Raw genomic sequence first — 57,671 nt, forward strand, 5'->3', positions numbered from 1 at the left:
ACAAATGCTACTTTAACTTTAGACTCCGCAAACAACAATCAAGATATTTGTTCTGGTAATGCTATTGCTCCTATTCAATATACTTTTGGTGGCGGTGCTACTGGTGTAACTGTAACGGGTTTACCAACTGGTGTTACTGCTACAACTTCTGGAAATACTGTTACTATTAGCGGAACTCCTACTAGCCCTTTTTCGTACAATGTAAATACTATTGGAGGTTGTGGAACCGTAACTTTAAATGGAACTGTTTCAGTATCATCTAATGCTACTTTAACTTTAGATTCGGCTAACAACACTCAAAGTATTTGTTCTGGAAATGCAATTACTCCTATTCAATATACTTTTGGTGGCGGTGCTACTAATGTTAATGTAACAGGATTACCAACTGGCGTTACTGCTACTACTTCTGGAAATACTGTTACTATTAGCGGAACTCCAACTTCTGGTTTTTCTTATTCTATTAACACTGTTGGCGGTTGTGGAACGGTTACTTTAGGAGGTAGTATTACATTATCTGCTTCAGGAATTACTCCAACTTTTAACGCAATTGCTCCAATTTGTGAAGGCACAAGTAACTCCCCTCTTCCCGCAACTTCTATCAACGGAATAATAGGAACTTGGTCACCTAATTTTAACAACACAACTACTCAAACTTATACTTTTACACCTAACCCAGGTCAGTGTGCTTCTTCGACAAGTTTAACTGTACAAATAACTCCAAAACCAATCTTAACTTACACAGTAACTAATTCTATTTGTGATGGAAATCCTTTAGATTTCGTACTAAGTAGTAATGTGCCAGGAACAACATATACATGGAGTGCTACTTTATCAAACATTACAGGAACTTACGTAACTAGCGGAAATGAGTCGAATATTAATCAAATAGCAACTCTTGATAATTCTGAAACTGTTGGAACAGTAACGGTTAAAATTACACCTCATGCTAACGGATGTTCAGGTGATGAATCTAATCCGATTACAATTTTTGTTAATCCAAACCCAGTTGTAGATGCAGTAGCAGTAGCAGATACTTCGGTTTGTTCTGCAACAAATGGTGCTAATAATGTTCATGTTGAAATTTCAGGTAATATTAGTGGTATTACTTACAATTGGACCGCTATTACAAGTGGTGTAACAGTTGTAGGAGGAACGACTTCCGGAACAATTACAGCAACATCAACAACAGCTAGTTTTGATTTACAAGTAATCACTAGTGATCCACTTGTAGCAGGAACAATTTATTTTGACGTATCAACTGTTCGCAATGGTTGTCCAGGTAACACGCTTCAAAGTTTAGTTGTAACGGTTAACCCAAATCCAGGAACAGCTATTCCATCTCCAGATAAAACCATTTGTAGTGGTGAGCCAACAGGTTTAATGATTGATGTTTCGCCACTAATTGCAGGAACAGAGATAGAATGGGAAGTGTTAACGGTATCTAATGTAACAGGAGCTCTTCCAGGAAGCGGAATTGCACCACAGCCAATTAGTGATATTTTAACTTCTACACAAGGAGGATATGTAATTTACCGAGTTCGTACTAGTTTAGGAGAATGTGAAGGCAGTTATACCGATTACAGAGTAAATGTAAATCCAGCGCCACTACCAATATTAACAGATGGAAATATTTGTATTACAGCTGCGGGAGAAGTATATCAAACATATACTTTAAACACCGGCTTAAATGATGCTGATTATGATTTCGAGTGGTTTGATACTAACGGAAATACTATACCAGGAGCAACTAGCTCAACATTAGTAGTTGATGAAGCAGGAACTTACAGTGTTATAGCTACAAATTGGTTAACAGGTTGTTCGTCAGATCCATTGTTGCCAACAGCTACAGCTACAGTAAGCGAAACAATGCCAGCAACATCAATGACAGTAGTTCAAAGCGAATACTTTAGCGATAATGCTACTATTACAGTAACAATTCCAGATGGAACCGGAACCTTAATGTATTCGTTAGACGAAGGTCCGCTACAGTCTTCAAATGTGTTTACAGGAGTAAGTGCAGGAGAGCATACGGTTACAGTTGTAGATACCGAAGGTTGTACATACATGACACAAGATGTAACTATTATTGATTATCCAAATTACTTCACACCAAACGGAGATGGCATCAACGATACGTGGAATATTAGCGGATTAAATCAAGCAGATGCTAAGTTGTACATTTTTGACCGTTATGGTAAATTGTTAAAACAACTAAGCGCAACAGACGACAGTAATGGTTGGGATGGAACGTACAATCAAGAACTACTTCCATCAACAGATTACTGGTTCTCGTTAGATTACACAGAAAATGGTGTTGCTAAACAGTTTAAAGCGCACTTTACGATGAAACGTTAATATATAAGAGTTAGTTTTACTAACTCTTTTTTTATGCTTTTTTTAAATCATCCCATAAATATTTGTAGTAATTTTGCACAATCTCTGTACAGCTATAAAAAATGGAAAAATCAAAAAAATCATTACTCATTAAAATTTTAAAAGTAACAGGAATAACATTTGTTATTTCATTATTACTTATTGTTTTATTACCCATTATTTTTGCTGACACCATTACAGAAAAAGTAAAAGTATTAGCTAATAAAAACCTAGAAGGAGAATTAAACTTCAACGAGTCGGAATTGTCTTTTTTTAAACATTTTCCTTCCCTAACCTTAACCTTACATGAGCTAAATCTAAATGGTTCAAAACCTTATAAAAACAAATCGCTAGTCTCTGCTAAGGAAATAAGTTTTGGTATCGATGTTTGGTCGGTAGTTTTTGGAAATCAGACTGAAATTGAAGAAATCTATCTGGAAGAAGCTAAAATTAACGTTTTGGTCAATCAAAAAGGAGAAGCTAATTACAATATTTATAAATCAGATTCTAAAGACACTACAACTTCATCTGAAAGTGCTTCCTTAAAGCTAGAAAACATCCAAATTAACAACAGTCAATTGGTTTATAACGATAAGTCAACTAAAATTCTTATCGAAGCAAAAGGTTTTAACTACAAAGGAAAAGGTGATCTACTAGAATCTAATTTCAGCTTAAAAACTTCGGCAAAAATTGACAGTTTGAGTTTTACTTACGATAAAAGTGAGTACTTGAAAAATAAGAAATTAAAGGCTGATTTAATTACAAAAATCAACACCAACTCGCTTTCATTTGTGTTTGAGAAAAACGATTTGGTCATCAATAAATTGCCTGTTGAATTTACAGGTTTCTTTGATTTCCTTAAAAATGGTTATCAAATGGATTTTAAATTAAAAACTGAAGATAGCGATTTAGATGATTTGTTCACCGCTTTACCAGCCGAATACGTTTCTTGGATGAACGAAACAAAAATGAAAGGAAAAACTTCAGCATTCTTAACTTTAAAAGGAAAATACATCGCTTCGGAGAATTTAAGTCCTGAAGTAAATTTCAATATTAAAGTGAGAGATGGTTATGTAAAACACGAAAAAGCACCTTATCCGGTTGAGAATATTTTCTTAAATTTAGACACCAAACTTCCTAATTTAGACATCAATCAATTAAAAATTCGTTTAGATTCATTGTATTTTGATGTAAACAAAAATAATTTGAGTGCGATTTTAATTTCAGATGGTTTTGGAAAAAAAATAACCATCGATTCAAAAGTAAAATCAAAATTAGATTTGGCTTTTTTGAGTAATGCGCTTCAAATTCCTAATTTTAAATTAGCAGGAAGTTTGGATGCTGACATTGTTTCCAAAGGAAATTATAGTAAAGAAGATAAAAAATCCCCTATTACAAAAGGAAATTTCGAAATCAAAAACGGATTAATTCAAACTGCTTATTATCCAAAACCAATTCAAAACATCAACTTAAAAGCAAACTTAAATAGTCCAACAGGTAATTTTAAAGACGCTTCTTTCGTACTCTCTCCAGCGAATTTTTCTTTTGAAGGCGAACCTTTTAACTTAAATGCTTCGTTTAAAAATTTCGACGATATTAATTACGATGTAAAAGCAAAAGGAACTCTAAACGTTGCTAGAATTTACAAAGTTTTCTCGCAAAAAGGGTTAGATGTTGATGGATTCATCAAAGCTGATTTGAGCTTGGCTGGAAAACAAAGCGACGCTTCAAATGGAAGAATTGCCAACTTAAAAAACAGCGGAACTCTTGAGGTAAAAAACATCAAAACCACTAGTGATTACTTGGCAAAACCATTCTTAATTGAAAACGGATTGTTCACGTTCAATCAAGACAAGATGAATTTTTCTAATTTCAATGGAAAATACGGAACGTCTGATATTTCGATGAATGGAAATTTAGAAAATGTCATCAACTTTGTTCTTTCAGAAAATCAAATTTTAAAAGGAAACTTCAATTTAAAATCGAATTATTTGAATGTTAATGAATTTATTCCAACCACAACTTATGAAACCGAGGATGAAACGGAAAAAACAGAAGTTGCAGGAGTAGTTCAAATTCCAACAAATTTAAATATTTCTATTCAAACTAATGCATTAAAAACACAATACGAAGACGTTACGATTGAAAATTTAAGAGGAAATTTAGTCATTCAAAATGGTAGTTTACGACTTTCAAACAGTAGTTTAGGCATCATTGGAGCTACAGCAAAAATGGATGCTTTTTATAAAAATGAAGGTACACAAAAAGCGTATTTCGATTATAAAATCAATGCTTCTGAATTTGATATTAAACGCGCTTACAACGAAATTAAAATGTTCCGAGAAATCGTAACTGCTGCCGAAAGTGCGGAAGGAATTGTAGGTTTGAATTATTCGATAAAAGGTGTTTTAAACAATCAAATGGAACCCATTATGCCGTCTTTGGAAGGAAATGGAACACTTTCTGTGAAAAAAGTTAAAATGAAAGGTTTTAAATTATTGAATGTTGTTTCAGCTAAAACCGAAAATCCTGATATTAAAGATCCTGATGTTTCTAAAGTAGATATTAAAACAACCATTAAAAACAATATCGTAACTATTGAACGTTTCAAATTTAAAGTAGCCGGTTTTAGATTACGCTTTGAAGGAGAAACCAGTTTAGACGGAAAACTAAACTTAAAAATGCGTATTGGATTACCACCTTTAGGAATTTTAGGAATTCCAATTAAAGTTTTGGGAACACAAGAAAATCCAGATATCAAATTAGGAAGAAAATCAGAAGATTTGGAAGAAACGGAATATGTTGATGGTGTAACGCCTATTAATACGACGGTTCCTGCAACCACCACTCCTACTCCAACCATTCAGAATGATAGTGTCCCTAAAATTGAACCAGCCGTTCCTGTTGAAAAAACAGAATAGTACTATCCTATTTAGTTTTATCAAATTCTCAAAATGTTTTCCTTCTTTGTGAAAAAGTCGTAATTTTACGTCAAACATCACAAGTAAAATTATGGAAACGCATTTTGAAAGTAATCCACTGATTGACAGATTACCAAAACATTTAAAACAATTCATCAAGCCGCAAGTTTATGATGATTATACGCCTATTAACCAAGCCGTTTGGCGCTATGTTATGCGTAAAAATGTAGATTATCTTTCAAAAGTTGCTCATAGTTCGTATTTAGAAGGCTTACAAAAAACAGGTTTGGAGATAGATAATATTCCCAACATGTATGGTATGAACCGAATTTTAAAAGAAATCGGTTGGGCTGCAGTTGCCGTTGACGGATTCATTCCACCTAATGCGTTCATGGAATTTCAAGCGTATAATGTCTTAGTTATTGCTTGCGATATTCGCCAGTTAGAACATATTGAATACACTCCAGCTCCAGACATCATTCACGAAGGTGCTGGTCACGCTCCTATTATTGCTAATCCAGAATATGCTGAATATTTAAGACGTTTTGGTGAAATTGGTTGTAAAGCGATTTCATCAGCACGTGATTATGAATTGTATGAAGCGATTCGTTTGCTTTCAATTTTAAAAGAAGCAGAAGATACGCCAGCAGAAGAAATTAAAAAGGCAGAAGAGCAAGTTGATTTCTTACAGAATAATATGGGCGAATTATCGGAAATGTCTCGTATTCGAAACTTACATTGGTGGACAGTAGAATATGGTTTAATTGGAACCGTTGACAATCCAAAAATTTATGGCGCAGGATTACTTTCTTCGATTGGAGAAAGCGCTTGGTGCATGACCGACAATGTAAAGAAAATTCCATACAATATTTCGGCAGCCGATCAAAGTTTTGATATTACAAAACCGCAACCTCAACTTTATGTAACTTCTGATTTTGCTCAATTGAGTCAAGTTTTAGAGGAGTTTGCAAATAAAATGGCACTACGAACCGGTGGATTATCCGGAATTAAAAAATTGATTAATTCGAATGCTTTAGGAACTATCGAATTAAGTACTGGACTTCAAATTTCTGGTGTTTTTACTAATGTTATTGAAGACGAAGGAAAACCAGTTTATGTTCAAACTACAGGAAAAACAGCACTTTCGTACAGAGAAAAAGAATTAGTAGGCCACGGAACAGAATATCATGCTGAAGGCTTTGGTTCGCCAATTGGAAAACTAAAAGGCATCAACTTAGCGATTGAAGAAATGAGTCCGAGAGACTTACGTGCGTATGATATTTACGAAGGCGAACAAGTGACTTTAGAATTTGAAGGCGACATCAAAGTTGTAGGTGAAATTGTAACCGGAACACGCAATTTACAAGGCGAAATCTTATTGATTAAATTCAAAAACTGTACGGTTACTCATAACGATACAGTACTTTTCCAACCAGAATGGGGAATCTATGACATGGCAGTTGGTAAAAAAGTAATTTCTGCTTTTTCTGGTCCAGCTGATGTGAATAGTTTTGATATGATTAATCACGTTCCGTCTTCTCAAACGATTAAACAGAAAAAATCTACTGAAAGAGAAGAGTTAGAAAAACTATATTTAAGTGTGCGTAACATCAGAGAAGGAAAACCTGCAGCGACTACTTTAAAAGAAGCATTTGCTTCGGTTTCTGCTGGACATCCAAATGATTGGTTGTTATCTGTTGAAATCGCGGAATTAGCTAAAAAAGAAGGAAATTCAGATTTGGTTGATAAAGTTCTAAATCACTTAGAAAAAGTAAAAACTAATCGCCCTGAAATTGTACATTTAGTGGATAACGGATTGGAATTGATTTTTGAAAAAGCTAACGCTTAACCAAAGTAACTTTTGTTACTGAAAAGATTTTCAATCGGCTCTATCTTTGTCAAAAAAAAGAAACAATTATGGGAATTTTAGATTTTTTAGGATTAGGAAATAAAACGAATGATGTTCAGGAATACGTTCAAAAAGGCGCTATTATTTTAGACGTAAGAACTCCAGAAGAATATAGAGACGGACACATAAAAGGTTCAAAAAATATTGCCTTACAAGTTTTAAACGGAAACATCGAAACCATTAAAAAATGGAACAAACCGATTATCGCTTGTTGCCGTTCTGGAATGCGAAGTGGTCAAGCAACTTCCATTTTAAAACAACACGGAATTGATTGCATCAACGGTGGTGGTTGGCAAAGTTTAGAAAGTAAATTATAAAAGAAAGTCCCGATTGAATCGGGACTTTTTAATTTGACATAAAATCAGAATACGTACTTTTTATAATGATTTCTGAATTCGCATAAGGGTTTCCTGCGTTTGAAATCGTTATTTTCGTTGGATTTCCTTCTGCATCATATTCATATTGGTATAACGTTGGCGCTTCGTTATCTTTTTGTTCAGAGATTACATTTCGCTTTTCATCGTACTGATACACCATTTTACTTTTCAAATCGAAAATCTGATAATTTCCTTCGATTAACAAACCGTTTTTATAAATTTCAATAGCTAAATTTGCTTCTTTCTTGGCATCTTTATAATAAGAAGTTTTGGTATAACTATCATCGGAAGTATAGTTGGAATATTCCGTGATTTCTGAAAATCCTGTTTCTTTTTCTCTGCAAACTGACTTCACTAACCGATTCTGCTTATCGTAAGAATATTTCGTTTCCGAAAACAATCTGCCTTGCACAAATTCTTGAGATTTGGTTAATCGCAATTCTTTATCATAGAAAAATAAGGTTTTGTCTTGTGTTTCGCTTAACTTGTAATCGGTAATTTTTGAAACCAATGAATTATCAATATTGAAATTATATTTTGTAATTTCTTTCGCATCGCCCAAATCCACTATTACAGAATCTAAATATTGACTGTAAAACGTATAAATTTCCGTTTTTGACCATTCTCTCGCATTGGTTTCTGGATTGAAATAAAAAATTTCTTTCTGAAGAGTTGCTGTTCTAGGCGACCAATTAAAATGTGATGTTAGAAATTGCTCTTGCGCTTGTAAACTCAATCCGAATAAAGCAATAATTGAAATTACTAAACTTTTCATATTTTCTATTTTTTAAATAATGGATACAATCTTCCCGCTTCTGAAGTATCAACATTTTGAATTTGGTAAATTGTACCATCAACTGATTTTACAACCAAATGGTTTGGATTTTCGTCATTTTCAATCGAAAAATTACTGCTTTGTAAATACTTTCCGTCTTGATAAAATGAAATTTTAAACTTATTGTTTTTTACCCAATAGATTCCTGTTGGCGATATCAATTTTATAGCATCATGCCATTCGTGTTTTGCAAAATCGTCCAAATAAAACCCTTTCACAAAATGTATGGATTGATCTACTTCATTAAAAATTACTAAACTGGAATGTTCTGGTGTGTCGACTAATTGCACTACTTTTTCAAAATTATTATCGTAGGAATCTTGGATTTCGATTACACTATCATGACCTTTTAAAACTGATAAATAATCTTTTCTCGAATACACCACTTTTCGGTATTGTTGCAACAATGAATCTTTTTCTCTAAATACCTCATCGTATTTTTTAATGAAATTTAAATCTAATTCTGTGCTTCCTGAAGTTGTTCCGTCTGCATAGGTAATTTTCGCAAATGCAAACGAATTATCATCTGGCATTGCTGGAATAACTTTTGCAATTTTTATCCGATTGTTATTTGCATCAAATTCGTAATTAAAATCTATTCGGGAGCTGTCGTCATAAACTTGAGATATCACATTTCTAAAATTGTCATAAGAATATTTCGTATTCGATTTAAAATCCTCTGAAATCATGTTTTTTTCAATCAGCAACCCATCTTTATAAATTTCTTTAGTAAAATCACTTCCTGAACCATCATTGCTTTTTTTGATTTTGGTATAACTTTTTTTATCAATATAGTCTTCGTAAAAAATGGTTTCCGAAGGTTCATCATCTGCATTTAATTCCACTTCTTTAATCAAATTTCCTTTTTTATCGTATTCGTAAGTAGTAGATGACATGTGTTCAACAATTACTCTTTCCAACTTCCCTTTTTCGTAGTTAAATAAGAATCTTATTGGGTGACCAAAGTTTCCTATAATTGGCTTATAATTGATTTCTTTCAGTGTTAAGTCGGAATTATAAACGTATAAATATTCCCCTGAAATTTTTTCTTCTTGATAAATATTCTCTAAAATTTGCCTTTGCACATACGTATTTTTAATCTCTGTTATGTAGTAGTTCTCTTTGATAAATTTATTTTGATCTTTATCAAACTTATAGAGCGATTCTTCCACTTTTATCACATCATCAGAATAACCAAAATCGGAAGTTCTAAATTGTTGTTGGGCAAAAATATTAGCAAACCAAAAGAGAAAAAGAATATGGAATTTCATATTTAATTATTTAAAAATTCCAATGGATAAAATGTTTCAAAACCTTTTGAATTCAAATCGCGAATGATGTATTTGTCAATTCCTGCTTCTTGAACTATGAAATCATCCTCTTTCTGCGTTTTTACTAATTTGTATAAAGATGAATCTAAGATTACTCCATTTTGAATCACAAAAAATTCAGGTTTCTCTGAAAAAATCCAGTACATTCCTGTAGGCGAAGACAATTCTTCCATTTCATACCATTCTCCAACTCTTACTTCATCGTTAAAAAAGTTTTTTAGTAATACTGATTTTTTATACAAAATGTCATAAACCAAAATGTCATTTTTACTTCTAACGGCATCTACGCTATTTGTAATTTCTTCCTCTTTTGAATCTTTTATTGTAAAGGAATTATCTTGATTTTTCTTAATCTTATAGGTTGATTTTAATAACGCTTGTAAATTGGCTAAAGCTTTATTTAATTCTTCGTCAGAAGCGCCATGAAAAGATGTGCTCACGTCATAAGAAGCCGAATTTGTGTCATATTTTTTAACGTAATTCACATCAAATTCAGCATTTCCAGCAGTTTTTCCGTTTGAGTAAATAACTTTTGCGAAAGTGAAATAGTTAACTTTATCATCAGTATCAAAATCGAGTTGTTGAATTTGTGAACGCACAATATTTCCTTTACTGTCGTATTCATAGCTGCTTTTAAAAACCTTATCATCTCTTGTATATTGAATTTGATTTCTATTTTTATCGTATTGATAGGTTTCGGTTAAAGTTGAATATTTAGTTGTGTTTTTTTCCGAAATCAACAAACCATTTTTGATTATTTGCTCATTAACTTGATCTTCTTCATTGTTAGCATATTTAATTGTTTTTTTTGTGTATGAATTTGGTGAAGTGTAATTAGCATAAGTAATTTTTTCAACCATTACCTCTTTTTCATACACTGTTTCTTTACTCAAATTTCCTTTAGCATCATATTCAAATAGGCTTTTTTTAGTGGTATCCTTTTTTTCAACGATTTTACCATTTTTATACACGTAGTTTTCAGTGTATTCGCCCAATTGAGTTTTAATATGAATCGATTGCAGTAATCCGTTTTTATAATTAAATGTATTCGTTCCTTCCATATACATGAAATAATTAGACATATTTTCGATTTTTGTTACCAACCCCTTCTCTAAATAAATGGTTCTTGTATTTGATAACTTATATTTATTTAATCCAAAATCATAATAAAACTCTTTCTCTTCATATTTAGTTACATCAGCAGATAAATTATAATCTGAAGCTTTGTGTTTTGCGATTTGAGCATTCGTAAAATTGATTACCAATACTGCTATTAAAGTGATTATTTTTTTCATTTTTTATATTTTTTAGAAGTTATATTGTACACCAAAGCCTACGTGGTTGCTTTTAAAAGATGAAGTTCCACCGCCAGCATTTTTCCAAGAATATTTCCCAAAATCGAAAACTGCATTACACGACCATTTTTCTGAATCAGATTGAAAAATTTGCGGTTGAAATCCCCACCCGAAGTATTTCATGGTGCGTTTTACGGTTTCGTCTTGAAATCCAATTCCGGCATAATCTGTTTCTAAAATTTTACCACTTCCAACACCGTAATCAAAATGTAAACTATTAAAAACTGAATAAATACCTATATAAACTGGAATTTGAACCATCAATGGTAAATCACCCGGAAGTAATTGTTCTAACCCATCTTCAATATGTCCGTCGTATGAAAGTGGATATACTCTTAATTTTGCACTAGTAACAGCAACTTTTAATTCGGTACTTCTGTCAGCTGCTAAAAAATTAGCCCAATCTTGACCAAGTACTGCTGCTCCTTTAATTCCGAACTTGGTGTTTTTGGTATAATTTACATGATATGAAGCTTCTAAACTGGCAAATAATTGCATTGCTTTTCCTTTGTCAGCGACTTCACCTAAATCGTCTCCAGGTTTTGAGAACGACATTCCCGTATTGAATTTTACGGCTAATTTGTCTAATTGAGCCGTTGCATTTTGGAAAGCAAAAGCCAAAATAAGTATTGAAAATAAAGGTAGTTTTTTCATAATTTCTTCAGAATTAGTTACACATTTTTTGTTCTTAATTATGAAGTAAAATTATGCGGAAGATGTACGTAAAGAAATACGTAGAAATTCGTATATTGATTAAATCAACTTATTATTTTTTGCTTTTTGAATGGCTTCTAATTTATTGTGGACTTGAAGTTTAGTGTAAATATTTTCCACGTGTTTGCGAATCGTTCCTGGTGATAGAAACAAATTTTCGGCAATAGCGTTGTATTTTAATCCTTTGCTTAATTGCTCCAAAACTTCTATTTCTCTTGAAGTTAAACTGATTTCTTCTTTGGTAATCGAATCATCAAAAACTAAAGGTTCGCGTAATAACTTGAGTGTTTTTAACGCAATGGAAGGCGTCATTCCTGCGCCACCAGATAAGGTTTCTTGAATTCCGTTATACAATTCTTGTGGATTGACTTCTTTTAAAAAATAGCCATCAGCTCCGGCTTTTATGGCTTTGAAAATATTCTCATCGTTATCAAAAACCGTTAGCATGATTATTTTGATTTGTGGAAACTTTGATTTGATGATTGCTGTTGCTTCAATACCATTCATTTTTGGCATTTCAATATCCATCAGAATTAAATCGAGGTTGTGATTTCTTTCTAATTTTTCAATGATGTCTTGGCCGTGAATAGCTTTCATTCTCACCTCAACATCAGCAAAAAAACTCAATTTATCTTGTATCGTTTTTTGTAGAAATGTATTATCGTCAACTATGGCAATTCGAATCATGGATTAATTATTTAATGAAATAGTAATTTGAGTTCCTTTAGCAATTTCGGATTGGATTTTGAAAACACCACCAATTTCTTCGATACGTTTTTGCATGTTTACAATGCCGTTTCCTAAATCGATTGTATCGATATCAAAGCCTTTTCCGTTGTCTGAAACTTCAATTATAATTCCGTTTTCATTTGGTTTTACTTGAACTGACACTTCTGTTGCATCGGCATATTTAATGGTGTTATTTACCGCTTCTTGAATGGTTCGATACAAGTTAACACCTTCTAAAGATGAAAATTTATTATTTTTCAAACTCTCATCAACCGAAAATTTGAACGCTGTATTTTCTTTTACCGATTGCGCTTTTTCGATGAAATTATAAATTCTAGAACTTAAATCGTCAAACGTAAATTCGTTAGCATTCATCGCCCAAATGGTATCGCGAAGTTCTACAATTGTGGTTTTCGTAAAATCGCTAATCTTTGTCAGATGATTTTTAATTGACGTTTCCATCATTGGAAAACCAAATTTCAAATTCTCAACCGAAGAAATAATGAATGTCAATTGCGCTCCAATGTTGTCATGCAAATCTCTTGAAATCGCCAATCGTTGTTCGTGCAATTTATTTTGATTTTCGATTTGGGCAATAGCTGATTGCAATTCAAATTCTTGCTTTTGTTGCACATTTTTCAATCGTTGTTGACGGTAAATTAAAAACCCAACAATCGCAATGAAAAAAGCTAACAAGGAAAGAATAATAATGGTTGTGGTTTTCTTTTTTGCTTCTGCTTCTTTTTGTAATAGTTGCTTTTCTTTTTCAGCTGTTTGGTATTTGGTTTCTAATTCTGATGTTTGTTCTAAGACAGATGCTTTTAGCTTTTCCTCTTTCAAATTGGTGTATTGATTGAAATAAAAAGCACTGCTATCTTTCATTTCTTGATACATACAAACCAAAGTTAACTTCTTGTAGGTTTCTAATAAATATCGGTCAGACTCATATTCTTTGTGAATCTTTTTAACTTGCAATAATAGTTCGTATGCTTCGCTATACTTTTTTTGTTTGATAAAATCTTCCGATTTTGATAACATTACATTCGTTTGCTCTATTTCAGAATTTAATTCTTTTAAAAGTTTCTCTGAAATTTGGTAATATTTCTTCGCATTTTCCGAATTTCCTTTTGCCGAGTGCACTGCGCCAATTCGCTGATTTAAAGTTGAAATTCCGAGATTATCTTTACACGATTTGCAATTTTCGAGACTTGTTTTATAGGAATTCAAGGCTTTTAAAGTATCTTTTTTATCCAAATACACATCGCCTAATGAAAGATAGGTATGACACAAACCTTGTTTCATGTCGTTTTTCTTTAAAAAATCGGTTGATTCTTCTAAATATTTAATGGCTTTTGGAAAGTTTTTCATCTCGAAGAAAATCAAACCTAGATTTCCTTTAGTCAAACTTACAATCGTATCGTTTTTCCCATCAAAATATTGGATTGCTTCTATAAAATATTTCGTTGCTGGCACATAGTCTTGCTTGCTTGCTAATACATTTCCGATATTGATTTTTGCTTTAGCAACGCCCTCAAAATCTTTATTAGCAGTTCTAATTTGAATGGCTTTTTGATAACTTTCTTCCGATTTTTTGAAGTTTTCTTTGCGCAAATAAACACCTCCTAGATTAGAATAGCATTGAGAAATCAGTTGATGTTTTTTCGTTTTCTGGGCAAATAACAACGCTTTTTCTCCATAAACTAATGCAGAATCAAGAGAAACATCGATATAATCCCAAGTTAAATCAGAATATATTTGAGTAGTTCTCTCTAAATTAGGTTTCGATTTTAATTCTTTTTTTAACGTTGCAATATGTTGTTGTAAATCTTGCGCAAAACCAAAACAACTTATTAAAACCAATAAAAGAGCATATTTTTTCATTTAAATATTAGGTTCTATTGTTAACTAAAAGTACTAAATTATTTCTTTGAAAGTAATTCAAATATTCTTTTTTGAAGCACAAAAATTTCTTCACTCAATTTCTTCATATCTGATTTATAATTGGATTGAAAATCATTTGAAATCGATGCTTTATGATTCAATATCTCCTGCTTACTAGATAAACTTTTGAAAATATCTTTTAATTGGTTCATCTTATGATAATGCATTCGCTTAATTCGTTTGTTAGCAATTATTAAAATTATCGCTAAGAGCAATAATAAGCACAAAACCACTACTATTATTTTATCCATAAAAAAAGTCATTAAATCAATTACAAATTTGACTTAATGACTTGGTTTTTTCAATACGAATAAATGCGTATTTAATTGATTATTTTGAGTTCTAAATCTTTATCATTTTTAACCACATTTCCTTTGTAAGATAACGTCCAACCTAAAGAGTTTGTTACAATCAACATTTTAGAAAGCTCGCTCAATAATCTATTTTGAGCATTTGTTTTTAAGGTAGATTTCTCGATTTTTTTCAACAAATTTGCTCTAGCAATTTTATTTATCTTATTATAATCATCACCTGTAAACTCATTAAAAGTTGAGGATTCGGTGTTATAATATTTAAAATCTGGACTAATCTTTATTTCTTCCTTTGGAATATTGGTAATGGTTACAATTTTATTTTTCTCATCAATATCATAGGTAACCTTACTTAAATCGAAGCCAATGGTAACATCTGCATTAATAATAACCAATGCTTTTTTGTCAAAAGATAATCCAGGAATATAGGTCTCTTTTCTGTCTTTATAGGTTAAAACTTCAGCAAAATGTCCTTCGGTTACTACTAATTTTCCAACGTTTTTTATTTGAACTTGAATTAAATTGGTATCATATTCAATGGTTGTTGTATTTGACTTTTTAGTAAAAAACTGATACGCAAAAAACCCAACAATCAAAAAAATTAACAAATAAATTAACTTTCCCGAACGTCCAATTGCTTGTACTAATGGAATAAGCATGTTTTTTATTGCGGTTTCGGTAGAACTTGTTCGTGCCATGATTTAAATTTTACACGAAGATAGAAAAGTTACCTGAATTATTTTTCAAGAATTACAAACTCTACTCTTCGGTTCAATTGTTTGCCTTCATCGGTATCGTTTGTTGCAATGAATTTTGTCTCTCCATATCCTTTTGCAGACAATCTGTCTTTTGCAATTCCTTTTCCTAACAAGTAATTCATAACAGCATTAGCACGATTATTAGATAATGTTAAGTTATCTGCATCCGCTCCAACAGCATCGGTATGACCTGAAATTTCAATCTTCATTTTTGAATTTGATTTTAAAACCTGAAGTAATTTATCTAATTCGGCAAATGACTCTGCTAATAATTCGTATTTTCCTGAAGCAAAGAAAATATTATTTAATCGGATGATTTCTCCTTTTTCAATTGGGTTCAAATATAAATCTACTTCAATTTCTTTGTATTCCTTCAAATCTGATAAATCTACATTTTGGGTAACCGCATAATATCCTTCTTTCTCCGCCATAAAACTGTACTTTTCCCCATAAGGTAATACGATAGAATAACTTCCGGTTGATGGATCTGAAATAGCCGTTCCTAATTCTTTGTTGGTTTTAAGCGCGTTGTAAACAATGGGAGCACTCATTACTTTTTTCGTTTTGCTATCGTACACTTTTCCTTTAACTAAAGCAACCGGATCTTGTTTTACGGTATTATCAATTTCCCAAATGTCTTGCTCTCTACCTACATAAGCCTTATCCCCTTTTGCTGAAAGAAAAATACTTAATTCATACCCTGGAGAATTGATGATATTTCCTAAATTTTCGGGCTTTGTCCAATTTGTCCAAGAATCATCCAGTCGTTTACTTACAAACAAATCGTAATATCCGTAGCCAGGATGTCCTTTACTTGCAAAATAAAGTGTTTTTCCATCGGCAGCTAAAAACGGATTGGTTTCATCTTCAAAAGAATTTACAACATTTCCTATATTTTTAGGTTTCGAAAATGTCCCATCTTCTTTAACGTAACTAACAAAAATATCTTTTAAACCATATCCTTCTGGTCGTTCAACCGACATAAGTAAATGTTTATTATCGCTCGAAAGAAAATAACCTACATAATCATTTTTATTTGCATAGTCTTCTATCACCACATCTTTTGGAATTTCCCATCCACGTAATCCTTTTTGAGCCATTGATACCCCTGGTCCGTTTGGAGAAACTCCATCAGATGCATACTTATTGCCTAACAAAAGTGTGTTGTTGTCTGGAGATGAAGAAATTACAAAGTTATAATCTCTATTATTTAATGGTCTTCCAATGTTCTTTGCCTGTTCCCATTTTCCATTTCTATCTTTAACTGAATACCAAATATCGTCTTTATCTGTTTCAACGTTAGCTGGGTTGCTTTTTCTATCAAAATACAAGATGTTTCCATCTGCAGAAATTACCGGATTTGTTTCTTCAATCGTAGGACTAGAAACTGTTTCTGGTAATTTTATCATTTTTAAATTCGAATTAAATTCTTTCACTACATTAATTGAAGATGGATATTCAATTACCTTAAAATCTTCAGCTAAAAGCGTAACTCCTGCATCTACAATAAATCCGAATCTACCTCCGTAATAAGAATTATTTCCTGTTTGAAAAACCAATTCATCGTTTATAAACACTTTATAAATATTTGCTCTTTTTTCCACTTTTACTTTGTTCTTCTTGTCTTTACCATTTACTTGTTTTGAAGGCTCCCATTTTTTATCATAATGGAAATCATTCGCATAATAATGATAAATTTGAAGTTGTTTATTACCTGATAACTGCACAACTCGGTAATCTGAATTATCGCTATACATTCCCCAAACTAAACCATACGTAGCATACTCGTTTGGAGTTTTATCCAAAATTAAAGTGGCTTCAACATCAAAATCAGTAGCGGTACCATCATCAACAATTGCTTTCCAAATCCATTTTGAGTTTTTTTCATGATTGTTCTCCAATGTTAATTTTCCTTTATTAACAGACGTTACAAAACCATCAGAATTTGATGACCAAGTATTTTTATCATCATCAAAAGTATCATTGAATTTTACATTCTGAGCCAATGCTAAAGTAGAAACAAAGAAAAAAGTTAAAAGGGTAAAAGTAAATCGCATATTTGTAAAGATTTGATTGTATTAACTTTACAAATATAATTTTTTAGAATTAAGCTAGCATACGTAATATGCCGTATTTTATTTAAAAGGATGACGTTGTTGCCAATGCAATTCTGGCTCCAATTGTTTGAAGATTTTACCAATAAATTTATTAATTAATTTATTGTTGTGATAAATAAATCCTGACATTTGAACGGGTGTTGCTCCTATAGAACTTTTAATTTCCAAAGCTGTTCTACCAAAAATAATACGTTTAAATCCGTTTTCAATTCCATACTCGGTCATGTTGTACAACATATTCAAATACAGCATGTTTTCTTTTTGAATATTCTCGTTATACCCTAGGAAATAGGTTTCTAAAGTTTCATCATTCAAAAGTAACGTATGAAATCCGACCAATTCTTCATTTAAAAAATATCCAAAAATCTGGAATCGATTACCACATTGACCTTTTAGAGTTGAAAAGTGGTTTTTGGACAAGAAAAATGTATTAAAAGGTGCATTTTTAGCTACATAATGATACAAATCGTATATCTTCTCTTCGTTTTGAAGCACATCTTCGTATGAAAGATTCTTCATTTGAATGCCATCGAATTTTTTACGAGCTCTTTTAAATTGATCGCGGTATTTTTTGGAGAGAGCTGCGACATAATCTTCTAATGATTTCCAATTTTTATCCAAATAGAAAATCATGTTGGGTTGCGTATTGAATTCGTACATATTTGAAAAACGATACTTTTTCAACTCTACCGAACAATGATCATAAAAATCTTTAAACGAAACCAAGTGAATTGAAATTCCTTTTTTCTTGAAGTACAACGTTATTTCATCAGCACTTTGTAAAAGAATTTCACTTATATGATTGAAATCGATTTCCTTAGAAAAAACATAACCATTTTGCCCCGTAATCATGTTATTCCCAAGAAATAAAGTATGAGAAGCAAAATTTTTGAATATAAAATTTCGGATAATGGTTTTAAAACATTTATCTCGTTCTCCAAACGATTCTAATTTATTTAAATCTAAATATTGTGCTAAAGAAACACCGATCAATTCTGAATTTTCAAAAATCCCAATATAAAAACACTCCATGTTCACAGGAGCCGATTTTTCTAAAACTGTCAAATATGGTGTTTGCAAAAATACATTACTCTGAGCAACCGTGTCCCAAAGCAAAGGTAATTCCTTAACTGAATTGTATATTTTAAATGAAATTTTGTCCAAAAGTAAAAATAAAATCGCCCCACAAAAGTAGAGCGATTCCTATATAATTAAATGTTAAATTTTATTTTATTTCCAGCCACAAATAATAGCTCCCATTAATGTCATCACCACAATCCAATATCCAGAAGTTATTGCTGCATATTTGAATGATTTTTGTTCAAATAAACAATTAGTAGCTACAATTGGCAATGCAATGAATAAACCTGACATAAAACCGTGCAAAGCACCATGTTTAAATGTTCTGAAGGCATCTTGATAATCTGCCATAAAAGCAGCATAAGAAGGCAATGCTTTTGTTTCATCTCCTCCAACCATTCCTAAAGCACCAAATTGGTGAATCGTTATTGGCATCATTATAAAAGCCAACATAAAGGCAAATACAAATGTTAATCCGAAGATTTTTGCCATATTTCCTTGTTTGGCTTTTTCCTCGGTCATCCCAATTTCGTTCATCCAAATCGTTCCGAAAACTTTAGGATTATACCAAACAAATCCAACAACAAAACTTGAGAGCGCTGCCACTAAAACAGCTAAAAAATTAATTTCCATAATTGATATAGTTTTTTGGTTAGTATATCAAAAATAGGAATATTTTTTTTAACAATTATTTATTCAGCTACGATTTTGCTTGCACTGCGGTATAAAAACTCATTGTAAATGTGTCGTCTTGCAAAACGACTAGGCGATTCTGCATTAACCATTTTAATGTATGTTACTTTTGGCACACTAAAATACTCGTAATTGCTACCATCTAAAAACGAAATATACAACACTCCATTATCCATATAAAAATCTTGGATATTTACGGTTGAAGTTATTTTTTGATATACTTCTTTGTTTTTTTCTTGTGTTTCAGGAGCAATACTAACCAAAAAATGATATGCCTCAATAATATTTTTACTTCTTTCTTCAGCAGCTAAACGCTCCACTGGATCAGCAATAGTATCTGGATGATCTTCCTTCATGCTATTTCTGTAAATGGTTTTCAATTCTTTCAGCGTAGCTGTTTTAGTAACATCAAGTAACTTTCTGTACTCGGCAATTTTCTTTGGATTCATAATTTTTAAAAATAAAGGTGCAAAAGTAGTGTTTTATTATTTAATCAAGCAAGAAAAACAAAACAAAAACAAACGTAATTATTTATCAATGAACAAATTAAACAAAAAAAGCTCCACATTTCTGTGAAGCTTCTTAGTAGCGGGAACAGGACTCGAACCTGTGACACTTCTGACTTAATTATCAATGTACTATGAACTTAATAATTTTTTGTATGCCTAAAAGTGAGCCTTAAACCAAAATTTCAACCCTGCTTAAACTTGAAAAATCAAGTTCTTTGCAAAAGTAACAAATGTTTTTGAATAAATCTTGGTTTTCCATAGATTACTAAAATCTGTTTCTTACTTGGGTTATAATTTGTGTAATACATTATTCTCCACACTTTAAATTTTGAACTGAATTTATCAACTTCAATCTGCTTGGATGCATTATGTACCAGGAATTGATTGATAACAGCAATTTGTTCTTCATCAGCTTTTTTGATTGTTATAATTACTGCTGTCAAAAAATCACCATTAAATATCAATTCAGTTCTATGTGTAAAAAAGTTCAGAAAATAATTAAGCTGTTTACCTATATATTTATAGCTTTCATAACCACTTAATCTATTTTCCAAAGCATCTAATTCAAACTCCCAATTTTCATATTGTTTGTCTATTTTGAAAGGTAAATTAAGTTGTTTCATTTAGTTCCTGGTATAAAAAAACCACCTTATGGGTGGCTTAGAATTTAATATTTGATTTATTAAAATCACAAAGTAATACTGCTCTTGTTGTTTTATAAATCTTGAGGAAATTGACCATATAAATAACTCTTTTGATATAAGTTAATGAGTTTTGCAAGTTCAATCAAGTTTTCAAAACCATCAATAGGTAATACATAAGGATTCTCTTTATAGATTATGGATTCATACGGTTTTATTCCTATTGGATTACCATTATCATATTCTATAAAACACATACTACTATAATTGCTGTCAATTTTATGTATGTTATAAGCAATGTTAGAGTTCCAACATTCAAGAAGTTTTTTGTCATTGTTGCATAAATAGTATTCATCAATATATTGCCTTAAATCTTTATCCTTATTTCTTAAAATCAATAAACTTTTTAATGAATCATAATAAGAATAAAATAGTCTTTCAGCACTATATTTTACACTTGCAATTGCTCTTTCTTTTGTATAAGTAATATGGAATAAATTCTCTTCAAGAAACTCTTTAGCTTCAAGATAATTATCAAAATTTTTAACCAACCAATTATTAATTTCCTCTATGCTGGTAAAAGCAATTGGTTTTATTTTCTTCATTCTGCTTTGTTTGTTAATAAAAATTTCAAATGTATTTGAAGTGCTAATTTTGATTCATAGTTTTGGTTTTATTTTCTTTTAAATAACCCATGTTGTGTTTTTGAATACTTATCATTAAAAAAATTACATTCAGTAATTTTAAAATTATTATTTACTTTATTAATATAAATATGGCTTTTTGATGAATTTGAGATTTCCTTACAATAGAATTTATAATCACCATTATTATTCTTAGCAACTGAATCTATAATTTTAACTTCTACATCACCATAATTATTTTCTAAATCTAATTTACCTTCATAATCACTGTCTGCTATAATAAAATAAAACTCTTCATTTGTCACTTTAAGGTATGTTTTTCTTTTTTCTTCATCCTCATAATTTTCATCATAATAATCATCAATTGACAGATATTCACCAATAATGGACTTTGGAAAATTTGATATCCTCACATATCTATCATTATCTGTTTTACAACTAAAACAAATTATTACTACAACAATTGCAAAAATATTTTTCATTACTATCCTATTTTTCAAAAGTCCATATTAATACATAAAAATCATCTTCTCCTTCTGCTGATATTTTGGAAAGGTGTATTGTTTCAATTATTGAAATTTCATCAGATAACTTTGTTTCAACCAACCATTTGACATTTGTAGAATTTGCTCTTTTGTACTTTGAATTATATTCTTTTATAAATCTCTCCAAAGATTTTTGACTATCAGGAGTAATAACAAGTGTATTACTTAATTGATAAGAATCATTATCAAAGTAATAAGTGGCATAAGCATTTTCTAATTTCACAGATAAAGAAACTGAACCATCTTCTTGAACAATTTGCTCAAGATTATATTTAGAATCTTTAAACCTATTTTTAATATCATTTAAAGGCAATCCTACTTCATTTTGACTAAAAATAAAAGGACTAATAAACAAAAAGAATAAAGTATAAAATTTCATATTATAGTTATTAAAGTTTAACAAATATACATACTGTATCATATTTGATAACAATATTTTTATCAAATATGACAACTTTTGATGCAAATAGCCAAAAGTTGAATAAGAAAGAATTTCAAATAGCATTAGGTCAAAGAATCAAAGAATTGAGAGAAAAGAAAAACATCTCTCAAACTGAACTTGGCAATTTATGTGATATTGAAAGGACTAACATGAATAGAATTGAAGCTGGTAATACCAATCCTACAAGTTATACTTTATACAGAATAGCTCAAAAATTAGAAGTTGACTTACCTGAACTATTTGAACTTAAACCAGGAATCCAAAAGAAATAGCTATTAATTATAATCTACTTATAAACTCCTGGTACAAATTTTAGTAAAAAAAGAGTGAATTTGGATTACTTCACACTCTTGAAAAATCACAGATTTTCCCAAACTCATATATATAATTTAGGAAAAAGTGTGATTTATAAATTTCCATTGTAAGCAAAACTATAATAGTCATTCTTGTAAATTATTAAATGGTCAAGCAGACTTATCTCTAATAATTCACAAGCACTTTTCAATTTTGATGTAATTTTCTTGTCAGCTTCACTTGGCTTCATATTCCCACTTGGATGATTATGTACCAAGATAATGGCAGATGCATTACACTTTAGAGCTACACCCATAATTATTCTGACATCTACAACTGTTCCTGAAATACCACCTTTTGATAAATTGTAAACTCCAAGTACAAAATTGGCTCTATTAAGTAAAATTACTTTACATTCTTCTTGAAATTCTATTAAATCCAAATCCCATTGAGATAATATGAATTTATAAACTTCATCACATTGAACTAATTTTAACTTATCAGGTTTATTAGTTGAATAGGACACTTTAATTTCAGCTATTTCCATATCAAAAAAAAATAATAAACCTATTGTGCTTTTACACACAATAGGTCTAATACTATTAGTTTACTGGCTCATAATTGTGTTTACCATTCTTTGAAAATACATCTACTGATGGAGTGAAATTCTCAAAAATTGGCTTTTGGCTTTTAACTTCTACTTGTTCCTGAGCATAAGCATATCTATGAGTTAACACAACCATTTCTCCAGTTGCTTGGTCAACATATTCATAGGCTTCACATTCTTCTTTAACAATTGCTCCAGGCATTTGAGTACCAATAAGAGCTTTACAAGTTAATTCATCAAATGTACTTGGAACAAATGCTTTTCTTGCAGTTGCATAAAATTTTCCTGTGGTTTTAGATTGAGCCATTTCAATACCACCTTGTACTTCTAAAACAAAAAATGACTTTCCATCTTCTGTTGTTCTTTCTTTGTAGTTAATGATTGTTACCATTGTTTTGAGTGTTTTTGAGTTGTAATTTTTAATACTTCAAATGATTCTTAAAATTCAGCTATCACCTTGAATTTCTTTATTCAAAAAAGTATTAAACAATGATTTTCATTGCTCACTATGAGTGGGGGTTTTTAAGGTGGCTGGCTTATGTAGAATAGAATGAAAGTTTGCATTACAATTCTGTAGAATTGAACAAGTACCAGGAATTGAAAGAATTATATTTTGTTAGATTCATGGTGCATTTCAACTTTGAACAGAAAAAAGTCAGATTCAACTTTTGCAATAAAATTCACCTCTAAAAAAAATTGTCATTTAATATCCTGGTCAAAAAAATACCTTCTTAACCTTTTGGGTAGGGGGATTTGATTCTCTAAACAAGTGGGGGCTATTTAGTTCTGGTAGGTTGTGTGTTCAAAATTTTTATAAAATTTTTTTTAGAAAGTTTTAAATTAAATTTTAATATTATCTTTATGAATAATTTAACCGATTAATTTAATTCTTGGTATTTAATATAAAATTAAAAACATTAATTAATTGCTTTTTACATGAATAATACTAAAATTTTAGAGCCAAAAACCGAAATTATTTATCCGTCATATTTTTCAACAGGATTTCCAAACAAAAAATGGAATGAAATAACTTCTAGAGAAAATTATATCTCACAAATTGTTATGGATTTAGAGGAAAACGACTTAATTTTTATAGAGGGAGATGAAGATGCTGGAAAAACAACAATTTGTGCAACTTTTTGCAATACTTATCCTAATAATACAATTTCAATTTTTTTTAATCCTTTGAACATAATGGATTATCAAATCGATTATTATTTTTCAAATTTTGTATCTCAAGCAAGACTCATACTTGGTGACAATTTGAGTGATATTGAAAATGAAGGTCTAATAAGCATCCAAAGCTTTAACAGCACATTATTTCAATTAAGAAGAAAATTTAAAAATAGTAAGGATAAAATTTACATCATTATTGATGGATTAGAGAATAACATTGAAAAATATAAGGAGTTAATAAATAAAATTTTTGAAAACATTCCATTTGCTGAAAACTCGTTTAAAGTAATAATTACTGGTAAGCAAACTGATTTTTTAGACCTAAATCCACACTTTAAAAAAATTTCATCCAAATCAATTACAATTATTGGCTTCACAAAACAAGAAGTAATATCATTTTTAGAAATAGAAAGTCCAAAAGAAAATGAGATTGATGAACTTTATAAAATTACTAAAGGATTTCCAGGTAGATTGGAAACTTCAAAAAGGTTAATAAAAAAACATGGTTATTCATTAAAAAAAATATTAGAATCTGAAACTTATAATAAATGGATTGAATTAGATTGTGAAAAAATTGAGTTAGAAGATGTTTTTAACAATGTTGTAATTTCAATTGTAGCATTGAGTAATAATTCACTACATGTAAATGACTTAGCAAAAATTAATCAATTTGAATTAATTGAATTTAGAAAGAAAATTGAAAACATATTCGTCCTAAAAGAAAAAAATAACTACCTGAATTTTGTTTCAAACGCACACAAAAAATACTTTTCAAATATTTTAAGGGGAAACAAATCAAAAGTTGATGAATTATTAGAAAAATTTTTTTTAAGTGAAGATAATTTAAGTTCAAAATTTGAATTAAGTAAAATTTATGCTGAAAAAAGAGAATGGAATAAAATTATACCATTAATTAATGAAGAGTTTTTATTGGGAACAATTCAAAGTACTGGAACACTTCAAAGAGTTAATGAGAGTATTGAAATGGGATATAAAGCAGCTGAACAATGTAATTATTTTGCAGATTTATTAAGGTACTCAATTCAAGGAAGTATTGTAAATGAATTTGATAATTATCTTTTTTGGGAATCAGAAATATTAGCAAGAATTTCATTGAATGATTTTACAGGAGCAATTTTACTTGCTGAAAGTGCTGTATTAAAAGTAGACAGATTAAGATTATTAGCATTAGTCGCAAAAAAAGAAAAGCAAATCAATAACAAAGTTGATGAAGACTTAATAAGCTTAATAAGAGAACTTTACAAAAACACAGATTTATCAGATGTAGGTGATGTTATATATGAAATTGTTACTGATTTGATATATGCGATGCCAAATTTAGCTATTGAAATTATTGAAAACTCGTCTAATAACTCATCTAACAAAGACATTAATGATTGGATTGTAGCAAAACTATCTGTTGCTGCAATTAATTCTAGTTCAACAGATGAAGGGGAACAGAATAAGAAAATATCTGCAATACAAAAATTAAATAATCCTTCAGTAAAAAAAATAAATCAAGCGATTTCATTTTTAGTAGGTAATTATTCTTCTTCAAGAGTTTTGGATGAAGTAAAAAAACTAACTGATTCTGAAGAAAAATTAAAACTATTGAGATTATGGCTTAGTAATAATAATAAACATAGAAAAGATGTTGATTTAGTAATAAACAAAGCCTTAGATGAATTAATTTTAAACTCCTCACAATCAACATTATCTATAGAAATTCTTAAAGAGTTATCATTTCAATTAGCATACGTAAATGAATTTGAAAAGAAAAAACAAATTTATTTGAGATTTAAGCAAATTGAAAAAAACTTGACTGATTTAGGACTCTCTAAAGACAAGTACATATATCAATTAAATTTGTTTCATACCGAATTTACACTAGATAAATATAAATCAATTTCAACTCTTAACAATATCATAAAAGAAGTTGAAGATTTAAAAGATTCACTCGTTAGATTAGAGGCATTTGCGGAAATCTATGCTAAATTACATATAATTAGTTCTAATGATATTTCACCTAAAGTAAAATTCGTTTATCATAGAATCTTTGAGGTTTCAAATGAACTTTTAAATTCAACAGCAAATCATTATAAACTTTGCCAAAATATTTTAAAGACCATCAGTAAAGTAAACCCAATCTTAGGATTAAAGATTTGTGAAAGCATTAATACTCTTCACAATAGAGACAAGTCAAGATTACTTGTATTAGATAGTTATTTGAAAAATAATCTAAAAAAAATAAAAAACAATATATTAATAGAAATTGATAAATCCTTTGAAAACATTATTCCTCAAAGAATTGCTTTAAAGAGTATTCTTGAGAGATATTCTGAAGCCAAGAGTCTTCATTATGATGTTATCAAAGAATTATTCTACTTCACAAATAAAATTGATATTGTAGAAATCCCAATAAATCGTGTTTATTGCTTATTATTAAATTATCAAATTATCTCAAAGAATATTGAGTGGAAAAACAGATTATCTTCACAAATCAAGAAAAAAATTGATGCTGATTGGGAAAAAATTGATGCTGATTGGGAAAAAATTGATGTTGGATTTGTAATATGCTCAGAAATTGCTAAAATTGATTTAGATTATGCAAAATTAATATTTGAAAAAAATGTAAAAAATAAAAATGAAATTTGGATTGACTCTGAACTTATTGCTCAGACATATTTGTATAGTTTATCATTAATGGCTAAAGCTTACAATGCTCTGTTAATCAATAATAGTAATACAGAGAACGATTATAAACTTATAGAAGAATTAATTGGAAGTTTACCTTCAGAAATTGAAAAACTAAAATTATGGACAGAGATTGGGATTTCAAGCTACCTATCAGACAACCATTCTTTAACAAAAAAAATATATGACACTCATGTTTTTCCATTAGTACAAGGAATAATTCACAAAAACCTTAATATTGATTTTGTATTAGAATCATTAATTCTTGTACATCTTTATAACTCAGAGTTAGCTATTGAATATATTAAAAACCTATCCTTATATATACGAGAATCTGCTTGTTCAATAATTTTTGATTTTTATATAAATAAAAGGAATCCTTTTGAAATATATGATGGTGAAATTGATAAATATGAGATAAATTATAATGATTTGATTAAAACCATCTCACTTTTTAATTTAGTTGAAACAGATTGTGAAGTTTATAATCTTATTAATACTATTTATAAAGCGATTGATAACACTCCATCAAATGTTATTTCAAAAATACAATTAACAGAAATTATATCTAAATTAAATTCTGTTATAGATAATAAATTTCCTGACCCAAAAAATATAAATCATGACGGATATAAAATTGTTTCTAAAATCAAGTTAGAACTATTAGATAAAAAAAATAATTCTTGGGGTAAATATATTCAAGATGCACAAAAAATCCCTAATTTATCTGACAAACTCTTTGTAAAAGCTATTTTACTGGAAGACATCCCAAGTGATAAAATTTCAAAAGAGGATAGAAGAAAACTATTTGATGAAATAATCAATGATCTAAATTGTTTGGATAGTCATTATGAATTTGTAGATAGGGTTATTCATATTTCTGAAAAAATGTATGAAATTAATAGAACAAGATGGAAAGATGTGGTGAATAAAGCTTTCGCAACTTCAACAACATTTGAAGAAGGAAGAGATATGTATAATTATCAAAAAAATATTATTGACTCCATTTATAGAATAGATTCGTCATTTGCAAAAGAATTAATAAAATCAATTGATAACGAAAATAATAAACAAAAAAACAAGAAACTTCTTAATGAGTATTTAAACACATTAGAAATTGCCAATAAAATTAAAAATAATGAAACTTTAGAACAAAAAGAAAGAAATAATAACAGAACTATAATTAGAGCGCTATATAAAGCATGTGGAGCTTTAAATTCTGGAAAAATTACGACTAAAAAAATTCCTGATGTTGCAAAATATCTGAGTTTAGGAAACAAAATGCCATTGCATGAAACAATTCCAGTTTTTTTATTTTACATATCTAATTGTTCAAAAGTTATTCTTCCAAAGAATGTAACCGATGAACTTAAAGAAATCAACAAAAGAAATTTTATGGAAATTGTTAAAGCGACAAACTTAATTCAAATTTTATCAAAAAGAAGAAAACAATCTGAAACAGAAACTAAGAAATTCTTCATAGATGAAGACTTCTCTTCAAATCTACCTGTAAAGCCAGGTAATAGAGAAAGTGCATTAGCCTTTATAAGAAATTGGATGATTGATGAAATGAATGATTTTGTTATTTATGCAGATTCTTATTTTGGAGTAAAAGATTTAGAAATTTTAAAAATCATAAAAGAAATAAATCCAAACATTGATATTAATATCATTGCAACTGATGACATATTTCAGGATAATACTGAAGAAAAATATAAAAATTATTGGAAAAAAATTTCAGACGAATTCCCTCCATTTACAAATTTCACTTTTTGTTGGCTAGAAGAAGATAAAAATTACAGACCAATTCATGACAGATGGATTATTACTAAAAATGGGGGGTTAAGATTAGGAACATCTTTTAATAGCTTGGGAATAAAAAGAGACAGTGAAATCTCTGTTATGAAACCTAATGAAGCTTTAAATATTTTAGAAGAAATTTTAAAAGGCTATATTTCAAGAACAAAAAAGGAGATAAATAAACAAAGAGTTTCATACAAAGGCTTTACATTGTAAACATGTTTTAAAAAATTTATTACTCTGAAAAATAGTTTGTGCCTTTAAAGGCACAAACTTTCAACTCAAAAACCAACTGTAATCTCCATTACCAATCAGTGCTTTCTGAATACCATTTGTAAAATCATAGGCATTCACATTTCTATCAAGAAAAGTATCTATATAAGAAGATTTATTGGCTTGTGTAAAAAGATTATAAACATTCCAAAGGTTTATATCTCCTTGCTCATTTCTGCAAAAGCTATCATCTTCAAAATAATCTTTTACAATGGTATTAATGTGACCATCAGTAAAGTTTAAATTTGGAATCAATACTTTATCCTTTTTTGGTAAATGCTGATATAATCTTGTTCTACCAATTAATTGAGCAAATTTAGTTTCTGTTAATGAATGTTTAGCAAACTCTTTCATTCCTAACAAATGCTTTTCAGCATTATAATTTTGAATTACTTCTGTAATTTTAGTCTGTAATTCTTGATAAGAACTTACTTTCATATCATCAACAAAACCATCACTCCAAACACATAAATTGCAGCATACTTTATTCTGGAATCCAATAAAGAACTTAAATTTTTCAAAAGTCTTTTTATTGTACAAGTTTTCCAAATTGTAGCTTCTAACACCACCTATTGTAAGAGCAATTTCATTTCCATTTATTTTATCTACAATACTTGGAATCCTAATAATAAAAGCCATTCTTTCAAAATATTGAGTTCTCTCATGGTCTAACAAGTCTTTTACATTTTTATGGATTGCTTCTGGAGTTCTGCCTTTAATTTGATGACTTACTCTAATTTCAGGATTCTCAAAAGTATGATGTGGAAATACTTTTAAAACTGCTTCTTGTGCAATTTCAATAAATTCCTGGTGTGAAATAGTCCTCTCATTATCTTTACTGAAAACTGGAATTACACAATCATTTTGTAAACTATGTAAACTAATTTCTTGTGTATTGGCTTCAATAAAAGGTTTGTTTGGAAATTTTGTAGTACCAGGAATTATAACATTATTAGTCTGAAAAGTACCAGGATTCATAATGTTATTAGTTGGCTTTACAGGAATTAATCTATGTGATTCCTGGTTTATTTTTGATTCAATGATGACTTGTGCTTCCATTAGTACTTAATGATTTTGGGTTTAACAATATTTCTTTTGAATTAATGGTATCTTTTTGAAGTTTAAAATCATATTCCAACAATTCTCTCCAATTGCTGTATTGGTTATACAACACATTTAATTCTTCAAGATTCCTGGTATTTTTAATCTTTTCTCTGGCACTTTGCAGATTTGTACCACTATTACACCATTCTAAAATTTTTCTTCCTGTGGATGGATTAATTGTAAATTCAGGTTTTCCCATGAATAAGCCTGTTCTGTCTTTACTTGAAACAGCAAAATGTTTGATATCAATATCAAACACCAAAGTAAATTCAAAATCAATACCATCTCTTTGAACTGCTTTTAATCCAACTTTCTCAGGAATAAACTTGCCATCTTTCTGATTTAAAACATAATCCTGTTTGGTTCTCATTGTAGCAATTACATGAGCATCACATTGCAGAATTTTATCCATAAAGGCTTTTTCCAATGGTTTAATTTTTGCCCAATTGGTAAATGAATTTCCAGCTAATGAAGAATGATAATCAAGTAAGTAATCCCAACAATGGCTAATGCTGTCTATGATTATTACTTCTATACCTGCTTTTTCACATACATTAATTGCCTTAATGTAATTGTCTGGTGTAAATGGTGGAGTTAATGTAAGCACATTATAATTACCTAAATGTGCATATAAATCAGCACTTCCATTTTCTGTATCAATAATGGCAACTTTACTAAAATCACCATTTGTCAATCCTTGCGCAAGTAGTAAACTTGAATAAGTTTTACCACTACCTGCTGAACCTTGCAATGCCATTTTTATCTTGGCTTTTCTTCTTTCTGATTGTCTTAATTGCATAGTTTATAATTTTTAAATTGATTAATATTTTAGATTCCTGGTTTATACAAACAAAAAAACCAACCTCATTTGATTGAGATTGGTTTTTAGAAAGTCATATATTTTCCTAAATTATATATATACAATTAGGAAAATATGTGATTTAATTTATTAGATTATTTCCAATTATTTCAGAATTACTAAATAACATATTGACATAAAACTCTTTTCTAAAATTTTCTTGTGAAAAAGATTCTTCAATTCTGTAGTGCAGAACTTTTTTACCATTAATTAATTTTTGAGATTTTTTTTCATTTACTTTAAAAAATATCTCGATTAAAAGTTCATAAAAATATTGTCCTGCCTGTGAGCTGTTATTGAATCTTTTAAAAGTATCATATAATGGGAATAAATCAAGATTAATAACAACATCTTCATTTATTAATCTATTTAATTTATTAAACATATCAAGCTCATTAAATTTTTGAATAAACAAACTTGATGCTTTAGTATTAAGTAAACTTTTTCCTTTTTGATTTATAATCTCTTCATTAACAACTTGTAATAATTCATTCCAATTCTTATATTGGTTATAATAAAAATTTAATTTTTCATTTTCAAATGAAATGGTTACTCCTGTAGAGATTAAATTAAGGACTTGACTTAAACAAGATTTGAAATAAAGAGATTTGATTAGTTTTCTATAATCTCTAATTCTTTCTTCATTTATGGGTTCTCCAAGAGTTAAAACATTCATCAAAAAGTACATTTTTAATTCTTTAATTTTATTTGTTTCAACTAATGAATTGTCTAAATAAACTCTTCTTTGATTTAAAAATGAATTAAATATTGTAAAAATTTGATGACCTGAATAAGCCATCAAATTTGTTTGAGCTAAATTATTTTTATAGGCTGAATTAACCACAGTTAAATAGTGTTGTCTGATACTTTCAACAAATGATTCACTATCAAAATAAATGTCTGGATTAAAGTCTATTGATTTTAATCTACAATTTGTAAACTGATTTGTAATTGCAATATAAAAGACATAAGTAGATAAATCTCCATTAAAAAAAACACTATTTAAATATGTTTCTCCTTTTTGCAAAACAAACTGTTCCTTCCTCAAATAGTCTAAAAAGTTCATCCCAGTTCTATTGACTTCTTCAATGTTCTTCTTTGCTTTTCTTATGTTAAATGTATAATCTACATAAGCATTGACTAAATCATTCTTTTGAGAATTAATATCATAATATTCTACTGAGCCTAATGTTTGATATTTCTGAAGTATTTCAGTTATTCCATTTTTATTTTCTATGAAAGATGGCAAACTATTTTCTAAAATTTCCAAAGGTTCAGACATAACAATATAAATATCTCCCTTCTTTCTTAATCTTGCTACTGCTTGAAGAATAGAAACATATCCTGAAGTAAATACTCCTTTGTTGTTGAAGTATTTAATATCTGTTCTTGGTGGCAGAATTATTACAAGTGTATGATTCTCTTTTGTGATGTTAATTCCAGTTGAAAAATTTGTTCCAATATTGATTTTACTATTATTGTACTTTCTTATAAAGTTTGGATTAAAAATATCATTATAGCAAAAATTTAAAATTGACCTATCAATATCTTTAAAATAAGTCTTTTTTTGCATTTTTTTTAATTGACTTTTAGAATATACTATTACATCAAACCTTTTATTGTTATGTAAAAGTGTTCTAAAAAGACTCTTTAAATTTTCATTTTCTACAATATCATTATTTTCTTGATGTAGGATTAAATGTAAATCACCTTGCTTTTCAGCTATTATTATTCTTTCAGATTCTACTATATGAATATTCTTTTCTGTAAACTCTGATAAATATTTTATTATTTCTTTTGAAGATTCATTAAATGTTGCACTAATCACATAATTTTTATGAACTATATTTTTTAATCTCCAAAGATTAAAAATATATTCTTGTTTAAAAGTGTGTATAGAGTCATGTAATTCATCAAATATTAAAACAACTTTTTTGTTATTTGTTTCACAATATTTAATAAGGCTTTTAAAATATCTCTTTCTTTTATTAGATTGGAATAATGCATCTTCTCCTGGGTTTTCAAGCAAAGCATACACTGTCAAAATATGAACTTTAAAATTATTAGTTTTTGATTTATTAATAAAGTCTTCATCATTTACAGCTCCAAAAACAAATTTTGTATTTGGCTCAGGTTTATCCAAATTCAATAAACTAAAAATTTTTCTTTCATCTACAATTCTTTTACATTCATTATAATATTGTTCAATCAAATTATTATATGGTAATGCAAAAACAACTATATAATCTTCTTTATTGATATATTCAGAAACAATATCAATTATACATTTTGATTTTCCTTGACCAGTACCTGCATTTATTACAGTTGTATTTTTTACTTCTAAATCCCTTATCAAAATAGGCATTAACTCTTCTGAAATATAACCAGTTTCAGGATTAGGACTAATAAACTCTTTAGTTGAGTTATAATAATTAGAATCAAAATCCTCTATATTTATTTTTTTGTATTCTACTGGAACATTTACTAAATCAAAATCTATTGTACTCATAAAACTTAAAATAAAACTGTGCTGTAAAGATATTACAACACAGTTATTTATAAAGCATCATTTATCCAACTTTCTGCTTAAAGTTGAAATCTGTTCACTAACTTTTCTCTGAACCACTTTTGCATAATGGTCTTGAGTAGTTGAAATTTTGGAATGTCCTAAAAGTTCTGAAACCACTTCTATTGGAACATCATTGTAAAGCAATACAGTTGTGGCAAAGGTTTTCCTTGCAATGTGATGAGTTAATTTCTTTTCAATACCTATAATCTCAGCTATTTCTTTTAAATAGGAATTGAATTTTTGATTACTAACAACAGGTAACAATCTTTTATCATCCTGGTATTTTTCAATTATTGAAATAGCTTTAGGCAACAATGGAATTGAAAATTGCCTCTTTGTCTTTTGTCTGAACATATCAATCCACAGTTTCCCATCAAATTTTTTCACTATATGTTTTTGTGTTAGAATAGACATTTCTTGATAAGGTAAACCAGTATAACAACAGAAAACAAACATATCTCTAACTTGTTCCAATCTCTTTTGAGAAAACTTATGATTCTCTAATTTGTAAAGTTCCTTAGTAGTTAGATAAGTTATAGAGTTTATGACCTTTTTGGGTTTATAGAGCAAGAATGGGTCTGTCATTAGAAAACCCTCTGCAATAGCCAATTTAATTATCTTCCTAACCCTTTGAATGCTTTTATTAATTGTAATCTGCTTAAACTTTTTTTCAGTTTTCAAATAGTAATCAAAATCATTTAAGAACTTTAAAGAAATATCCTCTAAAGCTATATTTCTCTTTTTGTATTTATGAAAAAGGAAGTTTTCTATATGCTGTTTGGCTTCTGTAAACTTTGAAAATGTAGATTTAGTGTACTCAATACCTACCAATTTTTCCATTCTTGCATTATGGAGATTAAATACTTCTATTAAAGTTTTTGATGGCTTAATATCTTCTCCTTTGAATTTTAAGTAAATGTCTTCCACATCAAACTGTTCTTTTTGAACTTGAAGAAATAAAAAAGCCTGATTAATTTCTTGTTTAATCAGGCTCAATTGAGTGTTAATTTGTTTATGTTCAGTATCATCAGGAATAGCTTTCTGTAATGAATTATTCCAATTCTCTGGTTTAATAAATAATCCAGTTGCAAATGGCTTTCTTATTCCTAAATATGTAATTCTACACACAATAGGAACTAATCCTTTTTTATTAATCCTGGTTGCTGAAATCACAAACAATATCTTTATTGGTTGTGTAATCATGATAAAATAATTGTTTAAATCTTTAATAAAAAAAGTTGCAACCCAAGTAAAATTTAATTGCAACCCAAATGTTAGCCTTTTTGCAACCCAATACAAAATTTATTGCAACCTAAAAGTTAGCCTTTTGCAACCCTAATTGCAACCCAAAAAAACTAAAATTTGAATTTGTAATAAGTAAGTAGATTTTTAAAAAATCCTTGTAGAATAGATAAGAATAGAATTAAATAAAAAAGCTCCACATTTCTGTGAAGCTTCTTAGTAGCGGGAACAGGACTCGAACCTGTGTCCGCCGTGGCGGATATGAGCCCGACGAGCTTATAGTTTAGAAATTATTTCTTTTATAAACTCTCTGCCTTTTCCTGATTTCAAAAGCTTCTCTCTTTTAAAGCCTCGGATTTTGTTGTGAAAAACTCAACATATATAACTTGCCAAGGCCTAAACTTGATTGTATAACCTTTTTTACTCAAATAATTGTGAGATTTAAAACGTTCAATCAAATTTGACGTAAAACCAACATAAGTTTTACAATAATCCTTAGATAATAATATGTAAACCACAAATTCTTCCATAACTTTATAAAAAAAGCTTCACATTTCTGTGAAGCTTCTTAGTAGCGGGAACAGGACTCGAACCTGTGACCTTCGGGTTATGAGCCCGACGAGCTGCCTACTGCTCTATCCCGCGATGTACGGTTGTAATTCAATAATTCTTAGTAGCGGGAACAGGACTCGAACCTGTGACCTTCGGGTTATGAGCCCGACGAGCTGCCTACTGCTCTATCCCGCGATTTGTGAGTGCAAAGGTACAATCTTTATTTAAAATTACAAGACTTTTTTAAAAATAATGTTTTCTTTCTACTATTTCAGGCGTTATCACTACCTTTGTACCCATAAATATATTGAAATGGAGCACAGAGCAGGTTATGTAAATATTATTGGAAATCCAAATGTAGGAAAATCAACTCTTATGAATGCGTTTGTAGGCGAGCGCCTTTCTATTATCACATCGAAAGCACAGACTACAAGACACCGTATTTTGGGAATTGTAAATGGAGATGATTTTCAAGTTTTATTTTCAGATACGCCAGGAATTATAAAACCAGCGTATGAATTGCAAAATTCGATGATGGATTTTGTGAAATCGGCTTTTGAAGATGCTGACATTTTGGTCTACATGGTAGAAATTGGCGAAAAAGAATTAAAAGACGAAGCGTTTTTCAATAAGATTATCCATTCTAAGATTCCAGTTTTATTATTGTTGAATAAAATTGACAAATCAAACCAAGAACAATTAGAAGAACAAATGCAATTGTGGAAAGATAAAGTGCCAAATGCCGAAATCTATCCAATTTCTGCTTTAGAAAACTTTAATGTCCAAACCGTTTTTGATAGAATTATCGAATTACTTCCTGTTTCTCCAGCGTTTTATCCAAAAGATGCTTTGACTGATAAACCAGAACGTTTCTTTGTAAACGAAACCATTCGTGAGAAAATCTTGTTGAATTACGATAAAGAAATTCCGTATGCTGTAGAAATTGAAACGGAAGAATTCATTGAAGACGACAACATCATTAGAATTCGCGCCGTAATTATGGTAGAACGCGATACCCAAAAAGGAATCATCATCGGTCACAAAGGTGCCGCTTTGAAGAAAGTTGGGATTCAAGCAAGAGAAGATTTAGAAAAATTCTTTGGAAAACAAATTCACTTGGCAACTTACGTTAAAGTAAATAAAGATTGGAGAAGTAACGAGCGTCAATTGAGACGTTTTGGGTATAACCAGAAGTAAGAAGAAAGAGCAAAGATAAAAGATAAAAGATGCCTGATGAATATTCATCAGGTTTTTTTATTCCAAAACCTTATACATTAAGTCTTCTAATTCATGCATTTGTGGCACACCGCGCTCTCGGTTTAATCGTGCCATAAAATAGAGCGAAAACCAAAACACAACCATAATTCCCATAATACTGAAATCTAAAACTACAGATTGTTTTAGTGACCAATGTGTATAAGCCATCATAGCAAAGACTAAAAACAATCCTGCAATGATAAAATGCAAAAACATAAAAAGCGTCCAAAGCAATTGCTCAGGTCCGAACAAACCTTTTACGATGGTTTTACCTTCATTTGCTTCTAATTCTAAATGTAAAAAAGGCGAATAGTATTTTCGTTTTTCTTTGCTGAAATAAAAATACAAATGCTCATCGATTATTTTTATTTGATAATCGGCTTTGAGTTCAGTTTTTAGCTGTTTTGCTTTTTCTAAAATTTTATCGACACTATTTTTTGATTCGACTTCAAACTTTGGTCGTAGTGCAATACTTTTTTCAGGTTCCATTTCTTCTGATTTTAAAGCTAATATATACATTTTTAACAAATGTTGAATAAATTTTACATCCTAGCCCAGATAGAAACGGAAACCCCGCAAATTTTTGACCTATTTTTTCTTTTTATTTGGACAGCGACCTAAGAAGCTGACCGAATAAATTTAGAAAAAAAGAGCTAAAATTGTGGAGTTGTAGTGGATAGCTGGAAAAAGCTCCAAAAAAAATCGTACTTTTGCCGATTCAAAATAAGATTATGAATAATATTGTTGCCATTGTAGGAAGACCAAATGTTGGAAAATCCACATTTTTTAACCGTTTAATTCAGCGAAGAGAAGCTATTGTTGACTCGGTAAGCGGTGTTACGCGTGATAGAAATTATGGAAAAAGTGAGTGGAACGGAAAGGAATTTTCGGTAATTGATACGGGAGGTTATATCAAAGGTTCTGACGATATTTTTGAAGGAGAAATTCGTCGTCAAGTAGAATTAGCTATTGACGAGGCAGATGCTATTGTTTTTGTGGTTGATGTTGAGGAAGGCATAACTCCAATGGATGAGGAAGTAGCGAAATTACTTCGTAAAGTTAAAAAACCTATACTTTTAGTTGTAAATAAAGTAGACAACGCCATGCGTGAAAAAGACGCAGTTGAGTTTTATAATTTAGGATTAGGAGAATATTTTTCAATTTCGGGAATGAGCGGAAGCGGAACAGGAGAACTTTTAGACAAATTAGTTGAAGTGCTACCTGAAATGCCAGAAGTTACCGAAGAAGTGGAACCATTACCAAGATTTTGTGTAGTAGGAAGACCAAATGCAGGAAAATCTTCATTCATCAACGCTTTAATTGGCGAAGATAGATTTGTAGTAACGGATATCGCAGGAACTACCCGTGATGCAATTGACACAAAATACAACCGTTTTGGATTCGAGTTCAACCTAGTAGATACAGCCGGAATTAGACGTAAAGCAAAAGTAAAAGAAGATTTAGAATTTTATTCGGTAATGCGTTCCGTAAGAGCTATTGAGCATAGTGATGTTTGTTTACTAGTTATTGATGCGACTCGTGGATTTGAAGGACAAGATCAAAGTATTTTTTGGTTGGCTGAGAAAAACCGAAAAGGAATTGTAATCTTAGTTAACAAATGGGATTTGGTTGAAAAAGATACCATGAGTACACGTGATTACGAGAGAAAAATTAGAGAAGAAATTGCTCCTTTTACTGATGTGCCGATTTTATTTATTTCAGCTTTAACCAAACAACGTTTATTAAAAGCGTTGGAAACCGCAGTTGAAGTTTTTGAAAATAGAAAACAACGTATTTCGACTTCGAAATTCAATGAGTTGATGTTGCCAATTATTGAAGCAACGCCTCCACCAGCATTGAAAGGAAAATACATCAAGATTAAATATTGCATGCAATTGCCAACACCAACTCCTCAGTTTGTGTTTTTTGCCAACTTGCCACAATATGTAAAAGATCCATACAAACGTTTTATTGAAAATAAACTAAGAGAACAATACAACTTTAGTGGCGTTCCAATTGATATTTATTTTAGACAGAAATAATTGAAAAAACCGAAGTTAACGCTTCGGTTTTTTTGTGGTTTTTGTTAAATTATTCGTAAGAAAATTTTTAATTACACAATAAATATTTTATTTCGCTGTTAATTACAACTTAAACTAATTAACACCTTTCATGTTTCAGAAAATCGCCTGTTTTGCTTTATTTTTATTCTCAATCTTGAGTTTTAGCCAAAGTACTATTTCTTTAAAAGGAAAAATTATTGACAAAAACACTTCCGTTCCTTTAGAATCTGCTACAATATATTTAAAATCAGTAAAAGATTCTACTTTGATAGATTATACGATTTCGGATAAAAACGGAAATTTTACTTTTAAAACAAAAAAAATAGAAAATGCCATCTATTTTAAAATTTCATACATTGGTTATAATGATTTTACAGAAAAAATTGAAAATTTAAAAGCTGATAAGGATTTTGGCTCAATAAAACTAGATGAAAATGTAAGTTCTTTAAAAGAAGTAGTCATTCAATCCGAAGCGCCACCAGTTACAATTAAAAATGACACATTAGAATTTAATGCTTCATCATTTAAAGTTCGTCCAGATGCTAATGTGGAAGCGTTATTAAAACAATTACCAGGCGTTGAAATAGATGAAGAAGGCAAAATTACCGTTAACGGAAAAGAAGTAAATAACATATTAGTCAACGGGAAACCTTTCTTTGGTAAAGATGGAAAAATTGCTACTCAAAATTTACCTGCCGAAATAATTAGCAAAGTACAAGTCACCGATACCAAAACTAAAGAAGAAGAATTATCCGGTCAAGATGCCACTTCTGATGAAAAAACGATTAATTTAACCATTCAGGAAGATAAAAACAAAGGTGTTTTTGGAAAAGCAAATGTGGGTTATGGAACAGATGAACGATACGAATCAAGTTTGTTATTCAACTATTTTAAAGACACGCAAAAGGTAAGTGTTTTAGGTTCTGCTAACAACATCAACTCTGTCGGTTTTTCAATGGATGAGATTTTTGACAATATGGGTGGCGGAAGAAATAGCTCAATCTGGGTTAACGATAATGGTAGTTTTGGAATTAACGGAATGCAGTTTGGTGGGAACAATGGTATAACAACATCAAATATGATTGGCGTAAACTTCGCTGATGAATGGGCGAAAAAGAAAATCAATCCAAATGGAAGTTACTACTATTCGAATACAGAAACGAACAATAATAACAGAACTAACAGAATCAACTTACTTCCTACAGGAAATACAAATACTTTGGCAGAGTCAAAAACTAAGTCTATTTCTGATGGACATAGCATTGCAATGGATTTTGAAATAAAAATTGATTCAACAACAACTTTATATTGGAGTCCAAGTTTTACAAAAAGTGAAATAAAAAATAAGAATTCTGGTTTTGATGCAACATTTGATGAATCTGGAACTGCTTTAAACGAAAACACGAACAATAACAATTGGTCAAGCAATAAAAACACCTTTAAAAATAGTCTTTATTTTTATAAGCAGTTAAAGAAAAAAGGAAGAGGAATTAATTTTTCTTTGAGTAACGAAAACAGCAAAAATGATTCTGATTTATTTACAAAAACAACTACTACTTTTTTTCAGTCAGGAAGTTCAAATGACGAAAGAGACCAATTTAGAGTTGACGCCTCAAAAGACGATAGTTTTAGATTTGAAATGGGCTACAACGAACCTTTAAAAGATTCATTAGTCTTAAATTTTAAAACTGTCTATAACTATAAAAAATCTAATGATGTCAGAGAAACTTATGATTATGACAGCGGATTAAATTCGTATTCAAACTTTAATGATTTGCTCTCAAATGATATTATCTCTTCTACTTCATCCGTAACTCCAATGGTTGGAATTAGTATTCGAAAGAAAAAAATACGAGGAAGTATTTCTATGGGAACAGAAATTATAAATTTTAATAATCAATCTAATTATTTATCCAACTCAACTACGGTAAACAAAAACTATATGTATCCAAAAATGAATGGATATTTGAATATTACATTAGGAAAATCTAAATCGATTTATGGCTATTATTCATACGAAGTAAATTTACCAAGTGCTAATCAAATTTTACCGTTCGAAAATTTAGCAAATCCATTGAATACTATTATTGGAAATGCCGATTTAAAACCTAACGAGAATTACTCACTTTATACCAACTTTAATAATTATGATTATGCAACCCGAAGTGGTTTTTATGCTTATGCTGGAGGAGATTACAACGTAAATCAAATCGTAGCTTCAACTACTTATGATGCCGATTTTAAAGCAACTACAACCTATCAAAATGTAGACAGAGCTTATAATACTTATGTTGGTTTTAGTTTAAACAAATCGTTAAAGAAAGAAAAAAGAACCTTTAAATATGGATTAGGATTGCAGTTTGATTACAATTATGATCAAGGCTTAACCAATGCCGCATTATTTGAATCTAAAGGATTGACACTAAGTCCAAGAGCCAATATTACTTGGTCTATTGACGAAATGATTACGATTAATCCATCGTATAGATACACTTATATTACAAATGATTTCACAAATTATGTTATTGATAACACGAAAAACTTTAAGCATAGTGCTAAGTTAGAAATTACAAGTTACTGGCCTAAAAAAGTAGTTTTAGGAAGTGATTTTGGTTACAACTACAACTCTAATATCGCAGATGGTTTTCAAAAAGATTTCTACTTATGGAATTTGAGTTTGGGATACAATTTCTTCCAAGATAAACTATTAGCCAAAGTAAAAGTGTACGATGTTTTAAATCAAAATATCAGCGCAACCCGAACCATTACACCAACCGCCATTACCGATATGGAAAATACCGTTTTACAACAATATGCTATGTTTTCTTTGACCTATAAATTAGAAAAATTTGGTGGTAAGAAAAAAGAAGGTGGTATTATGTTTATGGATTAAAACAAAAAACTCGTTAGTATTGCTAACGAGTTTTTTTTATGATTACTTTTTAATTAATTTACCAACTTCCGCCAGCTCCACCACCAGAGAAACCGCCACCGCCAAAGCCGCCGCCGAATCCACCTGATGAACCACCACCAAAGCTTCCACCACCAAAACCTCCGTTTCCTCTTCCAAGGCTACTAAGAATGATGATGTCGCCTAAATCTAAACCTCTTGAACCACCACCTGAATTTCCTCCACCCTTACTAGCTTTTGAAATAATCAATATTAGAATAACTACAAAAACAATAATTGGCAAAATTGGAAAATCCTTATTCGATTCTTTTCTAGAACCTTTGTATTTTCCCTTTAAAACTTCAAAAATAGCATCGGCACCTTTGTCTAAACCGCTGTAATAACTTCCAGCTTTGAACTCGGGAATGATGATATTTCGAATAAGTTCTCCGTTAATTCCTGCTGTTAATCTATCTTCTACCCCATATCCTGGAGAAATCCAAATTTCTCTATCGTTTTTGGAAAGTAAAATTAGAATTCCGTTGTCTTCTTTTTCTTGACCAATTCCCCACTCTTGTGCCCATCTTGGAGTCAAAAGTCCAATAGATTCTCCTTTTAAATCATCAATGGTTATCACTACAATTTGAGTCGTAGTAGAATCGGAATAGCGAACCAATTTGTTCTCTAATTCTTTTTCTTCTGTCGGATTTAAAACATCAGCATAATCGTAAACACTCGTTTGAAAAGAAGGTACTTTTGGAATTGTAAATTGAGCATTAGCATAAATTCCGAAAAGGAAAAACACTAGAATAAATAGCTTTTTCATATTAACCTCTCGAAATTTCGTTAGACAATTCATTTGTATCATCCGATTGATATGGGAAATATTTTTTCAATCGTTCGCCAGCTCTCAGAATTCCTTCTACCAAGCCTTTTTTGTAATTTCCTTCTTTAAAATTAGCAATAACAACATCTTTAGTACAATCCCAAAAATCAGATTCTACTACTTTATCGATACCTTCATCTCCAATTATAGCAAACTTTTTATCGGCTACACCTACATAAAACAGCACTCCGTTTCGGTCTTGTGTTTCGTGCATGTGAAGTTCAAAAAAAACCTCCTGAGCTCGGTCAAGAGGTGATTTTTCTGTATGTTCTTCTAAATGCACTCTGATTTCTCCCGAAGTGTTTTTTTCCGCTTCAATAATCGCTTGAACAATTTCTTGTTCGTCTGCTTTTGATAAGAAATCTTCTGTTTTAGACATTATTTTTTCTCTTTATTGAAATCAAATTCTACATCAACTGGTTTTTCAGCACCTGCAACTGCATCAAAATATGGTTTCTCTTTGTAGTTTCCTAAGAACATTGAGTTAGGAAAAACCAAAATGTAGTTGTTGTATTTTTGAACTGATTCGTTAAAACGTGTTCTTGCTGTTAAGATTTGATTTTCTGTACTAGCTAACTCATCTTGTAATTTCAAGAAGTTTTGATTTGCTTTTAAATCTGGATATTGCTCCACAGTAACTAATAATCTTGACAAAGAACTATTTAAGTTTCCTTGCGCTTGATTAAATTGTGTTAATTGTTCTGGCGTCATATTCGTTGGATCAATTTTTACAGAAGTTGCTTCAGAACGTGCTTTAATTACAGCTTCTAAAGTAGATTTTTCAAAATCAGCCGAACCTTGAACCGTTTTAACTAAATTTCCAATAAGGTCATTTCTTCTTTGGTATGAAGTTTCTACATTTCCCCATTCTTTATTTACTTCCTGATTTACACGAACGGCTCCGTTTTTAATTCCGACATACCAAAATCCAAGTATTAATAACAATACCACTAATCCTCCAACTCCTATTATCCAAGGCAAAAATTTTCTCATAGTTTTAAATTTTAAAGTTTATTAATTGTTTATAGTTGATTTTTAATTGTGTTCAATTGTGCTTTAATCGTTTCTAATTTGCTGATAATTTCAAATTTATCTAGCGTTTTTTTCTGCCCCTCTTTTAAATGCGTTTTGGCACCTTCTAAGGTAAATCCTCGCTCTTTTACCAAATGATAAATCAATTGCAAATTCTTTACATCTTCTGGTGTGAACATGCGATTTCCTTTTGCGTTTTTCTTTGGTTTTAGAATATCAAATTCTTTATCCCAAAAACGAATCAAAGACGCATTCACGTTGAACGCTTTGGCAATTTCGCCAATGCTGTAATATCTTTTATTTGGTGCTAATTCTAAATGCATTTTTCAAGTTCAAGTTCAAATTCAATTACAAGTTCAAAACTTCTGAAATCGTTAATCATCAATCTTAAATCGTTAATCCAACGATTGATTTTCTTGGTTAGCTAATTTTGAAATTTCTATATATTCTTTTGCTGAAATACTTCCGTAATAGAAATTCAGCGGATTTACGCGTTCGCTTCCTTTGAAGACTTCATAGTGCAAATGCGGTGCCTGACTTCTTCCTGTACTTCCTACATATCCAATAATATCGCCACGTTTTACTCTTTGACCAGGGCGACAATTGTATTTACTCAAGTGGGCATACAAGGTTTTGTAGCCATAACCATGATTAATTTCAATATGATTTCCATAACCTGATAACGAAGCATCTGCTTTATACACTACTCCATCGCCAGTTGCGTAAATTGGTGTTCCGGTTCTAGCAGTGAAATCCATTCCGTAATGAAATTTTCTAATTTTCGTAAATGGATCACTTCTATAACCATAACCTGAAGCCATTTGTTTTAAATCTTCATTCTTAACCGGTTGAATTGCTGGAATTGCCGCCAATAACTTCTCTTTCTGTTTTGCCAATGCTACAATTTCGTCTAATGATTTCGATTGAATTACCAATTCTTTCGTTAAAACATCTACTCGTTTTGTAGTGTTTTCCATTAACTCAGAATTGTTAAAACCTTGCAAATCTTTGTATCGGTTAACGCCTCCAAAACCTGCTTTTCGTTCTTCTTCAGAAATAGGAGTCGTATTAAAATATATTCTATAAATATTGTTATCCCTATTTTCAATCGCTTCTAAAACATCGTCCATCAAATCCAACTTCTTGTTCAAAACGGTGTAATTTAATTTTAAAGCTTCAATTTCTCTTGCCTGAATTTTATCTTTTGGTGTTTCGAAATAACTCGTATTTATCAATAGTAGAAAAATTAAAAAACCAAACAACGCCGAAGACACCAAAAACAACACAACATAGCCAAACTTCTTCCTTTTTCTTGTCTGAATGCGCTTGTATGCTAAATTTTCTGAATCGTAATAATATTTTACCTTCGACATATATGAAAATATACTATTTTTGTGCCAAATTTATTGGTTGACATAGGTTATACGAACAAATTTAAGAAATGTTTCATTCTTTAGCTATTTTATTTTTAGTTGGGCTATTTTTTTGAACATTTCAATTCGTTTCTTTGTCACAATAAACAAATAAAAACAGATCTAAATTATTGATAATGAAATCGCAAGACATTCGTAAAGCATACCTGAATTTTTTTGAATCAAAAGGGCATTTAATTGTTCCTTCTGCGCCAATCGTTTTAAAAGACGATCCAACCTTGATGTTCAACAACTCGGGAATGGCCCAATTCAAAGAATATTTCTTAGGCAATGGAACTCCAAAAAGTCCAAGAATTGCCGATACGCAAAAATGTCTTCGTGTTTCTGGAAAACACAATGATTTGGAAGATGTAGGTTTTGATACTTATCACCACACCATGTTTGAAATGCTTGGAAACTGGTCTTTTGGTGATTATTTCAAGAAAGAAGCATTAGCTTGGGCTTGGGAATTTCTTACAGAAGTTTTAAAGTTAGACAAAGACCGTTTGTATGTTTCTGTTTTTGAAGGAAATCCAGCAGAGAACGTTCCGTTTGACCAAGAAGCTTTTGATATTTGGAAGCAATACGTTTCAGAAGACCGAATTATCTTAGGAAACAAAAAAGACAACTTTTGGGAAATGGGCGACCAAGGTCCGTGTGGTCCATGTTCGGAAATTCATATTGATTTAAGAACCGATGCAGAACGTGCTGCAGTTTCAGGAAGAGAATTAGTAAATGCCGATCATCCGCAAGTAGTGGAAATTTGGAACAATGTATTTATGGAATTCAACCGTAAAGCTGATGGTTCGTTAGAAAAATTACCAGCACAACACGTTGATACGGGAATGGGATTTGAGCGTTTGTGTATGGCGATGCAAAATGTAACTTCGAATTACGATACAGATGTCTTCACACCGCTTATCGCGAAAGTTGAGGAAATTACAGGATTAAAATATACTTCAAACGAAGTTAAAAATATATCAGAAGAACAAAACAAAACGAACATTGCCATTCGTGTAATTGTGGATCACGTTCGTGCGGTAGCTTTTGCTATTGCTGATGGTCAATTGCCTTCAAACACTGGAGCAGGTTATGTTATTCGTAGAATTTTACGCCGTGCGATTCGTTACGGATTTACGTTTTTAGGAACGAAAGAACCTTTCATCAATAAATTGGTTGAAGTTTTAGCGAATCAAATGGGTGAATTTTTCCCTGAGATTAAATCACAACAACAATTGGTTACCAATGTAATTCGTGAAGAAGAAGCGTCTTTCTTGAGAACTTTGGAACAAGGATTACAATTACTAGATAAAGTAGTAGCGGAAACATCTGGAAAAGAAGTTTCAGGAGAAAAAGTATTCGAATTGTACGATACTTTTGGTTTCCCGAAAGACTTAACGGCTTTGATTTTAAAAGAAAAAGGTTATTCGTTTAATGAAACCGAATTTGAAACGGAATTACAAAAACAAAAAGCGCGTTCTCGTGCAGCTTCGGAAGTTACGACTGACGATTGGAAGGTTTTAATCGACGGAAATGTAGAAACATTCGTTGGGTATGACCAAACAGAAAATAACGTTAAAATCACTAGAATTCGTAAAGTAGATTCTAAAAAAGATGGTGTTTTATACCAAATTGTTTTAGATAATACGCCATTCTATCCAGAAGGTGGTGGACAAGTTGGTGACAAAGGAACGTTAGTTTCTGCTAACGAAACGATTGAAATTATCGATACGAAAAAAGAAAACAACTTAATTTTACATTTTGCCAAACAACTTCCTGAGAATGTAGAAGCTGGATTTGTTGCCAAAGTAAATACTGATTTAAGAACTTCTACTTCTAAAAATCACTCCGCTACGCATTTGATGCATTTGGCCTTGAGAACTATTTTAGGAACACATGTGGAGCAAAAAGGTTCGTTAGTAAATCCAAATTACTTGCGTTTCGACTTTTCGCATTTTTCTAAAGTTTCTGATGAAGAATTACGTCAAGTAGAAGCAAGTGTGAATCAACAAATTGAAGCACAATTACAATTGGTAGAACACCGAAATATCCCAATCAAAGAAGCATTAGATAAAGGTGCAATGGCTTTATTTGGAGAAAAATATGGCGATAATGTTCGTATGATTGAATTTGGAGATAGCAAGGAATTATGTGGTGGAATTCACGTGAAAAACACCGCTGATATTTGGCATTTCAAAATTATTTCCGAAGGAGCTGTAGCGGCTGGTATTCGTCGTATTGAAGCGATAACAGGTGATGCGGTTAAAGATTTCTATAAAAATCAAGAAGATACATTATCGGAAATCAAAGAAGTATTGAAAAATCCACAAGATGTTTTAAAATCTGTCGCTTCATTACAAGATGACAATGCGAAATTGAAAAAACAATTAGAGCAATTAGTTAAAGAAAAAATCGAAGGATTAAAAAACACATTAGTTACTGATTTCCAAGAAATCAACGGCATTCAATTTTTAGCAAAACAAGTAGATTTATCGATGAGTTCGACTAAAGATTTAGCACAAGCTATTGGAACTTCAAAACCAAACGCATTTGTATTCTTAGCATCAGTTGAAGATAATGCTCCAAATATTCACTGTTACATTTCAAAAGAATTAGTAGCTCAAAAAGGGCTAAACGCTGGAAACGTCATCAGAGAATTAGGAAAACTAATCGACGGAAACGGTGGTGGACAACCGTTTTTTGCATCAGGAAAAGGGAAAAATGTAGGTGGAATTAAAGAAGCGATTGATAAAGTGATTGAGTTTGTAAAGTAATATGAGAGCTAAAATATTTTTATTTCTTTTGTTGAATTCTTTTAGTCCAATTTTTGCGCAGCGTTATAAAGTTCTTGAAGGAGAAATAGAAAATTTAAAGAACATAAAGGCGTATCAAGTAGAATTCAATTATGAAAACTTGGAAGTTCATGGTTTTGAATCTGAAGAAGCTTTCTTAAAAGAAAAAATGGAAAAAAGGAAAGCTAATCCTGAAAAAGCAGAAAATTTTAGACGAGATTGGTTTTTAAATAGAGAAAAATATTATCATCCAGCTTTCATTAATTATTTTAATACTTATTTCAAAAAAGGAGAATGCAAAATTGTTGATGATTCACCTTATTTAATGAGGGTTAACTTAACTTGGATTTACCCTGGTTACGCAATAGAACCCTCTAAGTTGTCTGCAACAATTGAATTTGTAGATTCACTTAATTCAAAAAAACTACTTGTAATTCATTTTGAGAAAGTTATTGGTTTTGAGAAAAACGCAGTAGTCGTTGTTAATGAACATGAGAGAGTCATTGGAGCTTTTGAAAAACTGGCTAAAAATTTAGCAGTTCAATTAAAAAGATTTCATTTATAAAAGAAAACCTCTAAGAGTTAAATCTTGTAAGTTTTTGTTTATATTCGCAACAAATTAAACAAAACAAAAAATGAAAAAACTACTTTACCTTTTTACTTTTTTGATGCTTATTTTGAGTTCTTGTTCAAGTGACGATTCAGACGGAATAGCTATTAATTCAGGAAATCTTTTAGGAAAATGGTATTTAAAGGGAGGAACAACTAATAATGGTTCATTTGAAAATCACACACATGATTGCACAACCAATAAAGATTTTCAAGAATTTTTTAATAATGGAGAAATTACTTTTAATGGTTATAACACGGAATGTAATTTAGATGAAATTGAAACTTCATTATGGTTTTTAAATGGAAACACACTTACGGTTACGAATACAAATTTCGACCCTATGATTTATGAATATGAATACGTTATTGAAAGTTTAACTTCAAACGAATTAATATTAAGAGAAACTGTTTCAGAACCTGAAGGAACTTTTGTCTATAGATCAACTTATACAAGAAATTAGAGAAAAATCCCGATAAACTTCAAACACTATCGGGATTTTTTTTATTCTACCACTGCAATCGCCTCAATCTCAATCAACCATTCTTTTTTACCTAAACTTTCTACACCGACTAAAGTGCTTGCTGGATAATTTTCATTTCCAAGAAATTCTTTTCTAACTTTTCTAAAAATAGGTAAATCCACTTCAGGATTGAAATTTACTATGTACGTATTCATTTTCACTACATCTTTAAAAGTAGCATTACCATTTTGAAGTTGCATTTCTAAATTCTGAAATGTAGTGATTGTTTGCGATTCTAAATCATTTCCATGACCAATTTGCCCAGAAATATAAAGTGTTTTGAAACTTCCAGTTTTTACTACTACGGTTTGGGAAAAACCTTCGTTTGGTTCGATGTATTCTTTTTCAATCATTTTGTATTGCATTAAATCTTAAGTAAAAATACTCGTTTTTTGTAAAAAGTAGTTTAAATTTGAAGTCTAAACCTAAATGATTTGCAATTCACTACCAAAATACCCGTTCAAAAAAGCAGTTTTCCAATCGATTATGATTCGAAAATCATGTTGTTGGGTTCATGTTTTGCGGATAATATGGGAGAAAAATTTCAATATTTTAAATTTCAAGCCACTACCAATCCATTTGGAATTATTTTTAATGCGGTATCTTTAGAAAAGTTAATTCGTCGTGCTGTTGAAAATAGAATGTTTACCGAAAACGACATTTTCTTTCATAATGAGTTGTGGCATTGTTATGAAGTGCATTCCGAATTATCAAATCCAGATAAAGAAATATTCTTAAGTAATTTGAATTCTATTTTAGAATCGACACATCGACACATTGCCTCATTAACACATTGTATCATAACACTAGGAACTTCATGGGTTTACAGAAATATAGAAACCAATGAAATTGTTGCCAATTGTCATAAAGTGCCGCAAAAACAGTTTACAAAAGAATTACTTTCGATTGAACAAACCGAAAAAAGTTTACAAAACATTGTTTCATTAATTCATTCAGTGAATCCAAATTGTAATTTCGTTTTTACGGTTTCGCCTGTGCGACATATTAAAGATGGTTTTACAGAAAACACGCTAAGTAAATCGCATTTGATTGCAGCAATTCACAAAACAATCATCCATCACCCATCACCCATCACCTATTTCCCAGCTTATGAAATTATGATAGATGAGTTGCGTGATTATCGTTTTTACGCTGAAGATATGTTACATCCGAATCAAACTGCAATCGATTATATTTGGATTCAATTCTTTGAAAATTATATTTCAGAATCTGAATTTGGATTGATGAATGAGATTTGCTCTATTCAAAAAGGATTAAAACACAGACCTTTTAACCCAAATACAGAAAGTCATCAAAAATTCTTAAATCAACTCGATTTAAAAATCCAAACCATCCAAAATCAATATCCTTTTATAAAATTTTGTTAAAATACGGCAATTGTCGTATTTCAGAAGTTTTCGCTTTTTATGAATTTTGACTAATCAATAATAATAAAAATTCACACTCATGAAAACTTTAAAATTATCCTCAGTAGTTTATCTATTTGTTTTATTTTTAGCTACTACAAATTCTTTTTCACAAAAAGTAATTAACGCCAACGAAGTAACTCCTGCTTTTTTAAAAGAAACTTTTGACAATGCTTACATTGAAGTGCTTGAAGTAAAAGATACTTATATTAAAGTTAAAGATGTTTACACCATTTATTTAGATATTGATGCTAACAAAAGATATGTTACTCTTAGTGGTGTTTATAATTTAGTTGAAGGAACGACTAAAAGAGATGCGTTAGATTTAGTTAATAAATTAAATGCAGAAGTAGCGTTAATAAAAGTGTATTATTCTGAATCAACAAACTCTATCACCTATTACTACTACTTCTGGACAGAAGGTGGTTTTACTCAAAAATCATTAATCGGTGCGCTTCGCTTATACAAAACAGCATTAAATCTTTCTTTAGATAAAGATACCGCTAAACTGATTAAATAATTTGTTTTTTATAGTTTGATTACGGAAAAGCGGATTGTCATTTGGCAATTCGCTTTTTTTAAATACGTCAAATGTCGTATAGGAAATAGTGCCGTTTTAGACGAATTTTACATTGAAATTAAACCCTGAGTTATGTCTAAATTATTTCTTTCCATCGAATCATTGAGTCAAAAGAAAGAATTATTTATTATTCTTTTTAGACTATTCGTTTTACTTTGTTTGCTATTGAATATTTATAATCTTATTTACGTATTACATTAATTTAAACGTATTTTAAATTTGATTTTATACATTTATAGTAACAATGATTCCAATTTTAAAATGAAGAATACTATAATATACCTGTTCGCATTATTTCTTTCTCAGCTATTTACTTTTAGCTGGAGCCAAACTTATAGTACAAAACAAATAGATTCGGTTTTAAATATGCCATACGATGATATTGTTGCGAATACTTCCAAGTCATTACAACTGTTCAATAAAGTTTTATCGGATGCTAAAAAACAAAACTACAAATTAGGTGTTGCGAACAGTTACGATAAAATGGCGCTATGTTATTTTTATCAAAATAAATATGACTTACAAGCCAAATACATTTTTATGGCAATTGATTGTTTTAATCAGTTAAAGCAATACAACAAAGTAGCTTCGCTTTACGGAAGTTATGGTTATCATTTAAAAAGACGCAATTTAGATTCTGGAATTTTGTACATGCAAAAAGGATTAAAAATTGGAGAAAAATACAATTCAGAATACGAACTAAGAGCTATTTATGACAACTACGGCGTTTTAAAAGAAATGAAAAAAGAGTACGACAGTGCTTTTTTATTCTACAATAAATCATTGAATTTAAAAGAAAAAGCAAATGATAAAATTGGAATTCCGTATAGTTTGAATAAAATCGGAATGCTTCAATTAACCTTAAAACAATTTGCTAAAGCAAAACAAAATTTAGACAAAGCCTATCAAATTAGATTAGAAATTGACGACAAAATTGGAATTGCCGAAAACCTAAATTTCTATGGTTATTATTATTTTGAAACCAAAGACCATCAAAAATCAATTGAATATTTCAACAAAGCTCTCGATTATAGCAAAACATATAATTACAACTATTTAACTCAAGACAATTATCAAAAATTATCTGAGTTGTACGAATTAAATTCCGATTACAAAACAGCTTTAGACAACTTTAAGAACTACACGGCTTATAAAGACAGTATTTCGAATATCAATCTCCGAATAAAACAAGCCGAACTTGACACAGAGTTTGATACGGAGCGAAAAGAAAAAGAAATTTTAGAACAAAAAGCTGATTTGGCGGTTAAAAACACCTACATCGTAATCATTGTTTCACTCTTAATTTTATCAATAATTGTTGGCTATTTTATGCTAAAAAATCAAAAAATGAAAACGCTTCAGCTTCAAAAAGAAAACGAATTAAAAGATGCGTTACTGAAAATCGAAACTCAAAATCGTCTTCAAGAACAAAGACTTCAAATTTCAAGAGATTTGCATGATAACATTGGAGCGCAACTTACTTTCATCATTTCATCTGTCGATTCTCTAAAATATGCTTTTGCCGATGGAAATCCAAAGTTAGAAGACAAATTAAACAATATTAGTTCGTTTACCAAAGAGACAATTTATGAATTAAGAGATACAATTTGGGCCATGAACAAAGAAGAAATAACGATTGAAGATTTAAAAACTAGAATTTCAAACTTTATTGATAATGCCCAACTTTCATTAAACGGAATTCAATTTAATTTTAATTTCAACACAAAATCGTTTCAATCATTTAGTTCTAGAGACGGGATGAATATTTATCGTTTGATACAAGAAGCGGTAAATAATGCTATAAAACATGCAAAAGCAAGTCAAATTGACGTATCTTTAACTGAGTCGGACAATAAAATCAATGTTATTATTTCAGACAACGGAAAAGGATTTGATTTGGCAACAGCTGAAATTGGTAACGGACTTAATACAATGAAAAAAAGAGCTACCGAATTAAAAGGAGATTTCAGTATTGAAACCAATGAAAATGGAACAACAATATATTTAAGCTTACCAAATCAAAATGAATTTTAACTAGACTAATCATCAAAGAAATGCAAAAAGTAATCAAAACTGTTATCGTAGACGACAATACGTTCCTAATAAAAGCTATTCAGGAAAAGCTTTCTTTTTTTGATGATATTCAAATAAAATTTACTGCTTTAGACGGTTCTGATTTACTGACTAAAATAAGTAACAATCATAACATCGATGTAATTTTAATGGACATCGACATGCCTGTTTTAAACGGAATTGAAGCCACCGAAATCATAAAAAACAAATATCCGCATATAAAAGTTATTATGTTGACTGTTTTTGATAATGATGAAAATATTTTTAATGCAATCAAAGCAGGAGCTGATGGTTATTTATTGAAAGAAGTGGAGCCTAAAACATTATACGAAGGCATTATCGATACTCTTAACGGAGGCGCAGCTATGAATCCATCAATTGCATTAAAAACATTAAAATTACTTCGTAATCCAATAGATTTAGACAATAAAAAAGAAGAAGAAATCATTAAATTATCAGGAAGAGAAATCGATGTTTTGGAGCAACTCAGCAAAGGTTTAAATTATATTAATATTGCTGAGAATTTATTTTTATCTCCGGCAACGGTAAGAAAACACATTGAAAATATTTACACAAAACTTCAAGTTCACAATAAATTAGAAGCCGTTCAAAAAGCCAAGAAGAACAATCTCATTTAAAAAAATACGCTATTTGACGTATTGATTTTAGATTCAAAATCTTGCAATTTTACTACATTATAAATTTGACAAAATGAAGCGGACTGTTGGTACATTTATAAGAAAAAACAAAATGACCATGATTATAGTAATCATAGTCATTCTATTCTTGTTATTGAATTGTTATAATATTTTGTATTGCAATTAACTATTTACTATTTCAATTTCTAATTGCACGTTTTCCCAATCTTCTAATAATTGTTCTAACTCTTTTTTCTTCTTTTCATAAGCTGCAAAAAAAGTAGCATCTTCAATATGTTTATCATAGTTAGAAGCTAACGCCTTATCATCGGCTTGAATGTCTTTTTCTAATTGCTGAATTTGACTTTCGATTTTGCTTAATTTATTCTGAAGTGCTTTCGCTTTCTTTTGGTCTTCGTATGAGATATTTTTTACTGTTTTATCAGCATTTGTATTTACTACAACATCTTTCTTCTCAATTTCGCGCATGTTCATGGCGTTTTTTTGCTCTAAGAAGAAGTTGATATCGCCCAAATACTCTCTGATTTTTTGATCTTTGAATTCGTACACAATATTTGACATTCCTTGCAAGAAATCACGGTCGTGAGACACCAACAACAAAGTTCCTTCAAACTGCTTTAAAGCGGCTTTTAAAACGTTTTTAGACTTAATATCCAAGTGATTAGTTGGCTCATCCATTACCAAAACATTTATCGGTTGTAAAAGCAATTTACAAAGTGCTAAACGATTTCGTTCACCACCCGAAAGTACTTTTACTTTTTTCTCTACATCGTCGCCACGGAACAAGAACGAACCCAACATATCGCGCACTTTTGAACGATTCGTATCGGTTGCAGCTTCTAACATCGTATCTAACAATGTTTTTTCACCATCTAAATATTCAGCTTGATTTTGAGCGAAGTAACCTAATTGTACATTATGTCCAAGTTTGATGGTTCCTTCGTATTCAAATTCATTTACAATAGCTTTCATAAACGTTGATTTCCCTTGACCATTTTGTCCAACGAAAGCAACTTTACTTCCACGTTCTACTAAAAGCGAAATGTCTTTCAAGATAACTTTATCGCCATAAGCTTTGGTAACGTGTTCGGCCTCTACCACAACTCTTCCTGGCGTTTGCGATACTGGAAACGAAATATTCATCACCGAATTGTCGTCTTCATCAACTTCAATTCGTTCTACTTTATCTAATTTTTTAATCAACGACTGCGCCATCGATGCTTTAGAAGCTTTGGCACGGAACTTTTCGATTAACTTTTCAGTTTCTTCAATTTTTTTGGCTTGATTTTTTTGGGTTGCCAATTGCTTTTCACGAATCTCCTGACGCAACACTAAATATTCCGAATACGGTTTACTAAAATCGTATGCTTTTCCTAAAGAAATTTCGATAGTTCGATTCGTTACATTATCCAAAAACATTTTATCATGCGAAACGATTACGACAACTCCAGTGAAATTTCGTAAAAAACCTTCTAACCAAATGATACTTTCAATATCTAAGTGATTCGTTGGCTCATCTAAAAGTAAAATATCGTTTGATTGCAATAACAATTTTGCTAATTCAATACGCATTCTCCAACCTCCAGAGAAAGTATCGGTTTGATTGTCGAAATCCTCTCTTTTGAATCCAAGACCTAACAGAATTTTCTCAGTATCTCCAACATAGTTATATCCTCCAAGAACTTCATAATGATGCGTGACATCACTTAATTCTTCAATCAAATCGGAATATTCTTGACTTTCATAATCCGTACGAGTTACTAATTGATGATTGATTTCATCTATTCGGAATTCGGCACGTTTAATTTCTTCGAAAGCCATATAGGCTTCCTCCAAAACTGTTCTTCCTTTAACAAAATCAATATCCTGACGAAGAAATCCGATTTTAACTTCTTTTTCTGTTGCGATTGTTCCACTGTCAGGTTTAAAATCTCCCGCAAGCATTTTCAACATGGTTGATTTTCCTGCACCATTTTTTCCTACAAGTCCAACTCTGTCTCCAGAACCTAATCTAAAAGTTACTTCTTCAAAAAGATAGGTTCCACCAAATGAAACCGATAAATTATGTATGTTTAGCATTTGAAAAGTTTATGAGTTTAATGGGTTTAAAAGTTTACACTAAAAAACTTAAATTCACCTTAAACTAATTGATATTTGTAATAATTGTTACACAAGAAATTATATGTTATCGTACCTTTGTGTAAAATATTTTGCAAATGTTAAAAAAAGGATCCAAATTAAATAGTATTTTAACAGGAAGTTGTCCTACTTGCAATGAAGAAAGCATGTATTTAGACAAAAATCCGTATAATGTTCTAAATGTGTACAAAATGCACGAAAATTGTAGCCATTGTGGAACCAAATATAAAATTGAGCCTTCGTTTTTTTATGGAGCTATGTATGTGAGTTATGCTTTAGGAATTGCTTTTGGCGTAGCGGCATTTATCATCACCTATTTCTTTGTTGGTGAAAAGAACTTGGTAAACAATTTTATTGGAATAATAATTACATTAATCGTTTTTATGCCAGTAATTATGCGTTTATCGAGAAACATCTGGATAAATATGTTTATGAGTTACGATAAGGATTGGAAACAACACAAGGGTGAAAAGAAAGCCACACTTAGATAAATAAAAAACCGAAACAAATTAGTTTCGGTTTTTTTTATAACATCTTATTATATCAATTTCTTTTTCCAAAGGAATATTGTTTTCTATATGCTGGAATAATTGATTGGCTAAATACGGACCAAGCATTACACCTCGAGTTCCTAAACCATTTAAAACATGAAGTTGTTTAAACTCAGGATGCGTACCAACTAATGGTCTTCTATCTTTAACTGTAGGTCTAACGCCTCCAAAATGCTTCACAACTTCAAAATCGCATGATATTAATTCGGATAATTTTTCGATTAATTCCTGTTTTCCTTCCTCTGTTGGAGTATTGGTTTTGTCTTTCCAATCGTATGTAGCTCCAACTTTGTATAAATCATTACCAATTGGGAGAATAAAGACACTTGATTTTATAACAACATCTAAATCTAAATTTGGTGCTTTAATGATGAGTAACTCGCCTTTTGTACCATCCAAAGGCAAATCGTTAAAATAAGGATTAGCATGTAATCCAAAACCTTCTGCAAAAATAATATGTTTGGCTTTTATGTCTTTATATTGAATTCCGTTTTCCAAAAATTCGATTTCGTCATAATTAAAACCTTCGTTAGAAAAGCTATATAGTGATTTCAGATAATTTGAATACGCTTCAATCAAAGTTGAAATTTCCAAATAACCGGTATGATTTACTTTTCCATAGTGAAATGGAGAAGCAATATTTTCATAAGAAGTTGTAACTAATTTAGCATCTAAAAAGGGAGCTAAATTTGGCTTATCTGCAGCTTGAAACCAATTATTTTGCTCTTCAACCGAATACAATTTTCGAAGAATTGGCAATTCAAAATCGAAGACTACATTCAATTTAGATTGAATTTTATGGTATAAAGGAAAAGCGAAATCAATTTGCTCCTTTGCTTTCCATACTTCACTGAATCTTTTTAAAACTACTGGGTTATATAATCCACCAGCAACACGAGAAGAAGGTTGCGAGTTGTTATCAAAAACAAAAACAGTTTTATTGTTTTGCAAAGCAATTTCTGCAAATGAAATTCCTGCTAAACCATTTCCAACGATTATAAAATCTATCATGGTGTAAAATTAAAAAACTCTTACCAAATGGTAAGAGTTTTATTAAATGAAATTGGAGAAATATTATTAATAATTCCACATATCTTGTTCGAAGTCACGAATCTTTTCTTTTACACGATCCGATTCTAACAATTGCATTTGAGCGTTTTCTTTCATGTAGTCAGCAATCTTACGGTCTCCGTAAACATTTTCTTCTAAATAAATCATACCGCTAAAACGACGAGCGTTTAACATATGGTCAAAAGAAAATGGCATTGCCGAGTTTCTGTTATTAAAAGCTTTTGCTTCATGAAGAATATCTCTTGTTGAAGGGAAATAAACCCAGAACAAATCGATATATTCTAATTCAGCATCACTATTTTTCTTAGAGA

The 57,671-nt window shown here is 30.4% G+C and carries 50 protein-coding genes and 2 tRNA genes (1 of these 52 running past the window's edge); 17 read left to right on the forward strand and 35 right to left on the reverse strand.

The features are described from left to right. The 4 genes from B0I03_RS02800 to B0I03_RS02815 all read left to right on the forward strand — a co-directional run. On the forward strand, nt 1-2,355 hold a 2,355-nt coding region (locus B0I03_RS02800), incomplete at its 5' end, for a T9SS type B sorting domain-containing protein (RefSeq protein WP_146603247.1). Between the two features lie 101 nt (nt 2,356-2,456). Continuing rightward, nucleotides 2,457-5,294 carry an AsmA family protein gene (locus tag B0I03_RS02805; protein WP_111565965.1) on the forward strand — a complete coding sequence of 946 codons (2,838 nt, stop codon included), beginning with the start codon at nt 2,457-2,459 and terminating at the stop codon, nt 5,292-5,294. 91 nt (nt 5,295-5,385) lie between these two features. Further along, a complete protein-coding gene (locus tag B0I03_RS02810; RefSeq protein WP_111565966.1) occupies nt 5,386-7,143 on the forward strand; it encodes an aromatic amino acid hydroxylase in 1,758 nt (585 codons plus the stop codon). Nucleotides 7,144-7,211: 68 nt separating this feature from the next. Further along, nucleotides 7,212-7,520 carry a rhodanese-like domain-containing protein gene (locus B0I03_RS02815; protein WP_111565967.1) on the forward strand — a complete coding sequence of 103 codons (309 nt, stop codon included), beginning with the start codon at nt 7,212-7,214 and terminating at the stop codon, nt 7,518-7,520. A gap of 28 nt (nt 7,521-7,548) precedes the next feature. Here B0I03_RS02815 and B0I03_RS02820 read toward each other — a convergent pair whose 3' ends face one another. The 16 genes from B0I03_RS02820 to B0I03_RS02895 form a co-directional block, all read right to left on the reverse strand. Then, a complete protein-coding gene (locus tag B0I03_RS02820) occupies nt 7,549-8,355 on the reverse strand; it encodes a hypothetical protein (RefSeq protein WP_111565968.1) in 807 nt (268 codons plus the stop codon). A 5-nt stretch (nt 8,356-8,360) separates the two neighbouring features. After that, complete coding sequence (locus B0I03_RS02825) at nt 8,361-9,686, reverse strand: hypothetical protein (RefSeq protein WP_111565969.1); 1,326 nt, start codon at nt 9,684-9,686, stop codon at nt 8,361-8,363. Between the two features lie 2 nt (nt 9,687-9,688). Next, the gene (locus B0I03_RS02830; protein ID WP_111565970.1) at nt 9,689-11,041 is read right to left on the reverse strand and encodes an RHS repeat domain-containing protein; all 1,353 of its coding nucleotides are present in this window, start codon (nt 11,039-11,041) and stop codon (nt 9,689-9,691) included. Between the two features lie 12 nt (nt 11,042-11,053). Continuing rightward, the gene (locus B0I03_RS02835) at nt 11,054-11,755 is read right to left on the reverse strand and encodes a hypothetical protein (RefSeq protein WP_146603248.1); all 702 of its coding nucleotides are present in this window, start codon (nt 11,753-11,755) and stop codon (nt 11,054-11,056) included. A 99-nt stretch (nt 11,756-11,854) separates the two neighbouring features. Continuing rightward, nucleotides 11,855-12,502 (reverse strand): response regulator, encoded by a 648-nt coding sequence (locus B0I03_RS02840; RefSeq protein WP_111565972.1) that lies wholly within the window; start codon nt 12,500-12,502, stop codon nt 11,855-11,857. A 3-nt stretch (nt 12,503-12,505) separates the two neighbouring features. Then, complete coding sequence (locus B0I03_RS02845; protein WP_111565973.1) at nt 12,506-14,425, reverse strand: ATP-binding protein; 1,920 nt, start codon at nt 14,423-14,425, stop codon at nt 12,506-12,508. 38 nt (nt 14,426-14,463) lie between these two features. After that, a complete protein-coding gene (locus tag B0I03_RS02850; protein ID WP_111565974.1) occupies nt 14,464-14,736 on the reverse strand; it encodes a hypothetical protein in 273 nt (90 codons plus the stop codon). A 71-nt stretch (nt 14,737-14,807) separates the two neighbouring features. Next, on the reverse strand, nt 14,808-15,455 hold the full coding sequence (locus tag B0I03_RS02855; RefSeq protein WP_111566360.1) for a DUF4230 domain-containing protein: 648 nt from the start codon (nt 15,453-15,455) through the stop codon (nt 14,808-14,810). Nucleotides 15,456-15,532: 77 nt separating this feature from the next. Next, on the reverse strand, nt 15,533-17,611 hold the full coding sequence (locus B0I03_RS02860) for an OmpA family protein (RefSeq protein ID WP_111565975.1): 2,079 nt from the start codon (nt 17,609-17,611) through the stop codon (nt 15,533-15,535). Nucleotides 17,612-17,689: 78 nt separating this feature from the next. Further along, a complete protein-coding gene (locus B0I03_RS02865; RefSeq protein ID WP_317048037.1) occupies nt 17,690-18,736 on the reverse strand; it encodes a GNAT family N-acetyltransferase in 1,047 nt (348 codons plus the stop codon). Between the two features lie 165 nt (nt 18,737-18,901). Beyond that, a complete protein-coding gene (locus B0I03_RS02870; protein WP_111565977.1) occupies nt 18,902-19,384 on the reverse strand; it encodes a DUF1761 domain-containing protein in 483 nt (160 codons plus the stop codon). A 59-nt stretch (nt 19,385-19,443) separates the two neighbouring features. Continuing rightward, on the reverse strand, nt 19,444-19,893 hold the full coding sequence (locus B0I03_RS02875; protein ID WP_026724150.1) for a KTSC domain-containing protein: 450 nt from the start codon (nt 19,891-19,893) through the stop codon (nt 19,444-19,446). A 266-nt stretch (nt 19,894-20,159) separates the two neighbouring features. Beyond that, nucleotides 20,160-20,576 carry a hypothetical protein gene (locus B0I03_RS02880; protein ID WP_111565978.1) on the reverse strand — a complete coding sequence of 139 codons (417 nt, stop codon included), beginning with the start codon at nt 20,574-20,576 and terminating at the stop codon, nt 20,160-20,162. Nucleotides 20,577-20,668: 92 nt separating this feature from the next. After that, nucleotides 20,669-21,199, reverse strand: coding sequence for a hypothetical protein (locus tag B0I03_RS02885; protein WP_111565979.1), 531 nt, complete (start codon nt 21,197-21,199; stop codon nt 20,669-20,671). A gap of 68 nt (nt 21,200-21,267) precedes the next feature. Further along, nucleotides 21,268-21,720: a hypothetical protein gene (locus tag B0I03_RS02890; RefSeq protein WP_111565980.1), complete on the reverse strand. Its 453-nt coding sequence runs from the start codon at nt 21,718-21,720 to the stop codon at nt 21,268-21,270. 7 nt (nt 21,721-21,727) lie between these two features. Beyond that, on the reverse strand, nt 21,728-22,162 hold the full coding sequence (locus B0I03_RS02895) for a hypothetical protein (RefSeq protein ID WP_111565981.1): 435 nt from the start codon (nt 22,160-22,162) through the stop codon (nt 21,728-21,730). A 68-nt stretch (nt 22,163-22,230) separates the two neighbouring features. Here B0I03_RS02895 and B0I03_RS02900 point away from each other — a divergent pair, with 68 nt between their 5' ends. Further along, the gene (locus B0I03_RS02900) at nt 22,231-22,497 is read left to right on the forward strand and encodes a helix-turn-helix domain-containing protein (protein WP_088399733.1); all 267 of its coding nucleotides are present in this window, start codon (nt 22,231-22,233) and stop codon (nt 22,495-22,497) included. A 134-nt stretch (nt 22,498-22,631) separates the two neighbouring features. On the opposite strand, the gene B0I03_RS02905 is transcribed toward B0I03_RS02900, so the two are convergent. Together B0I03_RS02905 and B0I03_RS02910 are read right to left on the reverse strand one after the other, a co-directional pair. Beyond that, the gene (locus B0I03_RS02905; protein ID WP_317043790.1) at nt 22,632-23,045 is read right to left on the reverse strand and encodes a JAB domain-containing protein; all 414 of its coding nucleotides are present in this window, start codon (nt 23,043-23,045) and stop codon (nt 22,632-22,634) included. A 76-nt stretch (nt 23,046-23,121) separates the two neighbouring features. Further along, nucleotides 23,122-23,517 (reverse strand): hypothetical protein, encoded by a 396-nt coding sequence (locus B0I03_RS02910; RefSeq protein ID WP_088399729.1) that lies wholly within the window; start codon nt 23,515-23,517, stop codon nt 23,122-23,124. A gap of 545 nt (nt 23,518-24,062) precedes the next feature. On the opposite strand from B0I03_RS02910, the gene B0I03_RS02915 reads away from it, so the two are divergent. Continuing rightward, complete coding sequence (locus tag B0I03_RS02915; RefSeq protein WP_111565982.1) at nt 24,063-29,012, forward strand: hypothetical protein; 4,950 nt, start codon at nt 24,063-24,065, stop codon at nt 29,010-29,012. A gap of 60 nt (nt 29,013-29,072) precedes the next feature. Here the strand turns inward: B0I03_RS02915 and B0I03_RS02920 are convergent, their stop codons facing one another. The 7 genes from B0I03_RS02920 to B0I03_RS02950 all read right to left on the reverse strand — a co-directional run bounded on the left by B0I03_RS02920 (nt 29,073) and on the right by B0I03_RS02950 (nt 35,590). Next, on the reverse strand, nt 29,073-30,128 hold the full coding sequence (locus B0I03_RS02920) for a DUF3871 family protein (protein WP_111565983.1): 1,056 nt from the start codon (nt 30,126-30,128) through the stop codon (nt 29,073-29,075). After that, nucleotides 30,106-30,972, reverse strand: a complete 867-nt coding sequence (locus B0I03_RS02925; protein ID WP_111565984.1) for an ATP-binding protein — start codon at nt 30,970-30,972, stop codon at nt 30,106-30,108. The genes B0I03_RS02920 and B0I03_RS02925 overlap by 23 nt, the downstream gene beginning before the upstream one ends. 142 nt (nt 30,973-31,114) lie before the next feature. Next, the gene (locus B0I03_RS02930; RefSeq protein WP_111565985.1) at nt 31,115-33,541 is read right to left on the reverse strand and encodes a DEAD/DEAH box helicase; all 2,427 of its coding nucleotides are present in this window, start codon (nt 33,539-33,541) and stop codon (nt 31,115-31,117) included. Nucleotides 33,542-33,598: 57 nt separating this feature from the next. Further along, the gene (locus B0I03_RS02935; RefSeq protein WP_111566361.1) at nt 33,599-34,804 is read right to left on the reverse strand and encodes a site-specific integrase; all 1,206 of its coding nucleotides are present in this window, start codon (nt 34,802-34,804) and stop codon (nt 33,599-33,601) included. A 365-nt stretch (nt 34,805-35,169) separates the two neighbouring features. Then, a complete protein-coding gene (locus B0I03_RS02940) occupies nt 35,170-35,373 on the reverse strand; it encodes a GIY-YIG nuclease family protein (RefSeq protein WP_245902929.1) in 204 nt (67 codons plus the stop codon). 42 nt (nt 35,374-35,415) lie between these two features. After that, nucleotides 35,416-35,488: transfer RNA gene (locus tag B0I03_RS02945), tRNA-Met, on the reverse strand. Between the two features lie 29 nt (nt 35,489-35,517). Next, nucleotides 35,518-35,590 (reverse strand) — tRNA-Met (locus B0I03_RS02950). Between the two features lie 117 nt (nt 35,591-35,707). Here B0I03_RS02950 and era point away from each other — a divergent pair. After that, entirely contained in the window at nt 35,708-36,592 is an 885-nt protein-coding gene (gene era, locus B0I03_RS02955; protein ID WP_026724151.1) for a GTPase Era, read from the forward strand. Nucleotides 36,593-36,649: 57 nt separating this feature from the next. Here the strand turns inward: era and B0I03_RS02960 are convergent, their stop codons facing one another. After that, nucleotides 36,650-37,171, reverse strand: a complete 522-nt coding sequence (locus tag B0I03_RS02960; RefSeq protein ID WP_111565986.1) for a hypothetical protein — start codon at nt 37,169-37,171, stop codon at nt 36,650-36,652. Nucleotides 37,172-37,383: 212 nt separating this feature from the next. Here B0I03_RS02960 and der point away from each other — a divergent pair, with 212 nt between their 5' ends. Both der and B0I03_RS02970 read left to right on the forward strand, forming a co-directional pair. Beyond that, entirely contained in the window at nt 37,384-38,694 is a 1,311-nt protein-coding gene (gene der / locus B0I03_RS02965) for a ribosome biogenesis GTPase Der (protein ID WP_111565987.1), read from the forward strand. A 130-nt stretch (nt 38,695-38,824) separates the two neighbouring features. Next, complete coding sequence (locus tag B0I03_RS02970; protein WP_111565988.1) at nt 38,825-41,608, forward strand: outer membrane beta-barrel protein; 2,784 nt, start codon at nt 38,825-38,827, stop codon at nt 41,606-41,608. Nucleotides 41,609-41,666: 58 nt separating this feature from the next. On the opposite strand, the gene B0I03_RS02975 is transcribed toward B0I03_RS02970, so the two are convergent. The 5 genes from B0I03_RS02975 to B0I03_RS02995 all read right to left on the reverse strand — a co-directional run bounded on the left by B0I03_RS02975 (nt 41,667) and on the right by B0I03_RS02995 (nt 44,896). Beyond that, nucleotides 41,667-42,431, reverse strand: a complete 765-nt coding sequence (locus B0I03_RS02975; RefSeq protein ID WP_111565989.1) for a TPM domain-containing protein — start codon at nt 42,429-42,431, stop codon at nt 41,667-41,669. Nucleotide 42,432: 1 nt separating this feature from the next. Beyond that, the gene (locus tag B0I03_RS02980; protein WP_111565990.1) at nt 42,433-42,870 is read right to left on the reverse strand and encodes a TPM domain-containing protein; all 438 of its coding nucleotides are present in this window, start codon (nt 42,868-42,870) and stop codon (nt 42,433-42,435) included. Further along, on the reverse strand, nt 42,870-43,484 hold the full coding sequence (locus tag B0I03_RS02985; RefSeq protein ID WP_111565991.1) for a LemA family protein: 615 nt from the start codon (nt 43,482-43,484) through the stop codon (nt 42,870-42,872). The genes B0I03_RS02980 and B0I03_RS02985 overlap by 1 nt, the downstream gene beginning before the upstream one ends. Before the next feature lie 29 nt (nt 43,485-43,513). Next, entirely contained in the window at nt 43,514-43,846 is a 333-nt protein-coding gene (locus B0I03_RS02990; protein WP_026724163.1) for a MerR family transcriptional regulator, read from the reverse strand. A 72-nt stretch (nt 43,847-43,918) separates the two neighbouring features. After that, nucleotides 43,919-44,896, reverse strand: a complete 978-nt coding sequence (locus tag B0I03_RS02995) for a M23 family metallopeptidase (RefSeq protein WP_111565992.1) — start codon at nt 44,894-44,896, stop codon at nt 43,919-43,921. A 176-nt stretch (nt 44,897-45,072) separates the two neighbouring features. Here B0I03_RS02995 and alaS point away from each other — a divergent pair, with 176 nt between their 5' ends. The 3 genes from alaS (at nt 45,073) to B0I03_RS03010 (ending at nt 48,800) form a co-directional block, all read left to right on the forward strand. After that, entirely contained in the window at nt 45,073-47,709 is a 2,637-nt protein-coding gene (gene alaS, locus B0I03_RS03000; RefSeq protein WP_111565993.1) for an alanine--tRNA ligase, read from the forward strand. Nucleotide 47,710: 1 nt separating this feature from the next. Then, entirely contained in the window at nt 47,711-48,292 is a 582-nt protein-coding gene (locus tag B0I03_RS03005; RefSeq protein WP_111565994.1) for a hypothetical protein, read from the forward strand. 70 nt (nt 48,293-48,362) lie between these two features. Then, on the forward strand, nt 48,363-48,800 hold the full coding sequence (locus tag B0I03_RS03010; RefSeq protein ID WP_111565995.1) for a lipocalin family protein: 438 nt from the start codon (nt 48,363-48,365) through the stop codon (nt 48,798-48,800). A gap of 41 nt (nt 48,801-48,841) precedes the next feature. Here B0I03_RS03010 and B0I03_RS03015 read toward each other — a convergent pair whose 3' ends face one another. Beyond that, nucleotides 48,842-49,213: a RidA family protein gene (locus B0I03_RS03015; RefSeq protein ID WP_220084597.1), complete on the reverse strand. Its 372-nt coding sequence runs from the start codon at nt 49,211-49,213 to the stop codon at nt 48,842-48,844. 81 nt (nt 49,214-49,294) lie between these two features. Here B0I03_RS03015 and B0I03_RS03020 point away from each other — a divergent pair, with 81 nt between their 5' ends. The 4 genes from B0I03_RS03020 (at nt 49,295) to B0I03_RS03035 (ending at nt 53,578) form a co-directional block, all read left to right on the forward strand. Further along, nucleotides 49,295-50,248 (forward strand): GSCFA domain-containing protein, encoded by a 954-nt coding sequence (locus B0I03_RS03020; RefSeq protein ID WP_111565997.1) that lies wholly within the window; start codon nt 49,295-49,297, stop codon nt 50,246-50,248. A gap of 79 nt (nt 50,249-50,327) precedes the next feature. After that, nucleotides 50,328-50,807: a YbjN domain-containing protein gene (locus tag B0I03_RS03025; RefSeq protein WP_111565998.1), complete on the forward strand. Its 480-nt coding sequence runs from the start codon at nt 50,328-50,330 to the stop codon at nt 50,805-50,807. 426 nt (nt 50,808-51,233) lie between these two features. Further along, entirely contained in the window at nt 51,234-52,901 is a 1,668-nt protein-coding gene (locus B0I03_RS03030; protein WP_181452332.1) for a tetratricopeptide repeat-containing sensor histidine kinase, read from the forward strand. A gap of 20 nt (nt 52,902-52,921) precedes the next feature. Beyond that, complete coding sequence (locus B0I03_RS03035) at nt 52,922-53,578, forward strand: response regulator transcription factor (protein WP_111566000.1); 657 nt, start codon at nt 52,922-52,924, stop codon at nt 53,576-53,578. A 183-nt stretch (nt 53,579-53,761) separates the two neighbouring features. On the opposite strand, the gene B0I03_RS03040 is transcribed toward B0I03_RS03035, so the two are convergent. Next, the gene (locus B0I03_RS03040; protein WP_111566001.1) at nt 53,762-55,678 is read right to left on the reverse strand and encodes an ABC-F family ATP-binding cassette domain-containing protein; all 1,917 of its coding nucleotides are present in this window, start codon (nt 55,676-55,678) and stop codon (nt 53,762-53,764) included. 137 nt (nt 55,679-55,815) lie between these two features. On the opposite strand from B0I03_RS03040, the gene B0I03_RS03045 reads away from it, so the two are divergent. Then, complete coding sequence (locus tag B0I03_RS03045; RefSeq protein ID WP_111566002.1) at nt 55,816-56,229, forward strand: DUF983 domain-containing protein; 414 nt, start codon at nt 55,816-55,818, stop codon at nt 56,227-56,229. Nucleotides 56,230-56,247: 18 nt separating this feature from the next. Here the strand turns inward: B0I03_RS03045 and B0I03_RS03050 are convergent, their stop codons facing one another. Both B0I03_RS03050 and porN read right to left on the reverse strand, forming a co-directional pair. Next, nucleotides 56,248-57,300 carry an NAD(P)/FAD-dependent oxidoreductase gene (locus tag B0I03_RS03050; protein ID WP_111566003.1) on the reverse strand — a complete coding sequence of 351 codons (1,053 nt, stop codon included), beginning with the start codon at nt 57,298-57,300 and terminating at the stop codon, nt 56,248-56,250. A 66-nt stretch (nt 57,301-57,366) separates the two neighbouring features. Next, nucleotides 57,367-57,671: the final stretch of a type IX secretion system ring subunit PorN/GldN gene (gene porN, locus B0I03_RS03055; RefSeq protein ID WP_181452333.1), read on the reverse strand. 616 nt of this gene lie beyond the right edge of the window; 305 of the gene's 921 nt are visible here — the last part of the coding sequence; its start codon lies off the right edge, out of view — the gene reads right to left on this strand; its stop codon occupies nt 57,367-57,369.

The sequence above is a fragment of the Flavobacterium aquaticum genome (genome assembly GCF_003259835.1).
GTDB classification, from domain to species: Bacteria; Bacteroidota; Bacteroidia; order Flavobacteriales; family Flavobacteriaceae; genus Flavobacterium; species Flavobacterium aquaticum.

Bases quoted from the DNA above. Each gene is read 5' to 3' on its own strand.
- B0I03_RS02970 (WP_111565988.1), top strand. From the start codon at position 38,825: ATGTTTCAGAAAATCGCCTGTTTTGCTTTATTTTTATTCTCAATCTTG.
- B0I03_RS03025 (WP_111565998.1), top strand. From the start codon at position 50,328: ATGAAAACTTTAAAATTATCCTCAGTAGTTTATCTATTTGTTTTATTT.
- B0I03_RS02815 (WP_111565967.1), top strand. From the start codon at position 7,212: ATGGGAATTTTAGATTTTTTAGGATTAGGAAATAAAACGAATGATGTT.
- B0I03_RS02960 (WP_111565986.1), bottom strand. From the start codon at position 37,171: ATGTATATATTAGCTTTAAAATCAGAAGAAATGGAACCTGAAAAAAGT.
- der (WP_111565987.1), top strand. From the start codon at position 37,384: ATGAATAATATTGTTGCCATTGTAGGAAGACCAAATGTTGGAAAATCC.
- B0I03_RS02940 (WP_245902929.1), bottom strand. From the start codon at position 35,373: ATGGAAGAATTTGTGGTTTACATATTATTATCTAAGGATTATTGTAAA.
- B0I03_RS03015 (WP_220084597.1), bottom strand. From the start codon at position 49,213: ATGATTGAAAAAGAATACATCGAACCAAACGAAGGTTTTTCCCAAACC.
- B0I03_RS02870 (WP_111565977.1), bottom strand. From the start codon at position 19,384: ATGGAAATTAATTTTTTAGCTGTTTTAGTGGCAGCGCTCTCAAGTTTT.
- B0I03_RS03030 (WP_181452332.1), top strand. From the start codon at position 51,234: ATGCCATACGATGATATTGTTGCGAATACTTCCAAGTCATTACAACTG.
- B0I03_RS02810 (WP_111565966.1), top strand. From the start codon at position 5,386: ATGGAAACGCATTTTGAAAGTAATCCACTGATTGACAGATTACCAAAA.
- B0I03_RS03035 (WP_111566000.1), top strand. From the start codon at position 52,922: ATGCAAAAAGTAATCAAAACTGTTATCGTAGACGACAATACGTTCCTA.
- B0I03_RS02845 (WP_111565973.1), bottom strand. From the start codon at position 14,425: ATGAAAAAATATGCTCTTTTATTGGTTTTAATAAGTTGTTTTGGTTTT.
- B0I03_RS02900 (WP_088399733.1), top strand. From the start codon at position 22,231: ATGACAACTTTTGATGCAAATAGCCAAAAGTTGAATAAGAAAGAATTT.
- B0I03_RS02885 (WP_111565979.1), bottom strand. From the start codon at position 21,199: ATGAAGAAAATAAAACCAATTGCTTTTACCAGCATAGAGGAAATTAAT.
- B0I03_RS02975 (WP_111565989.1), bottom strand. From the start codon at position 42,431: ATGAAAAAGCTATTTATTCTAGTGTTTTTCCTTTTCGGAATTTATGCT.
- B0I03_RS02985 (WP_111565991.1), bottom strand. From the start codon at position 43,484: ATGAGAAAATTTTTGCCTTGGATAATAGGAGTTGGAGGATTAGTGGTA.
- B0I03_RS02860 (WP_111565975.1), bottom strand. From the start codon at position 17,611: ATGCGATTTACTTTTACCCTTTTAACTTTTTTCTTTGTTTCTACTTTA.
- B0I03_RS02980 (WP_111565990.1), bottom strand. From the start codon at position 42,870: ATGTCTAAAACAGAAGATTTCTTATCAAAAGCAGACGAACAAGAAATT.
- B0I03_RS02915 (WP_111565982.1), top strand. From the start codon at position 24,063: ATGAATAATACTAAAATTTTAGAGCCAAAAACCGAAATTATTTATCCG.
- B0I03_RS02835 (WP_146603248.1), bottom strand. From the start codon at position 11,755: ATGAAAAAACTACCTTTATTTTCAATACTTATTTTGGCTTTTGCTTTC.
- B0I03_RS03050 (WP_111566003.1), bottom strand. From the start codon at position 57,300: ATGATAGATTTTATAATCGTTGGAAATGGTTTAGCAGGAATTTCATTT.
- B0I03_RS02920 (WP_111565983.1), bottom strand. From the start codon at position 30,128: ATGGAAGCACAAGTCATCATTGAATCAAAAATAAACCAGGAATCACAT.
- B0I03_RS02935 (WP_111566361.1), bottom strand. From the start codon at position 34,804: ATGATTACACAACCAATAAAGATATTGTTTGTGATTTCAGCAACCAGG.
- B0I03_RS02930 (WP_111565985.1), bottom strand. From the start codon at position 33,541: ATGAGTACAATAGATTTTGATTTAGTAAATGTTCCAGTAGAATACAAA.
- B0I03_RS02995 (WP_111565992.1), bottom strand. From the start codon at position 44,896: ATGTCGAAGGTAAAATATTATTACGATTCAGAAAATTTAGCATACAAG.
- B0I03_RS02910 (WP_088399729.1), bottom strand. From the start codon at position 23,517: ATGGTAACAATCATTAACTACAAAGAAAGAACAACAGAAGATGGAAAG.
- alaS (WP_111565993.1), top strand. From the start codon at position 45,073: ATGAAATCGCAAGACATTCGTAAAGCATACCTGAATTTTTTTGAATCA.
- B0I03_RS02830 (WP_111565970.1), bottom strand. From the start codon at position 11,041: ATGAAAAAAATAATCACTTTAATAGCAGTATTGGTAATCAATTTTACG.
- B0I03_RS02855 (WP_111566360.1), bottom strand. From the start codon at position 15,455: ATGCTTATTCCATTAGTACAAGCAATTGGACGTTCGGGAAAGTTAATT.
- B0I03_RS02925 (WP_111565984.1), bottom strand. From the start codon at position 30,972: ATGCAATTAAGACAATCAGAAAGAAGAAAAGCCAAGATAAAAATGGCA.
- B0I03_RS02875 (WP_026724150.1), bottom strand. From the start codon at position 19,893: ATGAATCCAAAGAAAATTGCCGAGTACAGAAAGTTACTTGATGTTACT.
- B0I03_RS02895 (WP_111565981.1), bottom strand. From the start codon at position 22,162: ATGAAATTTTATACTTTATTCTTTTTGTTTATTAGTCCTTTTATTTTT.
- B0I03_RS02820 (WP_111565968.1), bottom strand. From the start codon at position 8,355: ATGAAAAGTTTAGTAATTTCAATTATTGCTTTATTCGGATTGAGTTTA.
- B0I03_RS02805 (WP_111565965.1), top strand. From the start codon at position 2,457: ATGGAAAAATCAAAAAAATCATTACTCATTAAAATTTTAAAAGTAACA.
- B0I03_RS03045 (WP_111566002.1), top strand. From the start codon at position 55,816: ATGTTAAAAAAAGGATCCAAATTAAATAGTATTTTAACAGGAAGTTGT.
- B0I03_RS03010 (WP_111565995.1), top strand. From the start codon at position 48,363: ATGAAAAAACTACTTTACCTTTTTACTTTTTTGATGCTTATTTTGAGT.
- B0I03_RS02990 (WP_026724163.1), bottom strand. From the start codon at position 43,846: ATGCATTTAGAATTAGCACCAAATAAAAGATATTACAGCATTGGCGAA.
- B0I03_RS03040 (WP_111566001.1), bottom strand. From the start codon at position 55,678: ATGCTAAACATACATAATTTATCGGTTTCATTTGGTGGAACCTATCTT.
- B0I03_RS03005 (WP_111565994.1), top strand. From the start codon at position 47,711: ATGAGAGCTAAAATATTTTTATTTCTTTTGTTGAATTCTTTTAGTCCA.
- era (WP_026724151.1), top strand. From the start codon at position 35,708: ATGGAGCACAGAGCAGGTTATGTAAATATTATTGGAAATCCAAATGTA.
- B0I03_RS02890 (WP_111565980.1), bottom strand. From the start codon at position 21,720: ATGAAAAATATTTTTGCAATTGTTGTAGTAATAATTTGTTTTAGTTGT.
- B0I03_RS02880 (WP_111565978.1), bottom strand. From the start codon at position 20,576: ATGAAACAACTTAATTTACCTTTCAAAATAGACAAACAATATGAAAAT.
- B0I03_RS02850 (WP_111565974.1), bottom strand. From the start codon at position 14,736: ATGGATAAAATAATAGTAGTGGTTTTGTGCTTATTATTGCTCTTAGCG.
- B0I03_RS02825 (WP_111565969.1), bottom strand. From the start codon at position 9,686: ATGAAATTCCATATTCTTTTTCTCTTTTGGTTTGCTAATATTTTTGCC.
- B0I03_RS02840 (WP_111565972.1), bottom strand. From the start codon at position 12,502: ATGATTCGAATTGCCATAGTTGACGATAATACATTTCTACAAAAAACG.